The following is a 40,391-nucleotide window of genomic DNA, read 5'->3' as shown; positions in this document are numbered from 1 at the left end:
GTGCGTTTAACATACTGGTTCATCACATTTTCCTCTGTGCGTGAGTAAAATGTGTCAACGCTATTCAGGACGGGTCACACCGCATAAAAAAACCGCCTTTCGGCGGTTTTTTGTTGGCTCAACTCAATGAACCGTTATTTTTTGGTCTTCTTTACCGTCTTGGCGACAACCGGTGCGGTCAGAACCTCTTCATCAACCGCTTCGCTGAATTTACGGCCGTAGAAGGTATCCAGCATGATTTGCTTAAGTTCAGCAATCAGCGGATAACGAGGGTTAGCGCCGGTACATTGGTCATCAAAGGCGTCTTCAGACAGCTTGTCTACTTTCGCCAGGAAATCGGCTTCCAGCACGCCGGCTTCGCGGATTGAAGCAGGGATGCCCAGTTCGGCCTTGATTTCGTCCAGCCAGGTCAGCAGCTTCTCGATTTTCTGTGCGGTACGGTCGCCCGGAGCGCTCAGGCCGAGATGGTCAGCGATTTCAGCGTAGCGGCGACGCGCTTGTGGGCGGTCGTACTGGCTGAAAGCCGTTTGCTTGGTTGGGTTGTCGTTCGCGTTATAGCGAATGACGTTGGAAATCAGCATGGCGTTGGCCAAACCGTGTGGGATATGGAACTCGGAGCCCAGTTTGTGGGCCATTGAGTGGCAAACCCCGAGGAAGGCGTTGGCGAACGCGATACCGGCGATGGTCGCAGCATTGTGCACGCGCTCACGGGCTACCGGGTTCTTGGCACCTTCTTTATAGCTGGTTGGCAGATACTCTTTCAGCAGTTTCAACGCTTGCAGCGCCTGACCGTCGGAGTATTCGTTCGCCAGGACTGAAACATAAGCTTCCAGCGCGTGAGTTACCGCATCCAGGCCACCGAAGGCGCACAGGGATTTCGGCATGTTCATGACCAGGTTGGCGTCAACAATCGCCATGTCTGGTGTCAATGCGTAATCCGCCAGAGGATATTTCTGGCCGGTTACGTCGTCGGTCACTACCGCAAACGGCGTAACTTCTGAACCGGTGCCTGAAGTGGTGGTGACGGCAATCATTTTTGCCTTCACGCCCATTTTCGGGAACTTGTAGATGCGTTTACGGATATCCATAAAGCGCAGCGCCAGGTCTTCGAAGTGGGTTTCAGGGTGTTCGTACAGCACCCACATGATCTTCGCAGCATCCATCGGTGAACCGCCGCCCAGCGCGATGATCACGTCTGGCTTGAAGGAGTTCATCTGTTCAGCGCCTTTACGCACGATGGACAGCGTTGGATCCGCTTCAACTTCAAAGAATACTTCTGTTTCAATGCCGTGCGATTTCAGAACGGAGGTAATCTGGTCTGCATAGCCGTTGTTGAACAGGTAGCGGTCGGTCACAATGAAGGCGCGTTTTGCCCCGTCGGTCGCTACTTCTTCCAGCGCGATTGGCAGTGAGCCACGGCGGAAGTAGATTGATTTCGGAAGTTTATGCCACAACATGTTTTCTGCTCGCTTCGCTACAGTTTTCTTGTTGATCAGGTGTTTTGGACCGACGTTTTCAGAGATGGAGTTACCGCCCCAGGAACCGCAGCCCAGCGTCAGAGACGGAGCGAGTTTGAAGTTGTACAGGTCACCGATCCCACCCTGAGAAGCAGGGGTGTTGATCAGGATACGCGCGGTTTTCATCTTGTCGCCGAAGAAGGCTACGCGTTCCGGCTGGTTATCCTGGTCGGTGTACAGGCAAGAGGTGTGACCGATACCGCCCATCGCGACCAGTTTTTCCGCTTTGCTGACGGCGTCTTCAAAGTCTTTGGCGCGATACATAGCCAGCGTTGGCGACAGTTTTTCGTGTGCGAAAGGTTCTGACTCATCGACCAGCTTCACTTCACCGATCAGCACTTTAGTGCTTGCCGGGACTTTGATGCCTGCCATTTCAGCGATTTTCGGTGCTGACTGACCGACGATAGCCGCATTGAGGCCACCGTTTTTCAGGATGATGTCCTGTACGGCCTTCAGCTCTTTACCCTGCAGCATGTAGCCGCCATGGGAAGCGAAACGTTCGCGCACTGCGTCATAGATGGAGTCAACCACGATGACGGATTGCTCAGAGGCGCAAATCACACCGCTGTCGAAAGTTTTAGACATCAGAATAGAGGCCACGACGCGTTTGATATCCGCCGTTTCGTCAACCACTACTGGGGTATTACCCGCACCCACGCCGATGGCCGGTTTGCCGGAGCTGTAGGCTGCTTTCACCATGCCTGGGCCACCGGTGGCCAGGATCAGGTTGATGTCAGGGTGGTGCATCAGCTGGTTGGAGAGTTCAACGGTAGGTTGATCGATCCAGCCGACGATGTCTTTTGGCGCACCGGCGGCAATCGCTGCCTGCAGCACGATATCGGCCGCTTTGTTGGTGGCGTTTTTCGCACGTGGGTGCGGAGAGAAAATGATACCGTTACGGGTTTTCAGGCTGATTAACGCTTTGAAAATGGCCGTGGAAGTTGGGTTGGTGGTGGGTACGATACCGCAAATCAGGCCGATAGGTTCGGCGATGGTGATGGTACCGAAAGTATCGTCTTCAGACAGGATACCGCAGGTTTTTTCATCTTTATAGGCGTTATAGATAAACTCTGATGCGAAGTGGTTCTTGATCACTTTATCTTCAACGATACCCATACCGGATTCTTCAACGGCCATTTTAGCCAGAGGAATACGGGCATCGGCAGCGGCGAGGGCAGCAGCGCGGAAAATTTTATCAACTTGCTCTTGAGTGAAGTTGGCATATTCGCGCTGGGCTTTTTTGACACGTGCAACTAGCTCGTTCAGTTCAGCGACATTTATTACAGCCATAATGCTCTCCTGATAATGTTAAACTCTTTCAGTAAATCAGCCGTGCGAGCAACTAGTATAGACAGATCGGTGGAAAATGCTGTTTTAAAAACAAAGGTTTCCCATCTTTTTGTGCTGCATGTTGCTGATTTGCTTAAAGAGCTTTACCCGATGCTTCAGCAGGAGAAGACAGCGGGCCGAACAGAGATGCCACTTTTTCCTTAACCTGTTCTACTCCCTGACTACGACTAAGAGCTTAACTACTCTTGGGTAGTGATTATGTGATTTAAATCAAAAAAATCGCATGCTGACACCATTCAGCTATGGTTTTTGAGAATCATTCTTAATAACCGCGATGTCAGGCACTTTTTTCAACATAAAAAATCATAAACCGTACATTACGTTAACAATGGTGATTTGCTTTATCAGTACACGCATTAATAGATAAAAATCCTGCTGATGACCAATGGATAACCCGTGGCAATTCCATTACATTAGCGCGCGTAGGCAGTGTCACTTTTAAAGCTATTAAAGCGGAGTCATTTGTGGGCCAATCTCTGTTGGATTTTTCCGGCTACATTAAATTTTTTGTCGGCCTGTTTGCGCTGGTGAACCCGGTGGGCATTTTGCCGGTATTTATCAGCATGACCAGCTACCAGGCAGCTGCCGGGCGCAACAAAACCAACCTGACCGCCAATCTGTCGGTCGCCATTATCCTGTGGACCTCGCTATTTTTGGGGGAGGGGATTTTGCGCATGTTCGGCATCTCAATCGATTCCTTCCGCATTGCCGGCGGCATCCTGGTGGTTACCATTGCGATGTCGATGATCAGCGGCAAACTGGGGGAAGACAAACAGAACAAACAGGAAAAATCAGAAAGCGCGATCCGCGAAAGCATTGGCGTCGTGCCGCTGGCATTACCGCTTATGGCCGGGCCGGGTGCGATCAGCTCCACCATCGTTTGGAGTTCCCGCTACCATAGCTGGCAGAACCTGTTGGGCTTTACTCTCGCTATCGCGTTGTTTGCCTTTTGTTGTTGGCTGTTGTTCCGGGCCGCGCCTTTGTTGGTGCGTTTATTGGGGCAAACCGGCATTAACGTCATCACCCGAATCATGGGTTTATTGCTGATGGCTTTGGGTATCGAATTTATCGTTACCGGTATTAAGGCCATATTCCCGGGACTGTTGTAATCCGGCGACGGAGTCGTGAATAGGGCGATTCGCGACTCAAATTAATTTTAAAAATTAAAATCAATTATTGGTTCGCATTAATATAGTGCGCAATATGAATGAATTTTATTCACTTGCACCAGGATGTGGCATAAATCTCAATTTGTTGCTCAATAAAAACGCTAAGCGTTGTTTTTACCCCTTATCCTCCCCAGTTTTTGCCCTTTTTCTGCCTCCTAACATCAAATCCGCTGTTAATTTAATCACATCATTCTGTAGGGCTTGTCTCGCTTTCATCCAGGTGTTATTAGTGATTAACCGCACATAAGCAGGTGTTTGTTCTTTGAACGGCTGGTTTGTTAACTGAATGTTTCTTTGTCTGTTTTGCCAGTTTGCTTCGTGCCGTCAGGATAAGGCTTGCTTTATTTTATTTGATTAAAATCAATTAGTTATGTTGTGCAACTGTCACCCTCGTCCGGGGGGTACAGATCGGGCTTGATGCAATAAAAGAGAATTGCTTAACATTTCTGTAAAAATTATTGGCTATGGAATTTGCCTTCTGCTAATTTCCGAGCAACTTTCTACGCGCAATTAACGCGATTGCGTCGTCAAAGTGGGAATGATTTTTGCTGGTGTCTGTTTATTTAGAATTCTTATAAATACTTCACGAATATCGATAAGCAATGCTTGTTGGTGAAAAGGAGCCTCGACCATGCAGCAAACCCGAAAGCGTACTCCATTGGCTATGTTCATTGCCGGCTTGCTGAGTATCAGCGCCGTATATTCTGCTCAGGCGGCCGACGTTCCGGCCGGAGTGCAATTGGCTCAGCAGCAGAACATTGTAATTAACAACGGCACGGAAGTGGCTTCGTTGGATCCGCATAAGGTCGAGGGGATACCGGAAAGTAATATTATTCTTAACCTGTTGGAAGGGCTGGTCAGCACCGATGCCAATGGGCATGTGGTACCGGCGGCGGCAGCCCAGTGGGAAAATCAGGATTTCAAAACCTGGACTTTCCACCTGCGTCCGGACGCGGTGTGGAGCGACGGTTCCCCGGTTACCGCACAGGACTTCGTTTATAGCTGGCAGCGCCTGGCCGATCCGAAAACCGGCTCGCCTTACGCCAGCTATCTGCAGTACGCCAAAATTGAAAATATCGACGACATCCTGACCGGCAAGAAAACGCCGCAAAGCCTGGGCATTAAAGCCATCGATGATAAAACGCTGCAGGTCACGCTGAGCGAACCGGTGCCTTACTTCATTAGCATGCTGAGCCACACCTCGCTGAAGCCGGTAAAACGTTCGGTGATCGAGAAGTTTGGCGAGAAATGGACGCTGCCGGCGAACTATGTCGGCAATGGAGCCTATCGCCTGAAAGAGTGGGTGGTGAATGAGCGCATTGTGCTTGAACGCAGCCCGAGCTATTGGAACAACAAGAAAACGGTGATCGATAAGGCGACGTTCTTGCCGATCGCCTCCGAGGTCAGCGACGTTAACCGCTTCCGCAGTGGTGAAATTGATATCACCAACAGCGCCATCCCGCCGAACCTGTTCGCGAAGATGAAGAAAGAGATCCCTGAGCAACTGCACGTTAACCCTTATCTGTGCACCTTTTATTACGAGATTAACAACCAGCGTGCGCCCTTTACCGATCCGCGAGTGCGCGCTGCCGTGAAACTTACGCTGGACCGCGACATTATCGCCAACAAAATCATGGGCCAGGGTCAGATCCCGGCGTTCAGTTTCACCCCAACCTTTACTGAGGGCGCCAAATTCACCGCGCCGGCGTGGGCGAGTTGGAGCCAGGAACAGCGCAATGCCGAGGCAAGGAAGCTGCTGGAGCAAGCCGGTTTCAGCGCCGCCAAACCGCTTAAGTTCACGCTGCTGTACAACACCTCCGACCAAAATAAGCAGCAGGCCATCGCCGCCGCTTCGATGTGGAAGAAAAACCTTGGCGCTGAGGTGACACTGCGCAATCAAGAATGGAAAACCTCGCTTGAAAGCCGCCATCAGGGGCAGTACGACATAGCGCGTGCCACCTGGTGTGGAGACTATAACGAGCCGAGCGCATTCCTCAATCTGGTGCTTTCCAACAGCAGCATCAACACCATTTTTTACAAGAGCCCAGCGTTTGACGCCCTGATGGCCAGCACGCTAAAAGCGCCGGACGAGGCTGCACGCGCCGCCCTTTATCAGCAGGCAGAAGCTCAGTTAGATAAAGATTCGGCGTTGATTCCGGTGTATTACCGCGTCAGCGCCCGCCTGATCAGACCGTCGGTGGGGGGCTTTACCGGTAAAGATCCGCTGGACTACACCGATGTGAAAAATCTGTACATCATCAAGCAGTAACGAGGGGTATTACGCCACGCCATCAGCGGTGGAGTAATACAGGGAAGGCCGCCTGCCGTATTCGTTCAGCGGCAGCCGGTATAACAAGGTCCGCTCACGGGCAACGCAGGCTCCACGATGAGCCTGTGATAATAAAAACTGGAGTATACACATGACCAACATCACGAAAAAAACCATCCTTGCGGCCGGCATTATTGCCGCGCTGGGTATCACAGCAACCGGAAGTGCTTTTGCGGCCGACGTGCCGGCGGGCGTGCAACTGGCGGACAAACAAGAGATCGTTAAGAACAACGGTTCGGAAGTGCAATCGCTCGACCCGCATAAAATCGAAGGCGTGCCTGAAAACAACGTAACGCGCGATCTGATGGAAGGCCTGGCCAACAACGGTCTGGATGGTTCCATTGTCCCGGGCGTAGCGGAAAGCTGGGATAACAAAGATTTTAAAGTCTGGACCTTCCATCTGCGTAAAGACGCAAAATGGTCGAACGGCAAGCCGGTCACGGCGCAAGATTTCGTGTATAGCTGGCAGCGCGTGGTGGATCCAAAAACCGCATCACCTTATGCCAGCTACCTGCAATATGCCCACGTAGAAAACGTGGATGACGTCATCGCCGGCAAGAAAGATAAGTCTACCCTGGGCGTGAAAGCCATTGATGACCATACCTTCCAGGTGACCCTGACCGAGCCGGTGCCATACCTGGTTGAAATGACGCCGCACTATGCGATGAAGCCCGTATATAAAGAAGCCGTCGAGAAGTTTGGCGAGAAGTGGACCTTACCGGCCAACTACGTCAGCAACGGCGCTTACAAACTGAAAGATTGGGTGGTTAACGAACGTATTGTGCTGGAACGTAACCCGGAATATTGGGATAACGCGAAAACCATCATCAACAAAGTGACCTTCCTGCCAATTTCTTCGGAAGTGACCGACGTTAACCGTTACCGCACCGGCGAAATCGACATGACCTATAACAACATGCCGATCGAACTGTTCCAGAAGTTGAAAAAAGAGATCCCGAAAGAGGTTCACGTAGATCCTTATCTGTGTACCTACTACTACGAAATCAACAACCAGAAAGCGCCATTTACCGACGCACGCGTGCGTGAAGCGCTGAAATTGGGTCTGGATCGCGACATCATCACCAATAAAGTGAAAAACCAGGGCGATCTGCCGGCTTACAGCTTCACACCGCCATACACCGACGGCGCCAAACTGACTCCGCCTGAGTGGTTCAGCTGGACGCAAGAAAAACGCAATGAAGTGGCGAAAAAGCTGCTGGCCGATGCAGGCTATGGCCCAGGCAAACCGCTGACTTTCTCCCTGTTGTACAACACTTCAGATCTGCATAAGAAGCTGGCGATTGCCGCAGCCTCCATCTGGAAGAAAAACCTGGGTGTGGATGTGAAGTTGGTGAACCAGGAGTGGAAAACCTTCCTGGATACCCGCCATCAGGGGACCTACGACGTTGCGCGTGCCGGCTGGTGTGCAGACTACAACGAACCTAGCTCGTTCCTGAACATGATGCTGTCTGACAGCAGCAGTAACACCCCGCACTATAAGAGCGCCGAATTCGATAAGCTGATGGCCAATGTGCTGACGGCGAAAACCAAAGAAGAACGTGCCGAGCTGTATCAGAAAGCCGAAGTTCAGCTGGATAAAGATTCTGCCATCGTTCCGGTTTATTACTACGTGAATGCCCGTCTGGTGAAACCTTATGTTGGGGGTTACACCGGTAAAGACCCGCTTGATAACGTGTACGATAAAAACCTGTACATCATCAAGCATTGATACGGTAAGTGCCGGCGGTGTTAACCGCCGGCCCATGTTGTGAATAATAAGCCGTTATCAGGCTGCAACACAGGGTTAGGGCAATGCTTAAATTTATATTTCGTCGCTTATTGGAAGCGATCCCGACGCTATTTATTCTGATCACCATCTCCTTCTTTATGATGCGCCTGGCGCCCGGCAGTCCATTTACCGGCGAACGCGCGTTGCCGCCGGAAGTGATGGCCAACATCGAAGCCAAATATCATTTGAACGATCCTATCTGGAAACAGTACGGCCATTATCTGGCCCAGCTGTCGCAGGGCGATTTTGGCCCTTCATTCAAATATAAAGATTATTCGGTCAACGATCTGGTGGCTGCTTCATTCCCGGTCTCTGCCAAACTGGGCCTGGCCGCATTTTTGCTGGCGGTGATCCTGGGGGTTAGCGCCGGTGTGGTGGCTGCGCTGAATCAAAATACCAAATGGGACTATACGGTGATGGGTTTTGCCATGACCGGGGTGGTGATCCCCAGTTTCGTGGTGGCGCCGTTACTGGTACTGATCTTTGCCATCACGCTGAAATGGCTGCCGGGAGGGGGCTGGAACGGCGGGGCACCGAAATTTATCATCTTGCCAATGGTGGCGCTGTCGTTGGCCTATATCGCCAGTATCGCCCGTATCACGCGTGGCTCGATGATTGAAGTGCTGCATTCAAACTTTATCCGTACCGCGCGCGCCAAGGGTTTGCCTATGCGCCGCATTATATTGCGCCATGCGTTGAAGCCTGCGTTATTGCCCGTGCTTTCCTATATGGGCCCGGCGTTTGTCGGCATCATCACGGGGTCAATGGTTATCGAAACCATTTACGGCCTGCCGGGTATCGGCCAGCTGTTTGTTAACGGCGCGCTAAACCGCGACTACTCTTTGGTATTGAGTCTGACCATTCTGGTTGGCGCTCTGACTATCCTGTTTAACGCGATCGTGGACGTGCTGTACGCCGTTATCGATCCAAAAATTCGTTATTAAGCTGGAGCACGCAAATGATGTTGACGAAAAAGAACAGCGAGGCTCTGGAGAACTTCAGCGAGAAGCTCGAAGTGGAAGGACGCAGCCTGTGGCAGGATGCCCGTCGCCGCTTTGTGCACAACCGGGCGGCGCTCAGCAGCCTGTTCGTATTGGCTTTGATTACTCTGTTTGTGATTGCGGCGCCGTGGCTGTCGCAGTTTGCCTATGACGATACCGATTGGGCGATGATGTCGGCCGCACCAAGTCTCGAATCGGCGCACTACTTCGGTACGGACTCGTCGGGGCGCGATCTGCTGGTGCGCGTGGCAATTGGCGGGCGTATCTCGCTGATGGTTGGCGTGTCGGCTGCGCTGGTGGCGGTGATTGTTGGCACCCTGTATGGCGCAATGTCGGGTTACCTGGGCGGTAAAATCGACTCGGTGATGATGCGTCTGCTGGAGATCCTCAACTCCTTCCCGTTCATGTTCTTCGTGATCCTGCTGGTGACCTTCTTCGGGCAGAATATCCTGCTGATCTTTGTCGCTATCGGCATGGTGTCGTGGCTGGATATGGCGCGTATCGTGCGTGGCCAAACTCTGAGCCTGAAGCGTAAAGAATTTATCGAAGCGGCGTTGGTGTGCGGGGTTTCGAGCCGCAACATCGTGCTGCGCCATATCGTGCCGAACGTGCTGGGTGTGGTGGTGGTTTACGCCTCACTGCTGGTACCGAGCATGATCTTGTTCGAATCTTTCCTCAGCTTCCTGGGGCTGGGTACGCAAGAGCCGTTAAGCAGCTGGGGTGCATTGCTGAGCGATGGCGCCAACTCGATGGAAGTTTCACCGTGGTTGCTGCTGTTCCCGGCGGGTTTCCTGGTTGTCACTCTGTTTTGTTTCAACTTTATCGGCGATGGCCTGCGTGACGCCCTCGACCCGAAAGATCGTTAAGGAGTGCAATCATGAGCACCATTGAAAATCCGCAGTTGCAAACCGCCGGCAGCGTGAAGTCGTCGCTGTTGCTGGATGTAAAAGATCTGCGCGTGACCTTCGGCACCCCGGACGGTGACGTGACGGCAGTGAACGATCTGAATTTTGATCTGCGCGCCGGTGAAACGCTGGGTATCGTGGGCGAATCCGGCTCCGGCAAATCTCAGACCGCCTTCGCGTTGATGGGACTGCTGGCCAGCAATGGCCGCATTGGCGGTTCGGCCAAATTTAACGGTCGTGAAATCCTCAACCTGCCGGAAAAACAGCTCAACAAGCTGCGGGCAGAAGAAATTTCGATGATCTTCCAGGACCCGATGACCTCGCTCAACCCTTATATGCGCGTTGGTGAGCAGCTGATGGAAGTGCTGATGCTGCATAAAAACATGAGCAAAAGCGAAGCTTTCGAAGAATCGGTTCGCATGTTAGATGCGGTCAAAATGCCGGAAGCGCGCAAGCGCATGCGCATGTACCCGCATGAGTTTTCCGGCGGCATGCGCCAGCGCGTGATGATCGCCATGGCACTGCTGTGCCGGCCCAAGCTGCTGATTGCCGATGAGCCGACCACCGCATTGGATGTGACGGTGCAGGCGCAGATCATGACGCTGCTGAACGAGCTGAAGCGCGAGTTCAATACCGCGATCATCATGATCACCCACGACCTGGGCGTTGTGGCCGGTATCTGTAATAAGGTCTTGGTGATGTATGCCGGACGTACCATGGAATACGGTAGCGCACGGGATGTGTTCTATCACCCGAGCCATCCTTATTCCATTGGTTTGCTGAATGCGGTACCGCGTCTGGACGCCGAAGGCGAAGCGCTGATGACCATTCCCGGCAATCCGCCGAACCTGCTGCGCCTGCCGAAGGGCTGTCCGTTCCAACCGCGTTGTGCGTACGCGATGGCGCAATGTTCGAGCGCTCCGCCATTGGAGCAGTTTGGTGAAGGGCGCCTGCGCGCCTGCTTTAAACCGGTGGAGGCGTTGGTATGACTGCGGTAACCGACAAGAAAGTGCTGCTCGAAGTGGCCGATTTGAAAGTGCACTTCGACATTCATGATGACAAACAGTGGTTCTGGCAGCCGCCAAAAACGCTCAAGGCCGTTGATGGCGTGACGCTGCGCCTGTTTGAAGGGGAAACCCTGGGCGTGGTGGGCGAGTCAGGCTGTGGCAAATCGACGTTCGCCCGCGCCATTATCGGCCTGGTGAAGGCTACCAGCGGCCGCGTGGCCTGGTTGGGTAAAGACCTGCTTGGCATGAGCGACGTCGACTGGCGCAAAACCCGCAGTGATATCCAGATGATCTTCCAGGATCCACTGGCTTCGCTGAACCCACGCATGACCATCGGTGAAATCATCGCGGAACCGCTGCGCACCTATTACCCAAAAATGCCGCGTCAGGAAGTGAAAGACAAGGTAAAGGCGATGATGCTGAAGGTTGGTCTGTTGCCTAACCTGATCAACCGCTATCCGCATGAGTTCTCTGGCGGTCAGTGCCAGCGTATCGGCATTGCGCGCGCCTTGATCCTCGAACCTAAGTTGGTGATATGCGATGAACCAGTCTCGGCGTTAGACGTGTCGATTCAGGCACAGGTGGTGAACCTGCTGCAGCAACTGCAGCGTGAAATGGGCCTGTCGCTGATCTTTATCGCCCACGATCTGGCGGTGGTCAAACACATCTCCGACCGTGTGTTGGTGATGTATCTGGGCCATGCGGTGGAGCTGGGTACGTATGATGAGGTGTACCACAATCCACAGCATCCTTACACCAAAGCGTTGATGTCGGCGGTGCCGATCCCGGATCCGGACAAGGAGAAGGAAAAGCAGATCCAGTTACTGGAAGGGGAACTGCCTTCGCCGATCAACCCGCCCTCTGGCTGCGTGTTCCGCACCCGCTGCCCGATCGCCGGGCCGGAATGTGCCAAGACGCGTCCGCTGCTGGAAGGCAGCTTCCGCCATGCCGTGTCCTGTCTGAAGGTCGATCCGCTGTAAACGGCCATTTCATTCCATTTTGTTGCCTGAAGGGTTCATGTTTGCATGAACCCTTTTTTTATGGCATTTCCGCCACAAGGAAAAACCAACAAAAACCACAAATAACGCACGCGGCTAAAAATGAAACTCAGCGTATTTATTTAAAATAATAAATAAATTTCAATGGGTAATTCTATTTATCTATGGTTTTTGCTGTTCCCTTTGCGATTTTAAAATGTGGTTTTGATGTTGTAATGGTGTGGTTTATGTGGTTTTATTATCACATGTTTCGTGGTGAGAAAACGCGTATGACACAGCTAAATGAAAATGTTGATGTGGTAGTTATCGGAGGCGGCGTAGTGGGATGCGCCGTTTTCCGACGTTTCACCCTGATGGGCGCGAAAACGTTATTGCTGGAGCGTGGCGGCGATATCTTGTCCGGCGCCAGCAAGGCCAACAGCGCGATCCTCCATACCGGTTTTGATGCGCCGACGGGAAGCCTGGAGCTGCAATGCATGCAGGCGGGTTACGACGAGTATTTGGCGATCAGAGAAAAGATGAACCTTCCGCTGTTGCAGACCACGGCCATCGTGGTGGCCTGGAACGAAGAACAGCTCGCGGCGCTGCCTGGCATAGTGAAACAGGCACATGAAAATGGGGTGACGGACGTGGCGCAGATTTCTGCCGCCGAAGTTTATCAGCGTGAGCCAAAATTAGCGGAGGGCGTGCTGGGTGGGGTATTAGTCCCCGGTGAATATGTCATCGATCCCTGGAGTGCGCCGCTCGCTTACGTTACGCAGGCCGTGATGCACGGTGGGGCTGACCGTTTTAACTGTGAAGTGACCAAGGCAACGCGCGATGAGCAAGGTTGGTTATTGCAGACTAACCAGGGCAGCGTGCGTACTAAGTTGGTGATCAACTGTGCGGGTAACCATGGTGATTTGATCGATGGCCTGTGGCGGAAACCGGATTATGAAATCCGCCCAAGGAAAGGGCAGTTTCTGGTCTATGACAAAGCCGCCGCGGCGGATATCAATGCTATCATCCTGCCGGTTCCGACGCCCACCACCAAAGGCGTTCTGCTGTGTCGAACCATTTTCGGCAATATGATCCTGGGGCCGACGGCTGAAGAGCAAACCGACCGTAACCGGGCCGATGTCGATGAATCGGTGCTCAAAGGGCTGATTGAAAAAGGCAGCCGGATGTTGCCGACTTTGACGCAATACAGTGTGACCGCCACCTACGCTGGGCTACGGCCGGCAACGGAAAAGAAAGAGTATCGAATTTATCACTATCCGCAGGAAAATTGGATCAGCGTGGGCGGGATCCGTTCCACTGGGCTGACGGCTGCGTTGGGGATTGCCGCCCATGTAGAAACACTTTATCGCGACCATTTTAATCCGCTCTTTACCGATCAACCGCCTGCTGAGCTCCAGTGGCCGGTGATGCCGATGCTGTCTGATTATCAGCCGCGTGATTATGCCTGTTCGGGCAATGGCGGCATTGTCTGTCACTGCGAATTGGTCACGCGGCGTGAGCTGGAGGCGGCATTCCACTCGGCGGTGCCGCCTGAATGTATCGGTGGTTTGCGTCGCCGTACCCGCGTCATGATGGGACGCTGCAACGGCTTTTTCTGCAGTAATCAGGTTGCCGAAATCGTGGGCGATCGTCTGGACAACACGCTGGTCGTTGGGAGGGTGGAATGAGTCAGTCATATGACGTGATTATTATTGGCGCCGGGCCGGCCGGTTTGGCCGCCGCCCGCGCTTTATGGGATGAAGGCGTAAATCGCGTTCTGCTGTTGGAAAGAGAGAAACAGGCGGGTGGCGTACCGCGCCATTGCCGTCATCCTACGTTCGGCATGCAGACGTTCTACCGGCCGATGAAAGGGCACCTCTGGGCCGAGCGCATTCTGAATCTGGTGCAAAACAATTGTGAAATCAGAACCTGTACCACGGTGGTAGATATCAAGCCCGGCGGTGAGGTAATCATCTCTGGCGATCGGGGCCTTGAAACCTTGCGTGCAAAACGCGTGATTATTGCCACGGGCGTGCGCGAAACGCCACGCCATGCCAGGCTGGTCAGCGGCGTAAGGCCGCAGGGTGTTCTGACCGCAGGGGCGTTACAGCAGTTTATCTATCTGAAAAAACTCAAGCCGGGCATTAAGCCGGTGATCGTCGGGTCTGAGCTGGTCAGCTTTTCCACTATCTGGACGCTGCGCAATGCGGGCATCAAGGCGCTGGCTCTGATAGATGAAAACCCCCGGCCAACGGCGTTTCGCGTGGCTGCGTTATATGCACGCCTTATGGGCGTTAAGCTCCATCTGGGTGCGCACATCACTCAAATCAATGGCGGCGAGCGGGTGGAAAGTATCGAATTTACCGCCGCGGACGGCAGCTCACAACAATTAGCCTGCGACAGCATTATTTTTACCGGCCACTTTACCGGCGAGTATACGCTGATCCGTAACAGCCATTTGGCCTATGAGCCTGAGACTGGCCGCCCATGGTTCGACCAGCACGGTCGCTGTTCCGATCCGGCCTATTATGTTGCAGGTAATATGACGCACCCCGCCGATATGGGCGATCAGTGTTACCAGGAAGGGTTGCGCGTAGGTCGGCAAGTTGCCCGATCTCTGCAACAGGATGACGCCGTGCGATTTGAGATTCCTATTCAACTGGACGAGGTATTCCGTCTTGCTGCGCCAAATCGCGTTTCCGTGTCAGCACCGGCCGCCGATCGCGTCACGCTCAATGTCCGTGTTAACCGTTACCATAAAGGCGAAATCATCGTACGCGACGGTGAAAAAGAGCTTTACCGCGGAAAGCACCGCTGCTTGCCTGAACGTCGCATTCTTCTTAAAAATATCGATATTTCCGGTCTCACGCCGAACAGTCACTTGACCGTTATCGCCCGATAGCGATTTTCCCCACTTAGCACAATGAAAAAGCCTGCATATGCAGGCTTAGTTTATTCTGATGTCCAGAGAGCTATTTGAATTCGTGTTCAACCTCTGACCACAGACTTACGCGTTGATTGCGTGATTGATAGAACTCAATCTCTCGTTTAATGCCTGCGCTTTGATCCCAACCGGGAAGATCCAAAATAATCAACTCTTCCATCATGGCTAAAAACAGCGCATCCACCGGCGCCCACATTTTGCCAATCTCTGCTTTATCGGTGTTTTGCAACTGCAAATTAATTGGGTGCGACATGGTGACCTGGCTGAAAACCGCATGACCGGCCTCGATGATGTTGGCTGCCACTTTATTGCAGGCGAGAAATCGCTCCTGCACCACGTTCTCATCGGCATGGCTGTAGGGGCAGGCAAGGAATATCTTACGCATGGTGAACCTCATAGGATTACATAAAGAAAGCAGTGCCTGGTTACCAGGCACTGCTGGGGAATTAAGCGGGAAATTAAACGGCCAGGGGAACGGTCGGCCGATCGTTTTGCGCTGCCGCCTCTTCGCGTGCGTCGCGCTGCTCCATCCGTTGCGCCTCCGGGACGGAAATAAAGATTGCGATGGTCACGGCAATGGCACCGGCAAGGAATTTACCGACCATAATCGGCAGGACCAGGGTGGGCTGGAAGTTGGCGGTAAAGGCCAAATGGTCGCCTAAGGTCGCCTGGGCGCAGATACCAAAGGCCACGCACAGTACTTTGTCACGGGCACGCATATCTTTGAACAGGTGATAAACGGCGATGATGTTGGCCAGCACCATGACCATGCCAATGGCCCCGGCATCCGTGAGCCGAAGTTGTCGGCCGATAAACTTCATCGGGCGCTGGCAGTACTTCTGGAACAGGTAGCAAATCGGGAAGGTGCCCGCCAGCATGATGCCGATATAGCCCGCAATCTCAATCGCCCGGTAAAGTTCTTTTTCGTCGGCGAAAAGAGGATCGAACACCCAACCGCCAAAGACTTTGCTAAAGACCCCGGTGAAGTGCTGAATAATACAGGCGGCCAGCACCATTTTGATAAAGGCATCCATAATCTTGCCAAAGAACAGAAAGCATTTGACCATCCATAGGGTTCGGTATTTCAGCCCTAACGCCAGCAGGATGCAAAAAACGAACAGGGGGGAAAGCAGTTGCAAGGCATTGAAGAAGTCGATGCTTAAATAGTGATTGGCGGGGGATGCCGTGGAGATGATATCCCGTACCGGAATATTATTAAGCGTGATGATCATCAATGAAATCAGTACGCCAAACGGAATGCTGATTAAGCCTGCCATGGCGCCCAGCGCCAGATATTTGTGGTCTTTTTGCTGTAGCATGACCAGGCCGACCGGAATTAAATAGACGATACTGGCACCGGAGGTGTAGCCAACCAACATGGCTGTGATCCATTGATCACGATTAGCCGCGATCGCGTCTGCCAACTGATAGCCGCCCATATCAACGGCGATAATCGACAGGGCGGCAATGGACGCATCCGATCCCATTGATTGGAACAGAGGGCCGACGGTGTAGGTAATAGCGTAAGAAAGAATCGGGATCGCCGCCATAATACCGGCCTGGGCCAGAAATACCGGGCCAATGGAATGAATACCATTGACGAATTCTTTGCCCAATCCGCTTTCGGGTTTGATCACCGAAGCCATGGCGCCGAGCAGGGTCCCGGCCATAATGATATAGATAATGATGTTGCCAATCTCAGACATAATTGCCTCCGTTTTCTTATTATTTATTCGCCGCGCAGGTTGCGGGAACGGGAAATAATGTCCTTATATTTTGCAAAATAAGGAGACAGATCGCGTTCTGCAGGCTCAGTGGTGACGTGTTGTGTTCTGACGTTCATCGGGTGGGTGTTGCCTAAGCCCTTGCGAGCCAGCAAAGCGACACCCTGCGCGGTAATTTCCCGGTTGGCAGGGGTAACGATGCGTTTTTGGATCAGGCTGGCAAGGAACTGCTTAAAGTAGAGGTTGGCCGATAAGCCACCGTCCACCGAAATGGTGTCGCCAATGGGCCGAACTTTGTCCATGGCGTAGATCACCTCGGCCGAGCGCATGGCGATCCCTTCAAGAATGGACTGCAGCATGTCTTTGCGTTCGGTTTCCAGCGACAGCCCAGCCCATAATCCGGCTGCCGAGCGATCCCAATAGGGGCAACCCAAGCCGGAGAGTGCAGGGATAAAAGCCAAGCCGCGAGCGATGGCCGGTTGATCCGGGAAATCGGAGAACTCCTCGATATCGCTGTACAAGCCGATCTTTTTGGCCCAGTTAATGGCCGATGCCGCGTTATAGACGCCGCCATCCAGGCCGTAGAGCGGAGGCTCGCCCGGTAATTTCCAGCATAATGTCGGGAGAAGCCCTGAGCCTTGCGCGTCGGGAACCTTGGGTCCGGTAATCGATTGCAAAAACGCGCCGGTGCCGAAAGTGATTTTCATCTGACCGGGCTGCAGGCAGCCATGACCATAAGTGCCGGCAAACTGATCGACGATGCAGGCCGTCAGCGGTGTGGTATTGCCGGCATAGGTCACGTCGCCAAAATGGCCGGTATTGTCGCGAATGTTTGGCAATGCTTCGATTGGAACGCCAAATAACCGACACAGTTCTTCGTCCCATTGCAGGGTATGAATATTGAATAACGAGGTTCGGGAAACCGAGTTGTAATCGGTGATATGTGTCCCGCACAGGTGGAACATGAAAAAACTGTCCATCGTACCGAGTCGCAAATGGCCGCGGCGTGAAAGCTCACGGGCACCGGGCACATTGCGCATGATCCATCCCAGCTTGCTCCCGGAAAAATACGTATCCAGCGGCAGGCCGGTCTTCGCCCTGATGGTTTCTTCAAAACCTTCATTGCGCAGTTGACGGATAACGGATTCGGTACGCTGGTCTTGCCAAATAATGGCGTTATAGAGCGGCAGGCCGCTCTGGGCATCCCAGGCGACGACGCTTTCGCCCTGATGCGCCAGGCCAATGGCATCCACCACCCCACACTGGCTAAGACAGGTGCGAATATTGCGCAGGATCTCCATGGGATCATGTTCAACCCAACCAGGATTGGGCGTTAATTGTTTGTGCGCGATGGCGGCGGGGGAAAAATGTTTTCCGTCCTCGCCGAACACCACGACGCGTGTTCCTGTTGTTCCTTGGTCAATGGCTGCATAGCGTTGGTTCAGCATAAAGCCCTCAGGTCTATTTTGTGGTTTATGTGTTGTCATTGTGCCCGTTTATATTATTTAGTATCATCACTACACATTAAATCAACATCAAACTCACAATTTTCGATTTAATTGTGACCAACATCTTGGTTTTGGCTTCTGGCAGTGTGGTTATGCTGTGGTTTTAGCCCTGTGAAAAGTGAAATGGGCAGTTGCTTCACGTGAGGAGTTGGTAAACAATTGTCGACCAAGCAATAAAATGCCCCGCAAACCCACACTTTTTATAATGTTAAAAACAGCATAATGGATCAGAAGATGGATTACTCAAACGCATTAGAACGAAGGAACATCATTCTCGATAAGTTGAAAAATAGTGGGCAGGTGTTCGTCAATGAATTGGCTGATGACTTTAATGTTTCTCAGGAAACCATTCGCAGAGATCTGAATAAGCTTGAAGAGCTGAAACACATCAAGAAAATCCATGGTGGGGCGGTTATCGCTCAGTTTGGGTTTGAGCTGGAATTTAATCAGCGGGCCAAATTGGCTGAAGACGACAAAAAGGCCATTGCCATTAAGGCGGCAGAATTGATCAAGCCCGGGGACTCGCTGTTTATCGACTTCGGGACTACGACGCTGGAGTTTGCCAAGCAGATTGCCGGTATTAATCAGCTTACCGTCATCACCAATTCTCCGGTGATCGCCAATCTGTTCCATGACAATTCAACGATTAACCTGATCCTGATTGGTGGCCAGTTTGGCCTGTCGAAAATGGAGTGCATTGGCCCGGTGGCATTGCAGGGGATCAGCGCTTTCTATGCGGATTACGCGGTCATCGGTGCCGGGGCGGTGAGCCCAAAGGCAGGGGTGATGGATCAGGATTTGAACGAGGCCGCCATTGCCCGTCAGATGATCAAAAACAGCAACAAAACCATTGTCCTTGCCGATGGGCACAAGTTGAATAACCATGCGACAGGGCTGGTGGCAGAGTTAAAAGATATCTCGTGGTTGGTGACCAGCGATCCGGAGAAAAAACTGAAGAATCTGGTTTTCCCGGCGAATCTTCAGGTGATTGTGGCCTGAGGAGGGTAAGCAACCCTGCCGGTCGCGATGACCGACAGGGTTATATGAGTATCAGAAGGTTACTCTTTCCACAGGATGTGGCAAAGCTTGTGGTCTTTCTCGCGGCACAGCAGCACGCGGGCAAAAACGTCGTTGATTGGCTCGCCATCGCTGTCTGCCAGACCAATCACTACCTCGGCAAAGAAATCCGGGTTCAGGTCAAAATCCACATGTTCCGACCAGTCTTCCGCAGGGTCATACAGTTCTGCGCCGCCGCGCTCCTCAAACTGCAGATTGAACAGCAGAATATCCGCCGGATCCAGATTGTCGCCGGCCAGTTCCAGAAAGATGTCGTAAGCCTGTTCCAGCGTTTCGTCTTCAGTAAGGCGGTTATTCAAATCCATAATTAAATCCCGATCACAAATGATTTGGCGTTATTAAACCATGCCCGCTACGGCATTTATAGCAGCGGGCTGAAAAAGTAGAACAGGCGCTCGACAATCCGATGCCAGAACGGCCGTTTCTGCCACTCTTGTGCGTTCAGCAACTGCGAACGGGCAATATAATCATCCTGCACACAGGCCAGATCGCTGCCGAAACCGTCATCGTCGATCACCAGCGTGATTTCGAAGTTCAGCCACAGGCTGCGCATGTCCAGGTTCACCGTACCCACCAGGCTGAGCTGACCGTCGACCAACACGCTCTTGGTATGCAGCAGACCGCCTTCGAACTGATAAATCCGCACGCCCGCTTCCAGCAGTTCGGAGAAGAAGGAGCGGCTGGCCCAGCGTACCATCGTCGAGTCGTTGTCGCGTGGGACAATAATGCTGACCTCCACCCCGCGCAGGGCGGCGGTGCAGATAGCATGCAGCAGGTCGTCGCTTGGCACAAAGTAAGGCGTGGTCATGATCAGCTGTTCGCGCGCAGAGTAAACGGCCGTCAGCAGCGCCTGGTGGATCATCTCTTCAGGGAAGCCGGGACCGGAGGCGATAACCTGGATCGTGTGGCCGCTTTCCTGTTCGAACGGCATGATATTGACGTCCGGCGGCGGCGGCAGGATGCGTTTACCGGTTTCAATCTCCCAATCACAGGCATAAACGATCCCCATGGTGCTGGCGACCGGGCCCTCCATGCGCGCCATCAAATCGATCCATTGGCCGACGCCGGCATCCTGTTTGAAATAGCGCGGGTCCACCATGTTCATGCTACCGGTGTAGGCAATATAGTTGTCGATCAGTACCACTTTACGGTGTTGACGCAAATCCATTCGACGAAGGAACACACGGAACAGGTTGACCTTGAGTGCTTCCACGACTTCGATACCGGCATTACGCATCATGCCGGGATAGGGACTACGGAAGAATTGCAGGCTACCGGCAGAATCCAGCATCAGGCGGCAGTGTACGCCCCGGCGCGCGGCCGCCATCAGCGACTCGGCGACCTGATCCACCAGTCCGCCGGGCTGCCAGATATAAAACACCATCTCTATATTATGGCGAGCCAGCTCAATATCGCGGATAAGCGCTTCCAGCGTTGAATCCGTCGTGGTCAGCAGCTGAAGTTGGTTGCCTTTGACGCCATCAATGCCCTGACGGCGATCGCACAGTTGAAACAGAGGTCTGGCAACCTCGCTGTACTCCGTAGCGAAGATCCGCTGGCTCTCTTTTAATTCGCTCAGCCAGCGTGCGGTAGAGGGCCACATGGCCTTGGCGCGTTCGGCCCGGCGTTTGCCCAGGTGCAATTCGCCAAAAGATAAATAAGCCACAATACCAAACAGCGGCAGAATGTAGATAACCAGCAGCCAGGCCATCGCTGACGGTACGGCACGGCGTTTCATCAGAATACGCAGGGTCACACCGGCGATAAGCAGCCAGTAACCAAACACCATGAGCCAACTGATTACGGTATAAAATGTTGTCATAAAGGCGAAAAATCCCGTTCGCAAACCACCAACGATGAGTGTACGCACAGAATGGTAAAGGGGAAACCTTTTCTCCGCGCTTATGTTGCAAAAATATGATTGTCTTAAGGCACTTGCTGTAAACGAAAAGGACATTTTGGGCTAACTGCCGCGTGGTCGGGGCAGAGTAAAATACGAAAAACTGTGGCTTGGATCGCACAGTGAAAGGGCTATAATGCCCGCCGTTGGCTTTTGACGAATGAGTGACGAAACGATGAGACGCAGTAGAAACGAAGTGGGCCGCTGGCGGATGTTGCGGCAGAGCCAGCGCCGCAGGCATCGCTGGTTGGAACGCCAGTCATGCAGCAATCGGCATATCATTCGGGTGCGGCGTCGCTTGGACGATCAGCACCGACGTTCGTTGCTGTTTGTGGTGTCATACGAGTGGTAAAACGAAAACAGTCCCTGAGGGGACTGTTTTGTTAGCGGAGACTGGGGGTTATTTACCCAGATAGGCGTTAAGCATCCACACCTGTTTTTCCTGCTCTTTGATGTAGTCGCTCATCAGAGAAGCAGTCCCTTCATCACCGGCATCGGCAGCCAGCGTCAGCAGTTCACGCTGTTGTTGCAGCAGCACCGAATAACCGTGCAGCAACCCGCTTAGCGTACCTTTATCGTCGGTGACGTTGGTGTCTTCCTTGATGTCGGAAGTTTTCAGGTAATCGCTAAAAGCATGACGCGGTTGTGAACCCAGGGTCAAAATACGCTCTGCCAATTCATCGACTTTGGTCAGCAGATCGTTATAGGTTTCTTCAAATTTGACGTGCAGCTCGAAGAAGTGCGGGCCTGAAATGTTCCAGTGGTAGCCGCGTACGTTCATATACAGCACCTGATAATTCGCCAGCAGCGCATTCAAGGCTTCCGAGAGCTTCGCCGATTGTTTGCTGTCCAGGCCGATATGGTTTTTTGCTGCTTTCTTCGTCGTTGCCATAATAATCTTCTCCTGATTATTTGATTCGATGATTTACACAATATCCATAACAAACACAGTAACCGGATTTATCGCAGGGTTAAAGACGTTCAAAAGCATCAATGCAATCGTCAAAACCAATATCGATAAATCCGCGAAGCAAATTGCCAAATCAGTTTAAGCAGAATGCGTTAACAACAACAGCAGCTTTCGACCATTACTTGCGCAATGCCATTTTTGCCACGCCGGCGCCCAGTGCCATCAGCGTAGCGGCTGCAATCAGCACGACGATAAATGCGCGGTCGAATGCCAGGCGCGCCAGCTGTTTAAGCTGTTCGGCCTGATCGGCTGCCAGATTGGCGGCCAGCCTCAATGCCTCGTCGATGCTGTCGTAGGCGATATCACTTACCGGCAGGCTGCCAGGCAGAGCCAGGCTGTGGCTGTAGATGGCGGTCATCAATCCGCCAAGCAAGGTGATGCCCAGAACCCCGCCCAATTCATAGGAAACGTCTTCGATCGACGCTGCCATACCTGACTTCTCTTCCGGCGCGTTAAGCATGATGGCGGTTGAGGCTGCTGTGATCACGCCGCCAAGACCAAAACCGGCGATGAACAGGCAAATCAGCTGCAACACCAGGCTACTTTGGTAAAGCAGAGCCAGGCCTGCGATACCCAAGCCGGTCAGAGTAAATCCACTGAGTATCATGCTGCGCTCACCGAAGCGCGGCAGCAGTAAGCCGGTTAACGGGCCTGCCAGCGCTGACGCCAGCGGGATCGGCAGAATAAACAGCGCGGCCTGCAAAGGGCTGAGTTCAAGCACCAGCTGCAGCCGTTGAGTCAGTACCAGCTCTACGCCGACTAACGCAATCATCGACACTAACGCTACCCCGACGCCACCGGCAAACAGCCGATTCTGGAACAACGAGAAGTCGATCATCGGATAGCGTGCCCGCCGTTGGCGGCGAACAAACAGCCAGAGCGATACAACGCCGATCGCGGCGGCAATCGCCAACGCGGTAAAGGAGGGGGCCGCTTTGCTTAGTTCCTTTAACGCATAGATACAACCAACCAGACCGGCCATGATCTGTACCGATCCGATGATATCGTAAGGGCTTTTGTTTTCGCCGCCGCAGTGTGGAATCAAACGCCATGCAAACGGCAGTACTGCCAACACCACAGGGACGTTGATCAAAAACACCGAGCCCCACCAGAAATACTCCAGCAGCACGCCGCCAACTACTGGCCCAATAGCCGCGCCGCCAGAGGCCACCGCTGCCCAGATGCCTATGGCCAAGGCGCGTTCACGCTCATCAGTAAAGACATGGCGGACAATGGACAGGGTAGCCGGCATCATCATCGCGGCACCTACCGCAAGGAATACCCGGGCAGCGATCAGCCATTCGGCCGACGGGGAAAAGGCCGCGCAAAGCGAGGCGACGGCAAACACCGGCAACCCAGCTATAAACAATCGTTTATGACCAATACGATCGCTCAACATGCCTGCACCAGGCAGTAAACCCGCTACCACCAGTGGATAGGCATTTACGATCCATAATTTTTGCGAAGCGCTGGCATCCAGCGCCAGGGTCAGCCGTGGCAAAGCGGTGTAAAGTACCGTCATGTCGATAATAATCAAAAAAAGCGCGCTGGAAATCATTGCCAGGATCAACCAGCGGTTGTTTACGTGCATAATATTATTCCAAAAAAACAAGCTACGCGGGGGCGTAGCTATAAGATCGTCACCACTCAGGATTGCCGGGTGGTATACTGGCGTAATATATATCCATACGTATGTATTGAAAAGAGGGTTTCTCAATGGGACGTCAACGCAGCATCGATCGTGACAAGGTTCTGGACGTGGCGGAAGAGATTGTCGCCACGCAGGGTGCCGCCGGGCTGACCATTGATTCTGTTGCCAGAGCTATGGGGATTTCCAAAGGTGGCGTGCAATATTGCTTTGGCAGCAAAGACGCTATGATCGATGCGATGTTCGATCGCTGGGGTAAAGCTTATGAACGGGTATTCGACGAGATTGCCGGCGAAAACCCCTCGGCCACGACGAGTGCGCAAGCGCATCTGCAGGCGACCCGAAGCTCCGATCAGGCCTCCAGCGCCAAGGCTGCCGGGCTGATGGCGACCCTGATCCAAACCCCGGAGCATCTGGACAGTACGCGTGAATGGTACCGCAGTCGGATTGCCGAACTGGATTTAGCCACTGAGGAAGGCAAGCGTGCGCGGCTGGCGTTTTTGGCCACCGAAGGAGCATTTATGCTGCGCTACTTTGGCTTGATGGAGATTGATCCGGCGGAGTGGGATGCCATGTTTGCGGATATGCAGACATTGATTTTGCAAGATGTGCAGAGTCGCTGAAGATTTTTAGTGGATCAGGATTAACGCGGCCCGAGTCACCGCCGCGTTAATACGCCATTTGAGTATTCAGGCGTTATTTGTAGGCCACGGCATTGATGGTTTCGAAGGAGGTTTTCCCCTCGCGGCCGATAATCACATAGTATTTCCCGCCTTTTTCATCGACCGCTTTAGACAATCTTGCGTGATCGATGCCCACGGTATCATCGCCATCTTGTGAGATGGTCACCGGGCCAATTTCGGTATGTTTTGCGGCTTCTTCCTTGGTGATTTCAATGGCGGCCATGGAAGAGAAGGAGGCGAATGCCAGTACAGCCAACAGATATTTAGTTGCTTTCATCACTATTCCTTTTACGTAGAGAACGAATGGATAAGTTCGAACATGACTACGGCTTAAGTGTAGGTCGCTGTTGTAGGTTTTCCATGCAGTGGTAAAAATAAGCGGTACAGGCGGAGCCTATCGCACCGATAGATGGCGAATTCAGCGGGGAAGGGAGTATGTTTATCGAACAAGATATTCCCTCGAAGAACCCTTTAGCCAGCCACTCCGTGCTGGCTTTTTTTTGTCTTTATTTAGCTGGTGAATGCTAAATGGCTAAAATCAAATTCCCCTAATGGTGACACTCGTTCTGCCAGTCATAACAACCCACCGCGGCGAAAAAGCAGCGGGTTGCCATTAACGCTAGAACACCTGTTTGAAGGGTTTGACCGTTACGTCACCATAAACGCCGGCGGCGACGTAGGGATCTTGTTCCGCCCAGGCTTGTGCGTCCGCCAGCGAGGCGAACTCCGCAATAACGGTGGAGCCGCTGAAACCGGCGCTGCCCGGATCGTTACTGTCGATGGCGGGGTTGGGGCCGGCAACCACCAAACGGCCAGCATCACGCAGTGCCTGCAGGCGCGCCAGGTGCGCGGGGCGTACCGACAGGCGGTTTTCCAATGAGTTGGGGACGTCTTGCGCGTAGATCAGATAAAGCATGTTTCACCTTTAAAATCATTGCTATAGAACGGTAAATTTAAAGTAGCGCAAAAGACGAGACAAGGGAATGCCCGCCCGCTGGAATTTAGCCACGGCTGGCGCTTATGCCTTGAAGCCGCTAGTGTTTATTCGTATAGTGCGGCCGCGCGATTCATCGGACAAGGTTTATGAGGTAGAGAAATGACGGAACTGGTTAGAGAGAAACTCAACTTGCCTGAGGGCAAAAGCAAACTGCTGCTGCACTCCTGCTGTGCTCCCTGTTCCGGTGAGGTGATGGAAGCCATTCAGGCCTCCGGCATCGAGTACGCCATTTTCTTCTATAACCCGAACATCCATCCGCAAAAGGAATACCTGCTGCGTAAAGACGAGAACATCCGTTTTGCCGAGCAGCATGGCGTACCCATTATTGACGCCGATTACGATACCGATAACTGGTTTGCTCGCGCCAAAGGGATGGAGCATGAACCTGAGCGCGGCATCCGTTGCACCATGTGCTTCGACATGCGTTTCGAACGTACCGCGCTGTATGCGCACGAAAATGGCTACGATACCATTTCCAGTTCGCTGGGCATCTCCCGCTGGAAGAACATGCAGCAAATCACCGACTGCGGCGTGCGTGCGGCAGAAAAATACCCGGATCTAGAGTACTGGGATTACAACTGGCGTAAAAAAGGCGGTGCTTCGCGGATGATCGACATCAGCAAGCGCGAGCGCTTCTATCAACAGGAGTACTGCGGTTGCGTTTATTCACTTCGTGACACCAACCTGCACCGCAAGGCGCAGGGCCGGCCGCTGATCAAACTGGGCGTGCTGTATTACGGCGATGAAGAATAACGTCGCATTGATAACGAATAACCCGCTGCGGCGGGTTTTTTGCTTCTTGGCGGCGGTAAATCAGGTTAATGAAGCGTGTAAAAGCCTCGGCGAAAAGGCAAATGAAAGGTTAATATCCCCATGAGTTTGCAGGTTTTAGCGATGAATAACGACGATTAGAGCGATAGTTTGCCATTCGTTATTGAATATGATTGCTATTTGCATTTAAACTTGGCGAACCAGAGGAAACAGAATCATTATGCCGCTAAAAAAGATGTTCCTTAATCGCCGTTTGTCCGTGCCGATTGTCCTGTCCGTTGGCTTACATAGCGCCCTGGTGGCGGGTCTGCTCTATGCTTCTGTCAAAGAAGTGATGGAGTTGCCCAAACCTGAAGATGCGCCAATCAGCGTCATGATGGTCAATACCGCCGCGATGGCGGAGCCGCCACCTCCTGCGCCGGCCGAGCCGGAGCCAGAACCGCAGGTGGAGCCTGAACCCGAGCCGGAACCAGAACCGATCCCGGAGCCGCCGCCGAAGGCAATACTGAAACCTGAGCCGGTAAAACCGAAGCCGAAGCCAAAACCTAAGCCGAAGGTTGAAAAAACGGTCAAGCGTGAACCGCAGAAAACTGAACCGCGTGAGCCTTCGCCGTTTGAAAATAACCAGCCGGCCAAGCCTATCGACAAAGCGCCGGTTAAGCAGGCACCTTCAGCACCGGTGGCGGGTAATTCGCGTGATGTGGCGCCGAGGGCGCTCAGCCGTGTCGATCCGATTTATCCGCCGCGTGCCAGAGCATTGCAGATTGAAGGCAATGTACGGGTGCAGTTTGATGTCGATAGCGATGGCCGCTTGAGTAACGTGCGTATTCTGTCTGCGGAACCACGCAATATGTTCGAACGTGAAGTGAAGCAGGCAATGCGTAAGTGGCGTTATGAAGCCAAGGAAGCGAAGAATATCACCATGAGTATCCGCTTTAAAATTAACGGCACCACGGAAATGAACTGACCGACAGGTTAGGGTTAATTAAAGACAAGGGTCGCTTCGGCGGCCCTTTTTGCTGCCTGAAATTCGCTATGCGTTGCCATAATCCTGCAATACGTCTTATTGAAGCTAAATGGTGTAACGATAAACCCTATAAGTCCTGCTATAGAAAACCTGCCTCACTGCGCCTGACAGTGAAACACGCACCTCAACCTCATTTATTGAACAAAAGCCGATCGCTCTCTCACTTCACGCAACATTAACGCTCATTTAACTTAATTGTGAACCCGATCACTTCAACTTCTCGGCACATAAAACAAAATGAAATGGTGTAACGTTAAACCTTTTCGGGGAAAACCATGAGTTCTTACCAAGCCAGCTTACTGTCTGTCTCATTTATGACCTATATGGTGATGGCGGGTCTCCTCACTCAGATAGGCATTGTTATTAAACCGATGTCTGTTTATCTGGGTATGGGCATCACGGACGCCGCGGCGATGTTTTCTTACCTGACCGGCGGCACGCTTTTGGGAACGTTCATCTCGATGGCGGTGTATTCCCGATTTGAGATCCGTCACATCCTGCGCGTCACCTATGCCATTTTCCTGGTTGTTCTGGCCGCATTGGTGTTTCTGGATGTCAGAAATCCGTTCGTTGTTTCGTTCTATCTTTTTGTTTTGGGCACCTGCTGCGGCACCGGTTTGTCGGGCGGCGCAGTGCTTATCTCCAAAGTTTTCAACGAAAACAAACGTGCTTCCGCCTTTATCGCCACTGATTGTGCCTTTAGCGCTTCCGGTTTTATCTTTCCCTCGATGGCGACAATGATCATTGCGGCCAATATGCAATGGACTACCGCCTACGGACTGGCGGGCGTGATTGCCGCGCTGGTGTTTATCAGCACCTTTATATTGAAATATCCGAAAGGGGATTTGGCCGAAGCCGATAAAGCAAACACCCCAGGCGCCAGGTTTAACTGGAAAGAGGTGATGACCCCCAGAGTGGTTTTAATGGGGTTTGCGCTCGGTGTTTACCTGTTTGCTCAGAGTACTTTCCTGACCTGGTCGCCCAGTTACTTGCAGCAGACGTTTGGTTTGTCCGCGGCGGAGTCCGGGGCGGCAGTGGGCAACTATTGGGGGCCATCCGTGTTTGGTTTAATCACCGCAGCCATACTGGTGAATAAAATCCCCGCACGGGTCATGTTAGTGGCGGTCTCTATCATTGCGATCCTGGTGACCTTTTACTTGAGCATAACTCACAACCCAAGGGTATTCCTGACTCTCACCCTGGGCTTCGGTTTTCTGACCTCGTGCGTCTATAAATTAGGCATTTCCGTTGGCTCTCAACAGGTGAAAAATTCTCCGGCCGTGCTGGTTACCTTTTTACTGACGTGCGGAACCGTGGGCAGCACGATTTCTCCGGCTTTGTCTGCCGCCATCGTTGATCGGTTCGGGGTGGCCAGCGCGATGGTCATGACCGTCCTGGGCTTTACCGCCGTCTGTATCGCCATTGTTGCCTGTCTGATACTCGAGAAGATTGAAAACACCAAATCCACAAAGGAAATATATTCATGAAGAGAAAAGTCATTTTTGATACGGATCCCGGCATTGACGACAGCATGGCGATGCTGCTGGCACATGCCAGTTCAGAGATAGAGCTGATGGGGATTACCACCGTTTTTGGCAATGCGACTATCGAGAATGCCACCAGAAATGCGCTGTATATCAAGCAGCGGTTTGGTCTGACTGCGGATGTTGCCATGGGCGCGGATACCCCGCTGGTCGTCGCGGCGGGTGAGCCAACCACTTTTGTCCATGGGTTAAATGGATTGGGAGATATAGATATTCCTGCGGGGGAGTATCACGGCATCGATAAGCGAGCGGCTCATGACTACATTATCGATAGCGTAAAAGCCCATCCGGGCGAGATTACCTTAATCGCCGTCGGCAGGTTAACCAATCTGGCTTTGGCGGTTGAAAAGGATCCCAGCATTGCCGGCCTGGTCAAAGAGGTGATTGTGATGGGCGGAGCATTTGGCCATAACGGCCATACGGGCAATGTGACTCCCTTCGCGGAAGCCAATATCATCGGCGACCCGCATGCGGCCGACAGGGTGATGACCACTGACTGGCCGGTGACTGTCGTTGGGCTGGACGTTACTCAGCAAACGGTAATGACTGGCGAATATATTGATCGACTACGTCTGGATTCAGCCCGATACGGTGAGTTCATTTATCGCATAACGCGTTTTTATGCGGACTTTCATCAACGGGAAATGGGTATGGAAGGGTTTTATGTGCACGACTCTTCGGCCATTGTCTATGCGATTGCCCCTGAGCTGTTCGACGTCAAAGTCGGCGCTATACGGGTGATTACTGAAGGGCCGGCCATCGGGCATACCCTGCTTAAAGAGGGGGGGAAACGTTACCCGATTGATGAGTGGAGCGGGAAACCGAAGCAACGTGTTTGCGTTCAGGTTGATCACCAGGGGGTGCTTGATCTCTATATGGCGACCATGGTGGAAAAGGCGACGGTTTAGTTTCTGAACGTCATTTTCCAAAATCGACGGGTTCACTGACCGATCCCCGGACGACCAGGCTAGGTGTTATTGATATTATGGCTTTACTCCCTGGATGAGACATTTTCATGGTCAGGCCTTCCAGGGCTTGGTAAGCCATGTCGTCCAAAGGAATTCTAACCGTGGAGAGTGACGGGAAAGACAATTTGGACATTTCTATATCATCGTAACCGATGACTGAAAGCTCCCTGGGGATCTTCAAGCCCAGTTCATTCGCCGCATTCTGCACGCCAATGGCCATTAAATCGTTATGACAGATAATGGCCGTTGGTAACGCTGCGGAGGAAAAAAGTTGATACATGGCGTCAACGCCGCTCTGATAGGTGTAGTTTCCTTCGATATAGTCGACGGCGTCTTCAGGCAGGTTAAATTCCCCCAGTGCTTTTTTCAGACCCGCGATACGGTTTGTTGTGGTCTTTAACGCTTTAGGCCCGGTCACACAGGCAATTTTTTTGTGCCCTTTGGACAGCAAGAACCGTCCTGCTATATAGCCGCCAGTCTCATTATGTAAATTGAATTCTGTACCCCCGCACAAACTCATCACATCACCGATGTCGAAAGCGATAGCCACCACCGGCACCGCATGGATCTGTTTGATTACGGTATCAATTTTGTCGCGCTTCAACGATATGAGGATGATGCCGTCCACGCGGCCTGACATTAAATTAATGTAGGTATGCAAATCCTCTTTATCGGCATGGCGGAAGCAGGAGATCACGGTAAAGTCCTGCTTGAAGCATTCATTTTCCAGCTTGAAGAACAGCTCGGAGAAAAAGGGGTTTTGGTCGACGATCGAAATGATGCCAATGCTTTTTAAACTGGCAGAGTTTTTCTTGAGTGAGGCGGCCAAGGCATTGTGTCGGTAGCCGGTAGCCTGAATGGCTTCCAGAATGTTCTGCCGGGTATCATCTTTGAGCTTTTTTTTATTATTAATAAAGTTAGATACGGTTGTTACAGAGACACCGGCATGGCGTGCAACGTCTTTAAGGGTAGCCATTCTCTACTTATAACCTCAGTTTTATGCCACAAGATGAATTGATAGGCGGAGCACTGACCAAGATAGCGATAGGCCGACTCTGGCGTCCCACGTCGTGGGGTACCCGGTTGATTATACACAAGCAAAATCAAGATACAGGCCTTTAACCGCCAAAAGGCGTTATTGAAACGCGTTGATTAACCTGCAGCAATAAAAAAGCCCGATGGGATGCATCGGGCTAATTGAAAACGAATTTTGTCGCTACGGCTTATTCATCGAAACCTACACGGAAATTCATTTTTCCGTCGGGCAGGGCCCGTGAATTGCCCTCATCGTCCACCGCGACATAGGTAAATACTGCCTCGGTTGCGCGATAACGCTGGCCTATCGGGGCGGAGGACACTTTCTTGACCCACACTTCGATATTGATGGTGATAGAACTGCGCCCGGTACGGATACAGTGCGCATAGCAACATACCACATCACCCACGGCGACAGGTTTCAGGAAGGTCATACCATCGACGCGTACTGTTACTACGCGTCCCTCGGCAATTTCTTTTGCCTGAATAGCGCCGCCGATGTCCATCTGCGACATCAGCCAGCCGCCAAAAATATCACCGTTGGCGTTGGTATCAGCCGGCATCGCCAGCGTGCGCAGCACCATTTCGCCACTGGGTAAAGGTCGTTGTTGAGTCATAGCAGTCTGCTTATCAAAGAAGGGATTTCACTATACTGCCCGTAGCAAAGGCTACGGGCATTAACAATTTTGTAACTATTTTTTCTGTTCTTCCGGCATGTGCCGATAAATATAAATACCGCTTAACAGGGTAAATACCAGCGTCAGCGCGGTCAGGCCGAACACCTTAAAATTGACCCAAACGCTTTGAGGCAGCCAGAACGCGACGTAGATGTTCGCCAGACCGCAGACCAGGAAGAACACCGCCCAGGCCAGATTGAGGTTGTTCCAGACTTTATCCGGCAGCGTCAGCTCTTTCCCCAGCATGCGCTGCACCAATGGCTTCTTGAGCACCAGTTGGCTGATCAGCAGCGCCAGCGCGAACAGCGTGTAGATGATGGTCACTTTCCATTTGATAAACAAATCGTTATGGAACACCAACGTCAGGGTGCCGAACACCAGCACCATCAGGAAGGTGATCAGCGTCATCTTCTCGATTTTGCGGTACTTGAACCAGGTGAACACCAGCGCCAGGGCGGTGGCGACAATCAGCGCGCCAGAGGCCACGTAAATATCGTAGAGCTTATAAAAGGCGAAAAAGACAATTAGCGGGAGGAAATCAAGAAACTGCTTCATAAATCAATCCATCATCTGTTCATCGGCCGACTATACCGGATTTGGCGGGTTCTGTGTACCGCTGGGAAGCGCTGATTATCGGCGTTTGGCCAACGGATTTCCGCCGTGAAAGCAGGAATTTGCATAAACTTACGATTGAAGTCGCGAGTTCGCGGCGTGTGGATTGCCAGCGCGGCATTGGCATCGCATGATACGCCCAATAATAGCCGGATAATTTATAACGGAAAACAGGTTATGCAGTGGAAATCTCTCCAGGCGCTAACGCCCGGTTTGACGCATTTATTAGGGTATCAACGCAGTTGGCTTAAACCGGACATTCGCGCCGGGCTTTCCGTGGCTGCCGTTGCCTTGCCGGTGGCAATTGCCTATGCCGAATTGGCCGGGGTTAGTCCGGTGGTGGGGCTTTATTCCTGTATTTTGCCGATGGTTGCCTATGCCTTCTTCGGTTCCTCACGCCAGCTCATTGTCGGGCCGGATGCTGCAACCTGTGCGGTCATTGCCGCCGTGGTGACGCCGCTGGCGGCGGGCAACATGGAGCGCCACTGGCAGCTCACCATCATGATGACGGCGATGATGGGCGCCTGGTGTCTGTTAGCCAGCCGTTTCAAGCTGGGCGCACTTGCTGACTTGCTCTCCAGACCGATACTCAGCGGGCTGCTCAACGGGGTGGCTATTACCATCATGGTCGATCAGATTGGCAAGGTACTGGGTTTCGGCGTGCATCCGGCGCAGTTGATCGAGCGAATCTACGCTTTACCGGGCAATCTGATGCACAGCGATGTATTGACCATGGCGGTTTCGCTGCTGACCCTGGTTACGCTGATCGGGTTCAAAAAATGGCGGCCTAACTGGCCGGCGCCGCTGTTTGCCATCGTTTTGGCGGCCTTTGTTACCTGGGCCGGTGGGCTGCAGCAGCACGGCGTAGTGACGGTAGGCGGTTTTAGCGACGTATTGCCGATCGTGCAGTGGCCGGATTTTCAGCCAGGCTTGCTGCGCGATATGGTGATCCCGGCGCTTAACCTGGCGGTCGTGAGCTTCGTCAGCATGATGCTGACCGCCCGCAGCTTTGCGGCCAAGAACGGCTATGAGGTCAATGCGGACGCGGAGTTTCGCGCACTGGGGCTGGTGAACATCGTCTCGGCGTTATCGCAGGGTTTCGCCATCAGCGGGGCGGATTCGCGCACGGCTGTCAATGACGCCAACGGTGGCAAGAGCCAACTGGTGTCGATTATTGCGGCAGGGGTGATTGCCTTTGTGTTGCTGTTTCTGATGGCTCCGTTGCAGTTTATTCCGGTGGCAGGACTGGGGGTAGTACTGATGTATGCCGCCTGGTCGCTGTTGGATATTCGCGGTATCTGGATCATGCGGCGCCGCAATGCGCAGGCCTTCAGGTTGGCGATGTTTACCTTCCTTTGTGTACTGCTGGTGGGGGTAATCAGCGGTATTGGCCTGGCGGTATTACTGGGGTTGATGCAGTTCTTGCGCACGGTATTCCGCCCGACGGAGCAGCTGTTGGGCGTCAATGACGAAGGCATGATCCACTCGATGGGCAACAATAACGGCATTAAGCCGGTGCCTGGGGTGATGATGTATCGCTTCAACTCGCCGTTGACCTATTTCAACGTGGCGTATTTCAAACGACGGATCCTGAACCTGGTGGATAGCACGCCGTTTCAACCGCGCTGGGTGGTGGTGGACGCCGTGGCCAGCTTTACCCATGCCGATATCAGCGTCCTGGCGGCAATTGATGAGTTGAAACGTGATTTGTTACAGCGTAACGTTAAATTGGTGTTGGCAGGGCGACGCACCGAATTGACGCGCTGGTTCCGCATCAACCGGGTGGGACGCGATCGGGAATTAATACTGGTACCGGATTTGTACCTGGCACTGAAGCTGATTCAAAGCAAGGAGCAGGCGGAACCAGCCGTGGCCCCATAAACAAAAAGGCACGCAGAAGCGTGCCTTATTTGCATCCTGTCGCAAGATCAGCTGCGCAGCAGCATATACAGGCGGAACAGGTAAATCAGCAACAGGGCGGAAACCAGGTTGCTCAGAGCCGTCAGCACCACGCTGGCGACGTTCGGGGTCAGCACCGACAGGTGGCTCACCATAAACAGCACCAGCAGCTTGGCTGCCAGCCACAGCATCATTGCCGGAACAATCACGCGCGCATTGGCGAAAGCCAGTCTGCAGCTCAGTTTGATCGACGCGAACACGCCTTTCTTGTCGGCGGTGGTGATCACCGGTGCCAGCGAGAAGGCGATCGCCATGATCACACCCGGCACGACAAACAGCGTCAGCCCCAGTTGGATCAGCAGCGTGCAAATAAACAGCAGCAGCAGCAAACGCGGCAGTTCCGGCGCGGAAGCCCCGATAGCGCGCAGGGCGCTCAGGCGTTGCCCCTGAGAAACCAGGCGAACCAGCGTCAACATCCCGCCTACCAGCAGCACGTTACCCACTAACGCAGAGAAAGTGGCGGCGGCTGAGACCTTCAATAACACCATCTGCTGCTCAGGTGTCATTTGTTGAATGATTTCCTGGATCCCCATACCGGCGGACGCAGCAAAGTCACCTTCCGTTGCGCTCAGGATCTTCAACTGCTCGATGTCAGGGCTGAAAACCTGATTGAGCAGCACAGAAATGAACGCGGTCAACAACGCCAGTATCAGAATACTGGCCAGTTGGTTACGGAAAAAATTAAAACTGTCACGGTACAACGTGTTGGCCGTGATAGGCATGCAGACTCCTTGGCATCGAGAAACAGAGATAAATCAAAATCAGTGGGCGATTGTACCCTGTTCCACGTCGCTGTGGCACCCCGCGAATTGCACTACGGCTATTTCTTCGTCGATCTTGGCGATCGGTAAAGAAAGTGGCAACGGAACCGGCAATGGCGGCAGGCCATAACGTTCGCGAGCGCGGTCGCACGCTTCGTTACGCAGGCCATTCTCTCCGGACTGATCGAACTCACGGCAGGGGCTGGGGCGATTAAGATAAATAGAACAGGAAACCGCTTTGCCGATTTCGCCGTCGAGTGCGGTGCAGCGTGGGGACTTGCTGTTGGTCCCCTGCATACAGCGCAGGAAGGGGGTTAACGGCTCTGTTAGGGATAAAGGAACCACGCCGCCGCCATCTTCCGCTTCGGCCCAATAGAATGACACTCGAAAATAGCCGCAGCACGCGCCGCAACTGACACAGGGATTTTGAATTTCGCTCATCTTGATTGCCCGCCGACTCCTTACGACACCAACCAAAACCAACACGGAAGATGAAATTACGCAGCGGCGTTTTTTTTAGCAACTGATATTTGAACATGTAAATAATTTGCAACAAAAAGCGTTTTTTGATTCAGATCAATTCTCGATTTATTAGTCTCTTAGGTAACCTTGTTTTTAGTAGGAATTAAAATTTTTACACATAAGATGTGATCTCGATGGGATCATAAATACCCGTAAGTAGGTATATTCCCCTTGGATGATAACCACACAAATGGAATGGATAATGAAAAAGACAACTCTGGTGGTATTGGCGGCGATGATGGCCCCTATGTTGGCAAGTGCGCATCAGGCAGGCGATTTTCTTTTCCGTGCAGGTTCTGCGACCGTACGACCAAATGCCGGATCGGATGATGTACTTGGGCAGGGCTCATTCAGCGCCAATAATAACACCCAGCTTGGCCTGACCTTCGGCTATATGGTTACGGACAATATTGGTGTCGAACTGCTGGCTGCAACGCCGTTTCGCCACAAGGTGGGCTTGAATGGTCAAGCCGTGAACGGTGATATCGCTACGGTGCACGACTTGCCGCCGAGCCTGATGGCGCAGTATTACTTTGGCGACAAGCAGGACAAACTGCGTCCGTATCTGGGCGTGGGCGTGAACTACACCACCTTCTTCGATGAAAAATTCAACGACAACGGCAAAGATGCCGGGTTGAGCAACCTGAGTTTGAAAGACTCCTGGGGTGTGGCCGCGCAGGCGGGCCTGGATTACAACCTGGATGAGCACTGGATGCTGAACATGTCAGTCTGGTGGATGAACATCGAAACCAAAACACGCTTTGACGATGCGGCCGGTAATCATCACAGCATAGATACGCGTTTGGATCCGTGGGTATTTATGTTCGGGGCAGGTTATCGTTTCTGATAGCGGTGAAACAGGGAGGCGCATACAGCGCCTCCGTTTTATTTTTACTTGATCTGCATGACGTTCTCGACGGATTTCACACCCGCTACGCCACGAGTTACCTGCACTGCACGGTTGGCATCGGCGCTCGAAGTGACAAAGCCGCTCAATTGCACACGACCTTTAAAGGTCTCGACGCTGATTTCGGTAGATTTGATGGTTTTATCCGCCAGCAGCGCTGACTTCACCTTGGTCGTCACTACCGTGTCATCAATATAACCGCCAGTCCCTTCAGATTTCGCTGTTGGCGCGCAGGCACTCACTGCGAATGCCACAACGGCAGCCATGCACAAGACCGAAAGGGTTTTAAATAGCTTCATAAATTACTCTCCATGCAATGTTATTGTTGAAACTACATTCGGGTTTTCACCTGAAGACGTAGTGCACCCCTAAAAAATAAAGAAATGCCCGACGCGCAACGCTAAGTGTGAGACAAGAATTGGGTTTGTTCAAACTTTAGATGTAAAAAAAATCGCACAACTTTGAGGGTAAACAAGATGTTATCGGCGGGCGCAATCTTCTGCACCCGCCGTTGAAGCCTTATGCCCGGGTAGCCGCTTTCATTTCACGCGTAAAACTCGCCAGTTTCGTCAGCATTTCTGTCGGATTAGCTTGATTCTGCTCGATAATTTTAACGATAGCCGAACCGGATATCGCCCCGGCAGCACCGGCCTGCAGCGCATCGCGAACCTGCGCCGGTTCGGAAATGCCAAACCCTTGCAGCGGCGGTGCCGCATGGTATTCGCGCAATTTATTCACCAGGTGATGAAGTGGCAATTCAGCGCGACTTTCGGTGCCGGTGACGCCCGCACGAGACAACAGGTAGGTGTAGCCACGGCCGTGTGAGGATATTTCACGCAGTAAATCGTCGTCTGCATTGGGTGGGCAGATAAAGATAGGTGCAATGCCATGGCGCGTTGCCGCAGCACGGAAGGGCGCAGATTCTTCATACGGCACGTCGGCAATCAGCACCGAATCAACGCCGACTTCGGCACAGCGTTGGTAAAACGCATCGATACCTTTATGGAATACCAGGTTGGCGTACATCAGCAGGCCGATAGGAATGTTCGGGTGTTTCTGGCGGATCGCCGCCAGCATTTCGAAGCACTGGGTTGGCGTCACGCCTGAGGCGAAGGCGCGCAGCGCAGCACTTTGAATCGTAGGGCCATCGGCCAGCGGATCGGAGAACGGAATGCCCAGTTCCAGCGCGTCGGCACCTGCTTCAACCAGGGTATCGACGATCTGCAACGAAAGCGCCGGGTTCGGATCGCCGAGGGTAACGAACGGGACGAACGCGCCTTCTTTCTTATCTGCCAGGCGGTTGAACAGTTGTTGGTAACGTTCCATCAGATTTCTCCCCGAGCTTTCAGAATGTCGTGAACGGTAAATATGTCTTTGTCGCCGCGGCCGGACAGGTTAACCACCAGAATCTGTTCTTTTTGCGGCGTTTCACGGATCATTTTCAGCGCGTGCGCCAGAGCATGGGAAGACTCCAGCGCCGGGATAATCCCTTCGCTACGCGACAGCGCTTTGAAAGCGTCCAGCGCTTCGTCATCGGTAATAGACACGTATTCAGCCCGACCGATGCTGTTCAGATAGGCGTGTTGCGGCCCGACTGAAGGGAAGTCCAAGCCGGCGGAAATCGAGTAGGACTCCTCGATCTGGCCTTCGGAAGTCTGCATCATCGGCGCTTTCATGCCGAAATAGATGCCCACGTGGCCGTGTTTGAGCGGTGCGCCGTGCTGGCCGGTTTCAATCCCTAAACCTGCAGGTTCAACGCCGATCAACCCAACGCTGGTATCGTCGATAAAGTCGGCAAACATACCGATGGCGTTCGAGCCACCGCCAACGCAGGCCAGTACGGCATCCGGCAAGCGGCCTTCACGTTCCAGCATTTGTGCTTTGGTTTCTTCGCCGATCATGCGCTGAAATTCACGCACAATCGTCGGATACGGGTGCGGACCTGCAGCGGTACCCAGCATATAGTGGGCGGTTTTGTAGCTGCCAGACCAGTCGCGCAGCGCTTCGTTACAGGCATCTTTCAGCGTGGAGGAACCGCTGTGCACCGGGATCACTTCCGCTCCCATCAGGCGCATGCGGAAGACGTTGGGTGACTGGCGCTCGATATCTTTGGCGCCCATATAAATGCGGCACTTCAGGCCGAGCAGGGCACAGGCCAGTGCGGAGGCAACGCCGTGTTGACCGGCACCGGTCTCGGCGATGATTTCGGTTTTGCCCATGCGCTTGGCCAACAGCGCCTGACCCAATACCTGGTTAGTTTTGTGCGCGCCACCGTGCAGCAGATCTTCACGCTTCAGATACAGCTTGGTTTTGGTACCGGCAGTGAGGTTTTTGCACAGTGTCAAAGCCGTCGGGCGACCGGCGTAGTTTTTCAACAGGTCGATAAATTCAGCCTGGAATTCTGGATCGCGCTGGGCGCTGACAAAGGCTTCTTCCAGTTGTTTTAAGGCCGGCATCAGAATCTGCGGCACATATTGGCCACCAAATTCGCCGAAGTAGGGGTTAAGCAGCGTCATTTTAGTTCCCGTTATTATCCGTTAATCATAATTAGTAAGCGCGCAGGGTCTGGAACACCGCCGCCAGGCGGGCAGGATCCTTAATGCCGGGCTGGCTCTCTACGCCGGAGTTAAAGTCCAACCCGGCACAGCCGAGTTTGGCTGCGTCAACGCAGTTGTCTGCGCTCAGGCCACCGGCCAGCATCACATTTTCCAGGTTTTCGCCGTGCAATACCGACCAGTCGAAACGCTGCCCGGTGCCACCCGCGCCGTTATCCAGCAGATAACGATCAACGTGCTGCAAATCGCGCTGCGGTAAATGGTCTTTTACGCTCAAGGCTTTCCAAATCTGGCACTCGGCAGGCAGTTCGGCGCGCAGGGCGCTGATATAGGCCTGATCTTCCGAACCGTGCAGTTGCACCGCTTTCAGCCCCAGGCGTTCAACGGTTTTAACCAGGGTCTCTACCTGCGCGTCGCAGAATACGCCGACATATTTCAGGGGAGCACCCGAGATAACTTCACGGGCGCGGTTGATATCAACATAGCGGGGTGAACGCCCGACGAAAATCAGTCCACCATACACCGCACCTGCCTGATAGGCCGCGCTGGCATCCTGCGGACGGGTCAGCCCGCAGACTTTGTTGTCGCCCAGGATCACCCGGCGCACGGCGGCACGGAGATCGGTTTCCGACATTAATGCGCTGCCAATCAGGAAACCGTTGGCAAAGTGGCTCAGTTCGCGGATCTGACCGTAATTGTTGATGCCGGACTCGCTGATCACCGTCACCCCGTGTGGGACGCGAGGCGCCAACTGGCGAGTGCGATCCAGATCGATACTCAGGTCGCGCAGATCGCGGTTATTGATACCGACCACGCGCGCTTCCAAAGCAATGGCCCGTTGCAGCTCTTCTTCGCTGATCACTTCGGTCAGCACGCCCATGTTCAGGCTGTGCGCAACCGCAGCCAATTGACGGTACTGATCGTCGTTCAGCACGGACAGCATCAGCAGAATGGCGTCGGCCTGATAGAAGCGCGCCAGATAGATCTGATACGGGTCGATAATAAAGTCTTTGCACAGCACCGGCTGTGTCACCGTCTTGCTGACCAGCGGCAGGAAGTCGAAGCTGCCCTGGAAGTATTTTTCATCGGTCAACACCGAGATCGCCGAGGCGAAATCTTTGTAGACCGAAGCAATTTCCACGGGATCGAAATTCTCGCGGATTAGCCCTTTGGAAGGGGATGCCTTTTTACATTCAAGAATAAACGCCGTTCTGGCACCCTGCAGCGCGTGATAAAAGCCACGCTCGCTGGGGACGATTTCATTTTGAAAACTGGCCAGTGGCTGTTGTTGCTGTCGTGCTGCGACCCATTGCGCTTTATCACGAACAATCTTGTTGAGCACGGTTTCCTGCATCATTTATCCTCTTGCTGCCAGTGCGGTTACGCGCTCGTAAGCTTTCCCGCTGTGAATCATGTCCAGTGCCTGCTGCGCGTTTTGGCGCAGGTCTTCATGCCCGAATAACTTCAGCAGCAGCGCCACGTTAGCGGCCACCGCAGCGGCGTGCGCCGGGTCACCTTTACCTTGTAACAACCTTGCCAGAATGTCACGGTTTTCTTC

General features: G+C 53.0%; 37 protein-coding genes and 1 pseudogene (1 of these 38 only partly in view). 18 read left to right on the top strand and 20 right to left on the bottom strand.

The window, feature by feature from the left end:
* Positions 1-134 precede the first annotated feature (134 nt).
* Entirely contained in the window at positions 135-2,807 is a 2,673-nt protein-coding gene (gene adhE, locus AC1RKG_RS03740; protein ID WP_493182063.1) for a bifunctional acetaldehyde-CoA/alcohol dehydrogenase, read from the bottom strand.
* Between the two features lie 524 nt (positions 2,808-3,331).
* Here adhE and AC1RKG_RS03735 point away from each other — a divergent pair.
* The 9 genes from AC1RKG_RS03735 to AC1RKG_RS03695 all read left to right on the top strand — a co-directional run bounded on the left by AC1RKG_RS03735 (position 3,332) and on the right by AC1RKG_RS03695 (position 14,946).
* A complete protein-coding gene (locus tag AC1RKG_RS03735; protein ID WP_020827188.1) occupies positions 3,332-3,976 on the top strand; it encodes a YchE family NAAT transporter in 645 nt (214 codons plus the stop codon).
* A gap of 691 nt (positions 3,977-4,667) precedes the next feature.
* Entirely contained in the window at positions 4,668-6,305 is a 1,638-nt protein-coding gene (locus AC1RKG_RS03730) for an ABC transporter substrate-binding protein (protein ID WP_046373378.1), read from the top strand.
* A gap of 151 nt (positions 6,306-6,456) precedes the next feature.
* Complete coding sequence (gene oppA, locus AC1RKG_RS03725) at positions 6,457-8,094, top strand: oligopeptide ABC transporter substrate-binding protein OppA (RefSeq protein ID WP_020827186.1); 1,638 nt, start codon at positions 6,457-6,459, stop codon at positions 8,092-8,094.
* 83 nt (positions 8,095-8,177) lie between these two features.
* Positions 8,178-9,098: an oligopeptide ABC transporter permease OppB gene (gene oppB, locus AC1RKG_RS03720; protein WP_020827185.1), complete on the top strand. Its 921-nt coding sequence runs from the start codon at positions 8,178-8,180 to the stop codon at positions 9,096-9,098.
* Between the two features lie 14 nt (positions 9,099-9,112).
* Complete coding sequence (oppC, locus tag AC1RKG_RS03715; protein ID WP_020827184.1) at positions 9,113-10,021, top strand: oligopeptide ABC transporter permease OppC; 909 nt, start codon at positions 9,113-9,115, stop codon at positions 10,019-10,021.
* An 11-nt stretch (positions 10,022-10,032) separates the two neighbouring features.
* Positions 10,033-11,049 (top strand): ABC transporter ATP-binding protein, encoded by a 1,017-nt coding sequence (locus tag AC1RKG_RS03710; protein WP_020827183.1) that lies wholly within the window; start codon positions 10,033-10,035, stop codon positions 11,047-11,049.
* Positions 11,046-12,047, top strand: coding sequence for a murein tripeptide/oligopeptide ABC transporter ATP binding protein OppF (oppF, locus tag AC1RKG_RS03705; RefSeq protein WP_020827182.1), 1,002 nt, complete (start codon positions 11,046-11,048; stop codon positions 12,045-12,047). Before AC1RKG_RS03710 ends, oppF begins: the two co-directional genes overlap by 4 nt.
* Before the next feature lie 287 nt (positions 12,048-12,334).
* Entirely contained in the window at positions 12,335-13,732 is a 1,398-nt protein-coding gene (locus AC1RKG_RS03700; protein ID WP_493182061.1) for an NAD(P)/FAD-dependent oxidoreductase, read from the top strand.
* The gene (locus AC1RKG_RS03695) at positions 13,729-14,946 is read left to right on the top strand and encodes an FAD-dependent oxidoreductase (RefSeq protein WP_493182059.1); all 1,218 of its coding nucleotides are present in this window, start codon (positions 13,729-13,731) and stop codon (positions 14,944-14,946) included. Before AC1RKG_RS03700 ends, AC1RKG_RS03695 begins: the two co-directional genes overlap by 4 nt.
* Positions 14,947-15,016: 70 nt before the next feature.
* Here AC1RKG_RS03695 and AC1RKG_RS03690 read toward each other — a convergent pair whose 3' ends face one another.
* The 3 genes from AC1RKG_RS03690 to AC1RKG_RS03680 form a co-directional block, all read right to left on the bottom strand.
* The gene (locus AC1RKG_RS03690; RefSeq protein ID WP_128864684.1) at positions 15,017-15,373 is read right to left on the bottom strand and encodes a DUF1937 family protein; all 357 of its coding nucleotides are present in this window, start codon (positions 15,371-15,373) and stop codon (positions 15,017-15,019) included.
* Between the two features lie 73 nt (positions 15,374-15,446).
* On the bottom strand, positions 15,447-16,694 hold the full coding sequence (gene eutH, locus AC1RKG_RS03685; RefSeq protein WP_020827178.1) for an ethanolamine utilization protein EutH: 1,248 nt from the start codon (positions 16,692-16,694) through the stop codon (positions 15,447-15,449).
* A gap of 23 nt (positions 16,695-16,717) precedes the next feature.
* Positions 16,718-18,160, bottom strand: a complete 1,443-nt coding sequence (locus AC1RKG_RS03680) for an FGGY family carbohydrate kinase (protein ID WP_493182057.1) — start codon at positions 18,158-18,160, stop codon at positions 16,718-16,720.
* 294 nt (positions 18,161-18,454) lie between these two features.
* Between AC1RKG_RS03680 and AC1RKG_RS03675 the strand changes: the two genes are divergently transcribed.
* Positions 18,455-19,219: a DeoR/GlpR family DNA-binding transcription regulator gene (locus AC1RKG_RS03675; protein ID WP_020827176.1), complete on the top strand. Its 765-nt coding sequence runs from the start codon at positions 18,455-18,457 to the stop codon at positions 19,217-19,219.
* 59 nt (positions 19,220-19,278) lie between these two features.
* Here the strand turns inward: AC1RKG_RS03675 and AC1RKG_RS03670 are convergent, their stop codons facing one another.
* The gene (locus AC1RKG_RS03670; RefSeq protein WP_004945300.1) at positions 19,279-19,602 is read right to left on the bottom strand and encodes an HI1450 family dsDNA-mimic protein; all 324 of its coding nucleotides are present in this window, start codon (positions 19,600-19,602) and stop codon (positions 19,279-19,281) included.
* 56 nt (positions 19,603-19,658) lie between these two features.
* Positions 19,659-21,119, bottom strand: a complete 1,461-nt coding sequence (gene cls / locus AC1RKG_RS03665) for a cardiolipin synthase (RefSeq protein WP_041414608.1) — start codon at positions 21,117-21,119, stop codon at positions 19,659-19,661.
* A gap of 253 nt (positions 21,120-21,372) precedes the next feature.
* Between cls and AC1RKG_RS03660 the strand changes: the two genes are divergently transcribed.
* Positions 21,373-21,549: a YciY family protein gene (locus AC1RKG_RS03660; protein WP_071827036.1), complete on the top strand. Its 177-nt coding sequence runs from the start codon at positions 21,373-21,375 to the stop codon at positions 21,547-21,549.
* A 48-nt stretch (positions 21,550-21,597) separates the two neighbouring features.
* On the opposite strand, the gene AC1RKG_RS03655 is transcribed toward AC1RKG_RS03660, so the two are convergent.
* Both AC1RKG_RS03655 and AC1RKG_RS03650 read right to left on the bottom strand, forming a co-directional pair.
* Positions 21,598-22,089: a Dps family protein gene (locus AC1RKG_RS03655; RefSeq protein ID WP_020827174.1), complete on the bottom strand. Its 492-nt coding sequence runs from the start codon at positions 22,087-22,089 to the stop codon at positions 21,598-21,600.
* A 196-nt stretch (positions 22,090-22,285) separates the two neighbouring features.
* Complete coding sequence (locus AC1RKG_RS03650) at positions 22,286-23,758, bottom strand: MFS transporter (RefSeq protein ID WP_493182054.1); 1,473 nt, start codon at positions 23,756-23,758, stop codon at positions 22,286-22,288.
* A 125-nt stretch (positions 23,759-23,883) separates the two neighbouring features.
* On the opposite strand from AC1RKG_RS03650, the gene AC1RKG_RS03645 reads away from it, so the two are divergent.
* The gene (locus AC1RKG_RS03645) at positions 23,884-24,438 is read left to right on the top strand and encodes a TetR/AcrR family transcriptional regulator (RefSeq protein WP_493182052.1); all 555 of its coding nucleotides are present in this window, start codon (positions 23,884-23,886) and stop codon (positions 24,436-24,438) included.
* A 73-nt stretch (positions 24,439-24,511) separates the two neighbouring features.
* Here the strand turns inward: AC1RKG_RS03645 and AC1RKG_RS03640 are convergent, their stop codons facing one another.
* Both AC1RKG_RS03640 and AC1RKG_RS03635 read right to left on the bottom strand, forming a co-directional pair.
* Positions 24,512-24,775 (bottom strand): DUF1471 domain-containing protein, encoded by a 264-nt coding sequence (locus AC1RKG_RS03640; RefSeq protein WP_048758642.1) that lies wholly within the window; start codon positions 24,773-24,775, stop codon positions 24,512-24,514.
* Between the two features lie 342 nt (positions 24,776-25,117).
* A complete protein-coding gene (locus tag AC1RKG_RS03635) occupies positions 25,118-25,414 on the bottom strand; it encodes a YciI family protein (RefSeq protein ID WP_020827169.1) in 297 nt (98 codons plus the stop codon).
* A gap of 180 nt (positions 25,415-25,594) precedes the next feature.
* Between AC1RKG_RS03635 and AC1RKG_RS03630 the strand changes: the two genes are divergently transcribed.
* The 4 genes from AC1RKG_RS03630 (at position 25,595) to AC1RKG_RS03615 (ending at position 29,745) form a co-directional block, all read left to right on the top strand.
* A complete protein-coding gene (locus AC1RKG_RS03630) occupies positions 25,595-26,248 on the top strand; it encodes an epoxyqueuosine reductase QueH (RefSeq protein ID WP_020827168.1) in 654 nt (217 codons plus the stop codon).
* A 238-nt stretch (positions 26,249-26,486) separates the two neighbouring features.
* Positions 26,487-27,233 (top strand): TonB system transport protein TonB, encoded by a 747-nt coding sequence (gene tonB, locus AC1RKG_RS03625; protein ID WP_128864679.1) that lies wholly within the window; start codon positions 26,487-26,489, stop codon positions 27,231-27,233.
* Between the two features lie 335 nt (positions 27,234-27,568).
* Entirely contained in the window at positions 27,569-28,780 is a 1,212-nt protein-coding gene (gene tsgA, locus AC1RKG_RS03620) for an MFS transporter TsgA (RefSeq protein ID WP_122079508.1), read from the top strand.
* A complete protein-coding gene (locus AC1RKG_RS03615) occupies positions 28,777-29,745 on the top strand; it encodes a nucleoside hydrolase (RefSeq protein WP_493182050.1) in 969 nt (322 codons plus the stop codon). Before tsgA ends, AC1RKG_RS03615 begins: the two co-directional genes overlap by 4 nt.
* 10 nt (positions 29,746-29,755) lie before the next feature.
* On the opposite strand, the gene AC1RKG_RS03610 is transcribed toward AC1RKG_RS03615, so the two are convergent.
* The 3 genes from AC1RKG_RS03610 to AC1RKG_RS03600 all read right to left on the bottom strand — a co-directional run bounded on the left by AC1RKG_RS03610 (position 29,756) and on the right by AC1RKG_RS03600 (position 32,072).
* On the bottom strand, positions 29,756-30,781 hold the full coding sequence (locus AC1RKG_RS03610) for a LacI family DNA-binding transcriptional regulator (RefSeq protein WP_493182048.1): 1,026 nt from the start codon (positions 30,779-30,781) through the stop codon (positions 29,756-29,758).
* 247 nt (positions 30,782-31,028) lie between these two features.
* Entirely contained in the window at positions 31,029-31,457 is a 429-nt protein-coding gene (yciA, locus tag AC1RKG_RS03605; protein ID WP_020827163.1) for an acyl-CoA thioester hydrolase YciA, read from the bottom strand.
* 75 nt (positions 31,458-31,532) lie between these two features.
* Positions 31,533-32,072 (bottom strand): septation protein A, encoded by a 540-nt coding sequence (locus AC1RKG_RS03600; protein WP_020827162.1) that lies wholly within the window; start codon positions 32,070-32,072, stop codon positions 31,533-31,535.
* Positions 32,073-32,306: 234 nt separating this feature from the next.
* Here AC1RKG_RS03600 and AC1RKG_RS03595 point away from each other — a divergent pair, with 234 nt between their 5' ends.
* Complete coding sequence (locus AC1RKG_RS03595) at positions 32,307-34,010, top strand: SulP family inorganic anion transporter (protein WP_115058685.1); 1,704 nt, start codon at positions 32,307-32,309, stop codon at positions 34,008-34,010.
* A 47-nt stretch (positions 34,011-34,057) separates the two neighbouring features.
* On the opposite strand, the gene AC1RKG_RS03590 is transcribed toward AC1RKG_RS03595, so the two are convergent.
* Entirely contained in the window at positions 34,058-34,810 is a 753-nt protein-coding gene (locus tag AC1RKG_RS03590; protein WP_217331326.1) for a YciC family protein, read from the bottom strand.
* Between the two features lie 39 nt (positions 34,811-34,849).
* Positions 34,850-35,290: a YkgJ family cysteine cluster protein gene (locus AC1RKG_RS03585; RefSeq protein WP_020827159.1), complete on the bottom strand. Its 441-nt coding sequence runs from the start codon at positions 35,288-35,290 to the stop codon at positions 34,850-34,852.
* 283 nt (positions 35,291-35,573) lie between these two features.
* Between AC1RKG_RS03585 and ompW the strand changes: the two genes are divergently transcribed.
* A complete protein-coding gene (gene ompW / locus AC1RKG_RS03580; protein WP_116690351.1) occupies positions 35,574-36,218 on the top strand; it encodes an outer membrane protein OmpW in 645 nt (214 codons plus the stop codon).
* A 44-nt stretch (positions 36,219-36,262) separates the two neighbouring features.
* Here ompW and AC1RKG_RS03575 read toward each other — a convergent pair whose 3' ends face one another.
* The 5 genes and pseudogenes from AC1RKG_RS03575 to trpD all read right to left on the bottom strand — a co-directional run.
* Entirely contained in the window at positions 36,263-36,577 is a 315-nt protein-coding gene (locus AC1RKG_RS03575; RefSeq protein WP_020827157.1) for a BON domain-containing protein, read from the bottom strand.
* Between the two features lie 220 nt (positions 36,578-36,797).
* Positions 36,798-37,604 (bottom strand): tryptophan synthase subunit alpha, encoded by an 807-nt coding sequence (gene trpA, locus AC1RKG_RS03570; RefSeq protein ID WP_048758652.1) that lies wholly within the window; start codon positions 37,602-37,604, stop codon positions 36,798-36,800.
* Positions 37,604-38,794 (bottom strand): tryptophan synthase subunit beta, encoded by a 1,191-nt coding sequence (gene trpB, locus AC1RKG_RS03565; RefSeq protein WP_020827155.1) that lies wholly within the window; start codon positions 38,792-38,794, stop codon positions 37,604-37,606. Before trpB ends, trpA begins: the two co-directional genes overlap by 1 nt.
* A gap of 31 nt (positions 38,795-38,825) precedes the next feature.
* Positions 38,826-40,187, bottom strand: a complete 1,362-nt coding sequence (trpCF, locus tag AC1RKG_RS03560; RefSeq protein ID WP_172958990.1) for a bifunctional indole-3-glycerol-phosphate synthase TrpC/phosphoribosylanthranilate isomerase TrpF — start codon at positions 40,185-40,187, stop codon at positions 38,826-38,828.
* Between the two features lie 3 nt (positions 40,188-40,190).
* Positions 40,191-40,391, bottom strand: a pseudogene (gene trpD, locus AC1RKG_RS03555) (bifunctional anthranilate synthase glutamate amidotransferase component TrpG/anthranilate phosphoribosyltransferase TrpD); it runs 1,395 nt beyond the window's last position.

The sequence above is a fragment of the Serratia sp. GW822-FHT06D09 genome, from assembly GCF_058799515.1.
This window is presented reverse-complemented; position numbering and strand designations above follow the sequence as displayed.

What these genes read in the sequence shown, in the direction of transcription:
- oppF (WP_020827182.1), top strand. Translation starts at nt 11,046, where the DNA reads ATGACTGCGGTAACCGACAAGAAAGTGCTGCTCGAAGTGGCCGATTTG.
- AC1RKG_RS03630 (WP_020827168.1), top strand. Translation starts at nt 25,595, where the DNA reads ATGACGGAACTGGTTAGAGAGAAACTCAACTTGCCTGAGGGCAAAAGC.
- AC1RKG_RS03610 (WP_493182048.1), bottom strand. Translation starts at nt 30,781, where the DNA reads ATGGCTACCCTTAAAGACGTTGCACGCCATGCCGGTGTCTCTGTAACA.
- eutH (WP_020827178.1), bottom strand. Translation starts at nt 16,694, where the DNA reads ATGTCTGAGATTGGCAACATCATTATCTATATCATTATGGCCGGGACC.
- oppA (WP_020827186.1), top strand. Translation starts at nt 6,457, where the DNA reads ATGACCAACATCACGAAAAAAACCATCCTTGCGGCCGGCATTATTGCC.
- AC1RKG_RS03635 (WP_020827169.1), bottom strand. Translation starts at nt 25,414, where the DNA reads ATGCTTTATCTGATCTACGCGCAAGACGTCCCCAACTCATTGGAAAAC.
- AC1RKG_RS03670 (WP_004945300.1), bottom strand. Translation starts at nt 19,602, where the DNA reads ATGGATTTGAATAACCGCCTTACTGAAGACGAAACGCTGGAACAGGCT.
- AC1RKG_RS03730 (WP_046373378.1), top strand. Translation starts at nt 4,668, where the DNA reads ATGCAGCAAACCCGAAAGCGTACTCCATTGGCTATGTTCATTGCCGGC.
- adhE (WP_493182063.1), bottom strand. Translation starts at nt 2,807, where the DNA reads ATGGCTGTAATAAATGTCGCTGAACTGAACGAGCTAGTTGCACGTGTC.
- trpA (WP_048758652.1), bottom strand. Translation starts at nt 37,604, where the DNA reads ATGGAACGTTACCAACAACTGTTCAACCGCCTGGCAGATAAGAAAGAA.
- AC1RKG_RS03595 (WP_115058685.1), top strand. Translation starts at nt 32,307, where the DNA reads ATGCAGTGGAAATCTCTCCAGGCGCTAACGCCCGGTTTGACGCATTTA.
- trpCF (WP_172958990.1), bottom strand. Translation starts at nt 40,187, where the DNA reads ATGCAGGAAACCGTGCTCAACAAGATTGTTCGTGATAAAGCGCAATGG.
- cls (WP_041414608.1), bottom strand. Translation starts at nt 21,119, where the DNA reads ATGACAACATTTTATACCGTAATCAGTTGGCTCATGGTGTTTGGTTAC.
- AC1RKG_RS03585 (WP_020827159.1), bottom strand. Translation starts at nt 35,290, where the DNA reads ATGAGCGAAATTCAAAATCCCTGTGTCAGTTGCGGCGCGTGCTGCGGC.
- AC1RKG_RS03655 (WP_020827174.1), bottom strand. Translation starts at nt 22,089, where the DNA reads ATGGCAACGACGAAGAAAGCAGCAAAAAACCATATCGGCCTGGACAGC.
- oppC (WP_020827184.1), top strand. Translation starts at nt 9,113, where the DNA reads ATGATGTTGACGAAAAAGAACAGCGAGGCTCTGGAGAACTTCAGCGAG.
- trpB (WP_020827155.1), bottom strand. Translation starts at nt 38,794, where the DNA reads ATGACGCTGCTTAACCCCTACTTCGGCGAATTTGGTGGCCAATATGTG.
- AC1RKG_RS03660 (WP_071827036.1), top strand. Translation starts at nt 21,373, where the DNA reads ATGAGACGCAGTAGAAACGAAGTGGGCCGCTGGCGGATGTTGCGGCAG.
- AC1RKG_RS03590 (WP_217331326.1), bottom strand. Translation starts at nt 34,810, where the DNA reads ATGCCTATCACGGCCAACACGTTGTACCGTGACAGTTTTAATTTTTTC.
- AC1RKG_RS03575 (WP_020827157.1), bottom strand. Translation starts at nt 36,577, where the DNA reads ATGAAGCTATTTAAAACCCTTTCGGTCTTGTGCATGGCTGCCGTTGTG.
- yciA (WP_020827163.1), bottom strand. Translation starts at nt 31,457, where the DNA reads ATGACTCAACAACGACCTTTACCCAGTGGCGAAATGGTGCTGCGCACG.
- oppB (WP_020827185.1), top strand. Translation starts at nt 8,178, where the DNA reads ATGCTTAAATTTATATTTCGTCGCTTATTGGAAGCGATCCCGACGCTA.
- AC1RKG_RS03680 (WP_493182057.1), bottom strand. Translation starts at nt 18,160, where the DNA reads ATGCTGAACCAACGCTATGCAGCCATTGACCAAGGAACAACAGGAACA.
- AC1RKG_RS03600 (WP_020827162.1), bottom strand. Translation starts at nt 32,072, where the DNA reads ATGAAGCAGTTTCTTGATTTCCTCCCGCTAATTGTCTTTTTCGCCTTT.
- tsgA (WP_122079508.1), top strand. Translation starts at nt 27,569, where the DNA reads ATGAGTTCTTACCAAGCCAGCTTACTGTCTGTCTCATTTATGACCTAT.
- AC1RKG_RS03615 (WP_493182050.1), top strand. Translation starts at nt 28,777, where the DNA reads ATGAAGAGAAAAGTCATTTTTGATACGGATCCCGGCATTGACGACAGC.
- AC1RKG_RS03690 (WP_128864684.1), bottom strand. Translation starts at nt 15,373, where the DNA reads ATGCGTAAGATATTCCTTGCCTGCCCCTACAGCCATGCCGATGAGAAC.
- AC1RKG_RS03700 (WP_493182061.1), top strand. Translation starts at nt 12,335, where the DNA reads ATGACACAGCTAAATGAAAATGTTGATGTGGTAGTTATCGGAGGCGGC.
- AC1RKG_RS03645 (WP_493182052.1), top strand. Translation starts at nt 23,884, where the DNA reads ATGGGACGTCAACGCAGCATCGATCGTGACAAGGTTCTGGACGTGGCG.
- AC1RKG_RS03650 (WP_493182054.1), bottom strand. Translation starts at nt 23,758, where the DNA reads ATGCACGTAAACAACCGCTGGTTGATCCTGGCAATGATTTCCAGCGCG.
- AC1RKG_RS03710 (WP_020827183.1), top strand. Translation starts at nt 10,033, where the DNA reads ATGAGCACCATTGAAAATCCGCAGTTGCAAACCGCCGGCAGCGTGAAG.
- tonB (WP_128864679.1), top strand. Translation starts at nt 26,487, where the DNA reads ATGCCGCTAAAAAAGATGTTCCTTAATCGCCGTTTGTCCGTGCCGATT.
- AC1RKG_RS03640 (WP_048758642.1), bottom strand. Translation starts at nt 24,775, where the DNA reads ATGAAAGCAACTAAATATCTGTTGGCTGTACTGGCATTCGCCTCCTTC.
- AC1RKG_RS03675 (WP_020827176.1), top strand. Translation starts at nt 18,455, where the DNA reads ATGGATTACTCAAACGCATTAGAACGAAGGAACATCATTCTCGATAAG.
- AC1RKG_RS03695 (WP_493182059.1), top strand. Translation starts at nt 13,729, where the DNA reads ATGAGTCAGTCATATGACGTGATTATTATTGGCGCCGGGCCGGCCGGT.
- ompW (WP_116690351.1), top strand. Translation starts at nt 35,574, where the DNA reads ATGAAAAAGACAACTCTGGTGGTATTGGCGGCGATGATGGCCCCTATG.